Genomic DNA, 57671 nt, shown 5'->3' with positions numbered 1-57671 from the left:
CCTTGGGATGTTCTTGTAAAATCTGCCAACGCCCTTGTAATTTGGTGGTAGCTACCACCCGATTCAACCCTTCTCGCTCATTTTCTGTTGTAATCGCTAGTTCTTTTCGCAACAATTCAACCGTCTGACGAACGGTGCGTATATTCTTTTGTTGGTAGATCCCCTTTAAATCGGAGGTATACGTATTGGAAGCGTATGTATCTTGCGCAAAGTAAATCGGACTACCCTTCTCTTTTGCCTTAGCGAGAAACACAGGTTTCGTCTCTTGAACATACTCCCCTATTACAACAGGGACACCCGCTTTAATAATTCCGGCTTTTTCTACTGCAATAGCCGCCAAAGTGTCACCTAAGAAAGCCACGTGATCTTTTCCAATATTCGTAATTACCGATACTAAAGGAGTAATAATATTAGTTGCGTCCAATCGACCGCCCATTCCCACTTCAATCACAGCAATATCTACCTGCCTTGTTTTGAAGTATTCAAAAGCCATCCCTACGGTCATCTCAAAAAAGCTAAGTGATTCGCTTTCGAAAAACGATTGATTAGCCGCAATAAAATCAACAACAAAAGTAGCTGTAATTTCTTCTCCATTTACCTTAATGCGTTCGCGAAAATCTTTTAAGTGAGGAGAGGTGTACAAGCCTACCTTATATCCTGCTTCTTGTAGGATAGACGCCAACATCGAGGAGGTTGATCCTTTTCCATTTGTACCCGCAATGTGTACGGTTTTTATTTCCCTTTCTGGGTGATTCAAATGTGCTGCTAATTTTTCTATATTGGATAAGTCTGCTTTATACGCTACTGCTCCTTGTTGTTGGTACATGGGCAATTGTTCAAACATCCACAAAACGGTTTCTTGATAAGTCATAGGTCAAAAGAGGATTGAAATCCGGTATTGTTGTTACTATAATTGTTACTTCCATAAGAGATTCTAACGTTTCGCGCACGACTGCGTGCACTACACGGCTAAAACACGTCAAATATAGGGCGATTTCAAGGTGTCAAGCAAATGGATTAGCGTGAAAAAAATTGCTCAAGTGTTGACGCCTTTACTTTTTTACCAAACAGGATCAAAAATATCGTAGATTACTCCAGAGCTATGATCGTATTGGGCGCCTGTTACACTCGCTAGAGCATTGACCTCATCGCGTACTTTGAGTGTTCCCAATAGCGCAAAAATCAGCGCTTCTTTATAGTTGACCAATAAGTCATCCGCTACTACAAACTCATAGGATGAAGCGTAAAACGACAGGCGACTCATGAGGTAAGTATTAAAAGCTCCTCCACCAGTAACTAATATTTTAGCTTGCTTAGGCAATTGAATTCCATTTGCAATCTGTATAGCCATATGCTCCACAAAAGTGGCTAAATAATCCTCAGGGCTCAACACATGCAATTCCAAAAGAGGTTGAATATTGCTGGTAACAAATTCTACTCCCAAGGATTTTGGTGGGGTTTTCGCGTAGTATTCCAACGCGTTTAACGCTTCTAATAAGGGTTGACAGACCGTTCCTGCTTGTGCTCTTGATCCTTCGGAATCATACAAGAGTCCCAACTTATTTGCTTGTTCATTCAACAGTACATTGACTGGACATAGGTCAAATGCAATGCGGTAATGCAACGCATTTTCGTATGAAACATTGGCAAAACCACCCAAGTTTAAACAAGCGGTATAGTCGCCAAAAAGCAAGCGATCACCAATAGGAACTAAAGGAGCACCTTGCCCCCCTAACAAGACGTCTTGTACGCGAAAATCGCAAATCACTTTATGCTGGATCAAATCCGCAAGCAGGGGTAAATTGCCAATTTGCAAGGTATACCCCAAATCGGGACGGTGCAAAATGGTATGTCCATGTGAACAGACAAAATCAACGGTTTCCAATGCATTTTCTTGGATAAATGCAGTGATTATATCAGCTAAAAGAAGAGTATATTCCTCATCCAATCGATCTAAAGCTTCTTTATTTAATCCAATTGCCGTCTTTAGCTTGGTTCTCCATGCAGCTGAATACGAAATTGTTTGCCCTTTTTCCAATTCAAAAGACCACCCCTTTTCATTTACATTAAGTGTAACATAAACCAAGTCAACTCCATCTAATGAAGTCCCCGACATGATTCCAACAACGCGATATTGACTATTTTTCATAGGTATAAATTTAAGCATAGAAATTGAATATCTGATAATATTCCGCTATATTTGACCATATAAATTTCAAGATTACAAAGAATAAAATAAATACTCGATGGATTTTAAATTAACAGAAGAACAACAAATGATTCAACAAGCTGCTCGTGATTTTGCGCAGACTGAATTGTTACCAGGGGTTATTGAAAGAGATGAACACCAAATTTTCCCAGCTGAACAAATAAAGAAATTAGGAGAGCTTGGTTTTTTAGGTATGATGGTTGATCCAAAATACGGTGGAAGTGGCTTAGACAGTGTATCATACGTATTAGCGATGGAGGAAATTGCCAAAGTTGACGCTTCTACAGCAGTCGTTTTATCTGTTAATAACTCATTGGTTTGCGCAGGTTTAGAGAAGTATGCTAATGAAGAACAAAAGCAAAAATACCTAACGCCAGTTGCCTCTGGAGAAGCGATTGGTGCTTTTTGTTTATCGGAGCCAGAAGCGGGATCTGATGCTACCTCTCAAAAAACAACAGCAGTTGACATGGGGGATTACTATTTATTGAACGGAACTAAAAACTGGATCACGAATGGTAGTACAGCTTCTTTTTACATTGTTATTGCACAGACAAATCCTGAGAAGAAACACAAGGGAATTAATGCTTTCATCGTAGAGAAAGGGTTACCTGGATTCGAAATTGGAGCAAAAGAACAAAAAATGGGTATTCGTGGGTCTGACACGCATACGTTACTTTTTACAGATGTGAAAGTACCTAAAGAAAACAGAATTGGCGAAGACGGATTTGGATTTGCCTTTGCGATGAACGTCTTAAATGGTGGTCGTATAGGAATTGCTTCTCAAGCCTTAGGTATTGCACAAGGGGCTTATGAGTTATCTTTAAAATACGCTAAAGAACGCAAAGCTTTTGGAACAGAGATTATCAACCACCAAGCAATTGCATTCAAATTGGCCGATATGGCGACGAATATTTCTGCTGCACGTATGTTGTGCTTAAAAGCAGCAGCAGAAAAAGATGCAGGACAAGACATCTCAATTTCGGGAGCTATGGCAAAATTATTTGCATCAAAAACAGCCATGGACACCACAGTAGAAGCTGTACAAATACACGGTGGAAATGGATATGTAAGAGAATACCATGTAGAGCGTATGATGCGTGATGCTAAAATCACTCAGATTTACGAAGGAACTTCAGAAATACAAAAAATTGTTATTTCAAGAGGTATTTCAAGAGACTAATTTACTCGTATATACAATAAAAGCGATCCGTGGATCGCTTTTATTTTTTAGTAAACCTATCTATCAATTTATCTCTATCACTTTTATTGTACTTGAATAGTAATTGGCAAAGTGAACTGAGATCGAACTGTGCGATTATCCTGACGAGCAGGTTTCCATTTCGGCATGGTTTTCAATACGCGAACAGCTTCTTTTCCTGCACCATACCCTGGGTCGCGTAATACTTTAATATCCGTAATACTTCCGTCTTTTTCTACAACAAAAGACAAGATCACTTGTACTTTTCCAGAAGCATCAGGCATATGTATTTCGCGAAACTTAGTAATAAAACTCTTGCTAAAAGCAGCTAATCCCTCCATTGGTGCAGCACTTTCAGTAGTTATGCGGTAGATTTCATTTCCTCTTTCCGCTTCTTCCCCTTCACGTTCTTCTCCACCGTCTACTTTATGTCCCGCTTTTTCCTTTATTAAAATAGTTCCTTCCGCATTGCCTTTGATAGACTCACTGCCAATCAAAGCATCTCCTAAATCTGTTTGCTTGACCACTTCTTCTGTAATTTCATCTGCCGATGCTACTTCTAAGTTTGTAAATCGTTCAACATCTACAACAGAAGCTGGCGCACTAGCTTCTTCTATATAAGATTCATCTACTAATGGTTTTACTTCTTCCTCTATTTTTGGCAGAACAACATCGACAAGTTCAAGTGGTTCATCAATAAAATCAAAATCACAAGATATAATTTCACCTTTAGCCCATTCATTTTCATCTTCAAAAAAAGAAGAAATAGCTGCTGGCGCAACAAATACTAAGGCGAATAGACATAATCCACTGCCTAAGGCTAAAAGGGTTGTTCTTGGGCTCTCTAAACGCAATTTGTAGGCTCCATATTGCTTATTTCTACCTGCAAATACAATATCTAACCAATCTTTCTTAAATAAATCATTCTTTGCCATAACGTACAGTTTTAATTGATTAAACACTAAGATTGCCTGAACAAATCGGCAATCTACCTCTTTAACAAAATCATTTTTTAATATTTTACACTAAAGTTAACCTTTTATACTGAATAACCAAACACAACAAAGTTTTTTTTACATATACAACAAATACACAACCTAAAAAAAGAATAATTATCAATGAAAAACAACTATAAATTTTAACAATTCTATTTTCGTTTTACAAGCAAACCGAAAACACAACAAGGAGAACTAACATTTTGTACATTTGTAAATCAATTCAAACACTTTTATCGGATGAAACCCTCCAAATCGATTAAAATAAAAATCATATTCTTGTATATTATCCTATTAGGAGCAGTATTCTTCTCGGGTTTATACATCTATAAAGAGGCTAAAAAATTCACCTTACCCGAAGAGCAAGTAGTCAAAGAAAACAATAAGATTTTCTTGGTTAGTAGTACACTAAACAACTTGTATTCATCTGAGATATACAGTAGAAATGCCATTGTTACGGGCAACAATAGAGACATCAAAAGCTATTATTCGCACTTAGATACCTTAGTAAATCAAATTGAACAAATCAAATTAACAACATCGGATAAGGCGATTCATCAAAAGATAGACTTAGTTCAAGATTTATTAAAAAAGAAGAAAGTCAGTTTCAACAACATCATCAAAGCGAGAAAAGAAATCAATGAAGACCGCAACTATAGTGAGGCGATTGACAAGATTTACGACATCCGAGATGAAATACAAAAGAAAATTGAACCAATAGTTATTCAGACCAAAGAAAAGGAAAAGCGAAGCGCTTGGGCGCGTTTGTTCAAAGGGGATCACACCGATACGATCACCAAAACAATTAATTATCCGAATGTGACAGACTCCATTGTTAGCGCGATGGAGAATATCATATTACAAGCCCAACAAAAAGTCAACCTTCAACAGGCGAACTTATTAAAAGAAGAACAGAAATTAATTATAGAGAACAAGAATATAACCAATGAATTGCGCAAGATTTTAGAGAGTATTGAGCGCAATTTACTCTCGCTTTCTTATCAAAACATCAATGAGTCCAAAGCACGTATTAGCACTGCCTCTACCAATATAGCTTATATTGGTGGATCGGCCCTATTTGTCATTATAATTTTGGGTTGGATTATCATTAAAGACATCAATCAAACGCAAGAATACCGGGTAAAACTAGAACAACTAAACCAAGAAAGAGAGGTATTACTCCGCAGTAAAACAATGTTATTCGCCACGGTTACCCACGATTTACAAACTCCCTTAGGGAGCTTAATTGGCTTTTCTAATCTACTACAAACCACGGAATTAAACTCCAAGCAAAAACAATACCTCAACAATATTCAAAGTTCAACACAGTATATTGCTAATCTGATCAACGATTTAACCGACTTTTCCAAGTTAGAAAACAACAAGATCAGCATACAAGAAAAGGCATTTAATCCAAAGGAATTAATCGAGAGTATTTGCGCCCCTTTGGTTCCCAATGCTGAGAATAAAAAAATTAAGTTGAAATGGACGGTTGATCAAGCCTTAGATCATTCGTTTATCTCTGATCCCTATCGCTTAAAACAAATTGTTACCAATTTGATTACCAATGCCGTGAAATTCACCCAACAAGGAGGGGTATTCATTGAAGCTATACGATTAGGTAATCAACTAGAAATCAAGGTAATCGATACAGGTATTGGAATAGAACAAAGTCAGATAGACCACATTTTTAAAGAATTTAGTCAGGCCAATGCGGGTATTGAAAAGCGCTTTGGAGGAACGGGATTGGGATTGAACATCTCCAAACGCCTCATTAAGTTATTAGGAGGTGATATACAAGTCGATAGCATCCTAGGCGAAGGATCCATCTTTACCATCACCCTTCCTTTGGAAGAAGCTGACATACAAACGAACACTTATATATCAGCTGAGCAATTCAAGGCACAATTTACCATTTTAGCGCAAGACAGCATTCTCGTGGTAGATGACGATAAAATCCAATTGCAATTAATGGAAGAGTTACTCACTCCTATCTTCAAAAAAGTGGATGTTCTCAATGATTCATCTGAGATTGAGAGCACTTTAGAGCAGGAGGAATACAATATTATTCTCAGTGATATTCAGATGCCTAAGATGGATGGGTTTGAAATGATTAACGTACTAAAAAACAACGCTAAGTACAAGCAAATTCCCGTTGTTGCCTTATCGGGTAAACGCGATCTTACGGTAGAAGATTTTACCCAGGCCGGATTCGCATCCGCTCATCAAAAGCCAATTCAATTGCAAGAGTTGTTAATTCTCATCACACAACTATTACATCCAACACATAAGCTCGAGCTAACCGTTCAGAGTGAACCTACACTCTCAATGGACAAGCCCACAAAACTATACGACATCAACCAAATTAAACAGTTTATTGGGGAAGATAGCGCTGCATTGCGAAAATTCGTGGTAATTTTTGTCGATAGTACCCAAGAAAATAGCCTAGATCTTACCTATGCGTCCGATGATTTTGACTATCAAACTATTAGCAATATTGCACATAAAATGCTTCCCATGTTCAAACAGTTGCAAATCAACCACATCGTTCCTGCTTTAGAACAATTAGAAGATCAAACCATCAAATTTGAAACCAAGGAAGACCTTGTCCTGTACATTCAAAACATCAATGAACAAATTCAAGCCGTTGTTTCGGATTTACAAGAAAAGTATTTAGGATAACGCGGTTGACGGTTAGCGGTACATAAAAAAAAGTCGATGATTTATTTCATCGACTTTTTTTATGGTTTCCTATTTAATGCTTGGAATTTCAACTAATTCGTTTGTTTCAATATTGTAATCAACGGTATCGAATTCGAATCCAAATAAGTTAAAGAAATCTCTTCTATAACCTTCTAAATCTGAAATTTGGTTGATATTATCTGAATTAATTTCTTCCCACAATTTAGCTACTTCTGCTTGAACATCCTCTCTCATCTCCCAGTCATCCACTCTGATTCTCCCCTCACTATCTAGTGTAATAGGTTGATCAGCATAAAGGCGATCGGCAAATAAACGTTGCATTTGTTCGATACATCCTTCGTGAATATTTTTCTCTTTCATCACTTTATACAGCAAGGAAATATACAATGGCACTACGGGAATTGCAGAACTTGATTGCGTCACTAATGCTTTGTTTACCGATACATAAGACACTCCATTTAAATCAGCAATTAAGTTATTAATTGTAGGCACAGTAGCTTCTAAGTCATTCTTAGCCATTCCGATTGTTCCATTTCTGTAGATTGGATAAGTTAATTCAGGTCCGATATAAGAATACGCAACTGTTTTAACACCTTCTGCCAAAACACCAGCAGCTTTCAGGTCTTCCATCCAGAATTTCCAATCCTCACCTCCCATTACAGCGATGGTATTATCAATATCACTTTGCTCGGTTACTGGATCAATTGTAATAGTAGATACAACCCCTGTGTGGAAATCTACGGTTTTATTAGAGAAAGGCTCATTGATTGGTTTTAATACAGAAGCATAAGCCACCCCTGTTTTAGGATGTGTACGTCTTGGAGACGCTAAGCTGTATACCACTAAATCAACTTGACCTAAATCTTGTTTAATTAACGCAATTGTTTGTTGTTTGATTTCATCAGAAAAAGCATCTCCATTGATACTTTTTGCATATAAACCCGCTTTTGTTGCTTCTTGTTCAAATGCCGCTGAATTATACCAACCCGCAGTCGCAGGACGTCCTTCTGTTGCAGCCTTTTCAAAGAATACTCCAATTGTAGCTGCATTCGAACCAAAAGCTGCAGAAATACGCGATGCCAATCCGAAACCTGTAGAAGCACCAATTACAAGTACTTTTTTCGGTCCATTGGCTATTTTGCCTTTCGATTTAACATAAGCAATTTGTTGTTTAACATGCGCTGCACATCCTTCAGGATGAGAAGTTAAGCAGATAAATCCACGAGTTCTAGGTTGTATAATCATTATTTTAATTTTTTACTTTACTACGCTTGTACGTTATTTTTCTATGCAAATTGAAATCTTCAATGCTTATACAAATATAAACAACTCTTTTTATATGCAAATGAAATAGTGCGTAGAAATAAGCAATACGAGGAGAGAACGACAAAAATGAAAAAAGAATAGAACAAAAAAAATGAGTAAGCAGCAAGAAGTATTTCTACTTCTTTTCTACTTACCCATACACTGCAACGTATTCTTATCTATTTTCAAGGATATTCGTTATGTATTCCGAAGGTGATACGCCTTCGTATTTCTTAAACGCTCGAAAGAATGAGGTTCGAGAATTAAATCCGCATTCATCACCTAATTCGGAAACTGAGATATCAAAATCTTTTTTCTCTAGTAACTTCTTTGCGTGTTCGACACGTAACTTATTGATATACGCATTAAAATTCATTCCATATGTTGTAGAGAAAAATTGCGACAAATGGTGTTTGGCAATTTTACTTTCTTGCTCAAGATCGTCCAAGGTAAAATTGACCTTTAAAAAGGATTGATTATCGTGAACAATTTGTTCTACCTTAATTTTATACGCACTCAATACGTCATCGGCTAATTTTGATTTCTCGTATTTGAGGAGCACTTGTGGATCTTCTGCTATTTTTTCCTTATCTGTTGGATCAGAGATAGACACCATTTTCACGTATTTCAATCGCACCATATAGTAATTAAAGATAACTATGGCGAAACACAACAGAGCTAAATAAGTAACAGAAAGGTCGTAATGGAGGATATTGTTGTAAAACACAATACCCAATGAAACCAACGCCATAAAGATCATAATCCACATTACACGCAAGATCAATAGGCGAATATTGTTATTCAACACCAGCTTATTAATCTTATAATAGCCCATAAAGGCATATCCTACATACTGAATTACTTCAACAAAATAAAGCACTAATAAATAGCGGTATACTTCAACTGAATTCAAATCTAACCCTTGATTCAAAAGCAAGAAATAAAAGCCCAAGAGCACCAAGGTAGGAATGAAGTGCAAAGCAAAGTAATACCTCTTGCTTTCCTGCGTTTTCTTGTGCACCTAATCTGACAATAAAACGAGACAACAATAAAACGTAGGAGCATATACGCTATTAAGAGGTAATCCAAGATGGACAAACCGAAAATCTGCCCACAACAATCGACTACACAAAATAATAACCAAATGCAGAACAAAAAACAGGAGGAACACATTGAGTAACTGCTGTGTTTTGGTCGAAGCAGTCAATTTATTATTTACAATAAACGATATACTGCCTAAAATAATGGCCGCTGTTAATACAACTAAGTTGAAATAAAACTCCATACCTGCACGCTATACGATTTGATTGCGATACACAGATGGCGTTTTACCTACAAAGAGTTTGAAGTATTTGTTAAACGTTGATTTTGAACTAAAACCACACTCTTCTACAATAGCTTCTATTGTCAAATTATTGCGGATTTGCAATAATTTTTTTGCATGTAAAATTCTGTACTGTGCTACCATGTGATAAAAAGAAGAATTCAATTGGTGATTAATCACCGTAGATACTTCATGTTTATTTAAATTCACAGCATCCGCTAAATCTTCCAACGAAAAAGAATTAGCTAAAAAGTCATCACTTGTTTCAAAAAAAGTAATGATTACTCTTTCCTTGTCTTCATATCGAGGCGTCAACGCATTGCCTTCGATTTTACTTACTCCAAGAGTAGGAATTTGCACGAGTATTTCGTTCGTTTTATCATTGTAATTCAGCAAGGTAAATAAGCAAAACAGCAATACTGTTACAACTAATCCGGTTTGAATAAACACATACTCAACACCAAAATCTGCAAATATATACAATACAACAAAGAAGATTGCACGCACAATTAAACGGGCGATTAAGTAATTACAGAAAAAGCCTATAAAACCCAATACGCTTTGGTTGGAGCTAGAAGATGGAATAGACTTCATTTCTTTGTACAACACCATCAAATACGTTAGAACGTATGCAAAAACAACAGTTCCAATAAATTTAGAAGGAAACAAGCTTGGCAATAAAATAACGAGAACCGCAAGGCTGTAATGAGCAAAAAATGCAACAGCTGAAGGCTCTACTTTACGCGCTGTTTTTCTGGTAAAGAAATACAATAAAGGAATAGTCAAAAGACTAAAATCAAGATTCAAACCTAAGCCTATGGCTATCAGTTGAATCACAGAGAGCGCTAAAACGCTTTTAACGATACTCTCGAAGTTAAAATGGCCTCTTAAAAAACCATCAAATGTTTTAATTAGTTTCATAATGTTAGTGGTGATGTATTAATTTAATACCTCTACCCTCACATATTGCGCCGTGACTATACTGCATAGCTATATAGCACGATTCTCTATTAAGTGGGGACTTAAGATAATAGATGTTCGCCTATTACTACTTTTTTTACTTTCGTTTAAAGCGTGACAAAATTATTATTTATTTTTTAGATTAACATATAATTTAACACTACAAAATGAGATTTACATAATATACACTTAATCGCATTTAACCTTTTATTTTACTTACTTTCACAAGCAAAAACAATAAAAATCAGCAATTATTTTCACGTAACAACACCTATTATCATACAAATTTATAGCCATTTAAGACAGTAAACACAACCTTTTCCTGAATTAACTGTTTTAATTATCTCTAGCAAGCGTCGTCTTCTTCGTTTTTTTATTCCGCAAAAGTCTTGCTTTACTATTGAGACTACAAACACATACAATAATCTCATTTTGTATATACTTATGACTCCAAACCTTGTAAAAAGTCACATCTATTTTCTGTTTTCACCTCCTTTTTACCTATCGAATAAAATAAAAACAACAAAACAACAACCAAATAAATCCATATAACACAAATCAATTGCAAAAAAACAAACTACTACAACAGCATTACGTTAAATTCAATACAATTTCAATAAATAATCTATTTACCGAAAAAACACACAATAAAGCGAATGTACTGCTAATAAAAAAAAAGATAGTGCGTGAAATTCTCAAAATGCATAGATTAATTAAAGCATATCAAAACGAGGTGAACGATATGAGTTTTGAAGCAAGACAAACTACTTCGGATTACTTCTCGTTCGACTAAACTATAACTACATTTCCTAATCCGACACTATCTTCATTTGGATGACAAAGCCAAATTGCTTCTTTTTCTAGAAAAGAAAACCTTTCAGTGGAAACTATAGTTTTTACAAACCAACAAAAAGCCCTAAAACACATTTGCGTTTTAGGGCTTTTTCTTATGTAGCTTTAGCTTTATTCAGACACTGCTGTTTCTTCAGCTTCTTTATTTTCTTCTTGATTTCCTTCTTGATTACTTTCTTGATTACTTTCTGTGCTCAAAACTTTTAATGGATCATAGGTTTTAACTTCCCAACTAGGGTCTGTTAGGTCCACATAGAAGTAATTAACGTTGTCATTCTTATCAAAGGCTCCATTTTTATTAATATCTTCGATTGTTCTGAAGTACAATCTACTTTGTACATCAATAACTGTCCAATCTAGTAGCTCTTGTAAATAGGGACTTAATTTTTTAAATCCATCCCCACTACCTTTACTGATGTAAAGTGTCTTGATATCATTGGAATCAATTTTGCCGTCTCGATTGGTATCAGCGTCAAACACATTGTACACCAACACATTTTTCTTGAGTTTTTCGGCTATGGTATTCAAATAGACCACGGACTGAATTTGGATTCTCTTTGTTGTTAGTGGTCTGATATTCAACGAATCTTTGTGTTGAAACATTAGATTTTCTAAATAGCCTGTAATTTCAAAAGGCACATAGTTAGAAACAGTATAGGAGAACTGACTCACTTTACTTGTTCCGTATTTGCTTGAACTAGAATAGACTCTTACTTCTCCAACAGGGTGAATCAAGTAGGGAGAATGACCGACAACCAGGGGCAAATCAGCAATTCTGATATCTTCTGTTTTTTCTTTTACTACTTCTTGTTCCGCTGTTTTCGATTCATCTTTATAAATTACTTTGGGTTTTTCCTCTTGTCCTTTGCAAGAGAAAAACAGCACAACGGAAAAAACACTTACTATTAAACCTAATTTTGTTTTCATTCTTTTCACTATTGATGATTCAAAGATACGTTTTTTACAAATGCAGGACTAAAAAATTAAAACGTCAGGGCTATTTTCATGTTAAACGTTCTATTTGTCATATAATTGGGAATAGCAATTTCTTTACTGCTATTCAAATCGCGAATCCACGTATTGGTAATAGCGTTTGCTACGTTGAATACATTGTAGATTTCCACTCCGATTTGCAGCTGCTCAACGCCTTGGAGCCAGCGTTTATTTTGCCCTACTTTTTCGTCTTTAAACACGTAGTTAAATCCGATATCAGCTCGTTTGTAATCGCGTAATCTTCCTTGATAGAGATAAGGATCGACATAGGAAGGGGATCCACCTGGTAATCCTGTATTGTATACAGCATTGAGGTACAACCTCAAGTTGGGAATCGAAGGCATATAGTCTTGAAAGAGCAGACCAAACTTCAATCGCTGATCGGTTGGTCGGGCGATATACCCTTTGTCTTGATAATTTTCTTCTGTTTTCATCACACCTACACTAATCCAGGATTCAGTTCCAGCGATAAACTCCCCATACAACCGAAGGTCAGCCCCATATACATAAGCTTTAGCATCATTATTTGCCACATAGCGCATACGGACATTGTCTAGTGTATAAATATTGACCTCTTGAAGGTTTTTGTAATAGACTTCGGTTTGCATGCGAAATTTTTTATCCCACATAGTAAATCCATAGTGATGACCTAATACGGCCACCCAGGCTTTTTGTGCATGGAGATCGGGGTTTAACGTTCCATCAAACCCGCGATATTCGCGATAGGATGGCGGTTGTTGATACAATCCAAAAGCCAAGCTAAACATCATTTGTTTTTGCCATCCTTGTGGATCTATAGCGATTTGAGCTCTAGGGCTAACCACCAGTTTGGTTTTACCTCCTGCGGACATCTTCCATCCGTGTATTCTCGCTCCTGCATTTAGGGTAATCTTCGTGTCTTGGCTATACAGCGCTTTATTCCATTCCCCATAAGCCATCACGCGATTAATATCCACGGTATGCTGGGTGTGCAGCGAGGCATACTCATGCTTATTGGGTAAGATATACCCCAATGAATCCATCAACTCCCACTCGGATAGGCGGTCTTTGATATTTTCTCGAATGAATTTTGCCCCCCAACGCAGGGATGTATTTGCCTCCCCAATCAGGTGTCTCCCTTTCACCTCCGCACTTATAGACAAAGCGTCATAATTATTTCGCGCATGAGCATATTGAGAAGCAACGCCTTTTCGGATAGGCAACGGGTTTTCAATATCTTTACCGAAGAGCGGATCAGAATCGTAGTCTTGCTGATCCACAACCAAATAGGATGCTTCAATGTCGTAATACTCTTTTTCTTGGGTGTGATAAGCTGAAAAAATAGCTTCTATCTTATCGCGGTCTGTTTTATAGGTAGAAACCAAAGCCCCAAATAGCGAACTGTATTTATCTTCTTCTTTTCCATTGTATAAAATAGAGACCGTAGCCGTATTACTTACTCCTCCAAACGCCACTGTAGCGCGATTGGGTTCATATTTATAATGGTTTCCCGTTATGTTTCCGATAAAGCTAAAACCCCAATTTTCATCTAATGTATAGTCGACCACTGTTTGTGTATCCATAAAAGAGGGTTTGTAATAGCCGTCGTCATCTTTTCGATTCATCAACAGGCGGTTATTGTGGTAACGCATACCTATAATAGCCGTTAAGGCTTTGTCTTTAGAAACTAAATCTACTGTTGCTCCAGCACCTAAAAAGCTCGCTTGCAATTGGACTTTATTTTCGGTTGGTTTGCGATAATCAACCTCCAATACTGAAGATAACTTATCGCCATAACGCGCTTTAAATCCTCCAGCAGAGAACGACACATTTTCTACCATTGCAGGGTTGACAAAGCTCAACCCTTCTTGTTTTCCTGAGCGTACTAAGAACGGACGATACATTTCTACACCATTGACATAGATTAGGTTTTCATCAAAACTCCCTCCTCTCACGGAATACTGACTGCTCAATTCGTTATTTGAGTTTACTCCAGGCAACGTGGTTATTACGGTTTCCAAGCGATTACTTCCTGCGATTACATCGTCAACCCCATGAAGATTGACACTGGATAGATCCCGATCAAAACTGCCTGTATAATTAACAATCTCAACGGTTTGCATTACGTTATTTTCCAAGGGTTTGTCTTCTGCAACTGCTGTAGTTACTACGGCTTTCCCTTCTTGACAGTGAATGCTAATCGTACGGATCTCATTGGGATGTAAAACAAATGCTTCGGGTATAACACAAGGAATGCCGATAATTTTCACGTCAACTGCTTCCCTAGCGGGAACGTCGACATAAAATTCACCTTTTGCATTGACTTTGATCTTGTGAATCGCACCGCTTTTGAGTACTAGTAGGATGTTTGTCACCTTCTCTCCTTCGCCTTCGACTACTATTTTTCCCTGCAGGATCGCTCTATCTTGCGCGTAGGTGTTTAGGCAAAAGAACAAGAGAAGCAGTGTTATTCCCAATCGATGTATCATAGTTTACTTTCTAAAAAAATGTGTAGAAAAGGTAGCTGCATTACCCATGTTGTCGGTAACTTTAATCACCACATCATTGCGTCCCGAACTCACTATTCCATCACGGAATAAATGTACTATTTTTTTTGTTTTATAATCGTAATCCAAAAGAATCCACTTGCCATTAATCGTTCCTTCAATTGTTTGAATGCCTGTATCCACATCATGGATAAGAAAGGAAATTTCATTGGCATTGCTCAACCAATCCCCTTCTTTAAAACTCGGTTGGTAGATCTTCGGTGGGGTATTATCGACGCCGATCGAATAATCGCCTAACTTTTTCGTATAAGCTGTAAAGATAGTTCCTTTTTTGTGTGTTTTAACGTAGGATTTACTTCCATTGGGTGCCACTTGAGCGATATACGCCTTGTTCAGGTCTGCATCACTTAGTCCAAAACTACTTACATCGAGGGTCAGTGTCATATTTTTAAACGCTGCAACTTCATCTTTATGCAGGGTAACTTTTTTATCGTTGACATCGAACACAAAAGTAAAGTCTTGGTAAAAGGCATTAGCGGGAATACGCACGGAAGCAAAGTCTTTTTCCGCCAAAAATTCACGTGTTGAAACTAGGTTATACTGATTTTCTGCTGCTACTGCTTTACTTTCTACCACCGTTGCTGAGTCTGCGGCATAGGTGATTGGAATTTCAACAACTGTTTGGTTGCCGTGAAAATCGGAAGCTACTATTTTATAGGTATAACTTGTTCCTGGTTTTACTTCGAGTATTCCTTTTGTGCCTTGATCTACTTTTAGCACAGATAAGGGGTAAGGCTTTTCGAGGAACATTTTTTGTACTTTTTCTTTGGTTTTTTTATTGCGTCCGTAGTCGACTAGGGCATTGACGAAGCCCGATTCACTGAAGGAAAAAGTATCAAATTGATAGCTAAAGCTCGGTTTGCCATTGACAAAAGTTTCCAACTTATACACACCGTTTCGATTGCTATTGTTATTTGCCGTATCGTACATATCAATTCCAAAGCTAATTTGTCCACTAGCGGTGATTGGATCTGCGGTGAGGATACCGTTGATTGTCTTATAAGTCAATGCTATGGGGTTCTTAGACTTATTGATTAGGGCGTCGTTTGAAATGGGATAGGCATAGATCGAATTAATCGTAGGGGCTTCTGTATCCTTCAACATTTCTTTCATTCCCCAGCTCAGGGGATTGATGATGGCTTGTGATTTTGTATCGCGGAATTCATAGTGTAAATGAGGTCCACCAGATCCTCCTGTATTTCCTGTATAGGCAATGATATCGCCTTTTTTAACGGGAATTTCATTTCGTTTAGGAAACAGTTCTATTTCAAAAACGCGTTGTTTGTAATGTGTATCGAAAACGCGTTGGGCAATCGCTCCTTCATAGGCACTAAGATGACCATATACAGTTGTCATACCGTTGGGATGATCGATATACAAAGCCTTGCCATAGCCCCATGTAGACACTTTTATGCGTGAGACATAACCATCAGCAGGTGCATAAACTGGTAAACCAATGCGTTGTTGTGTTTTAATGTCGATTCCCGCATGAAAATGACTTCCCCTGAGTTCGCCGAAATTCCCAGAGGCATTGATCGGTATATTCAACGGATTGGCAAATTCTATAGTTGGAGCTTGTCCAAAAGCAACAAAAGCAGAGAAAATAAAAACTCCAGTTAAACTCTTTTTCATTTTTTATAATTTATTGCTAAAATAAAGAATAATCTAAAATTAGAGAACCCTTTTGCAAATCCTTTTGGGTGTTGTTTTTGCAATTTGAAAAAACGAGATCGAATATTTGGTGCGCTACATTTACGATTGTACTGTCGTGTATATCGGTATATTTGCGAAACGATACTAAAAGCGGGTTGATTTCGTAAATTATACGATAGTAAGACAGTAAATAAATGCATCAGCTAGTTATTAATCAATTTCCTCGCTGTTCACGCGAACTTTTAGCAGAAAATATTTTAAAATCTAAATACAAATTGTAACTTTGTAAAAGAATAGTGAATATTTATTTTGCAACATGAGTGAACTAACGGACATAATTAATGCTTTGGAAGTAAAGTTTGCGAAACTTGTACAAAGATTAGATCAGTTGGAAGCGGAGAACAATAGGCTACAACAACATTTGATCGAGGCGCAGCAAGAAATTCTACAAAATGAGACGCAATTAGACGACATTTACAAGAAGTATGAATCTCTGCAGTTAGCCAATTCACTATTGGGCAGTGACGAAGGAAGAAAAGATACGAAACTCAAGATAAATTCATTGATAAGAGAGATTGACAATTGTATCGCTCAACTCAGTAAATAAAGCTAGCAATGAGTCAAAATGAACAACTAAAAATCAAGATATCGATAGCTGATCGAGTATACCCCTTAACGGTAACGTATGCTCAGGAGGAAGCTTTGCGCTCGGCGTCAAAGAAGATTGACATCATGATCACGCAGTTTGAGGAGAGCTATGCAGTACGAGATAAGCAGGATGTTTTGGCGATGTGTGCCTTACAATTAGCTTCACAGACTGAGCAAAAGACAATTGACAAATCTGAGAATTACAATAAAGCTGTTGATCGACTAGTTCGATTAGACGAGGCATTGGATCGTATACTTTCTAAATAGAAACACGTTCTTATTTAAAGGAAAAACTAAAAAAAGACACTGCTCACATTAGTAAACCGTTTTGATAAACTCAACACTAACAAATTAAAATGGGTGAATCATTGCTACTAAAGCACGCTGCATTTATGCAGATCCTTGAACAGCAAGCTAACCCAAAACTTGTTTAAATCAGAGTTTATGCAACTCTACTGATGTGGGCTTTTTTTATATAATTATAAAACACATATGGATATACTATTTATTGTTGGAGGAGTTTTAGTAGGTGCAAGCATTGGTTTTGCAATTGCAAAATACCTGGAAAAAAACCATGCTTCTTCTATTTTACAAAACGCTAATAATGAAGCTAAAACCCTTATACGCGACGCAAAAACGGAAGGAGAGTCAATCAAAAAAGAAAAGATTCTTCAAGCAAAGGAGAAGTTTATTGAGCTAAAGGCGGAACACGAGCAAGTAATTTTGTCTCGCGACAAGAAGATGGCAGAAGCTGAAAAGAGAACGAGAGACAAAGAATCACAAATTTCAAATGAACTTTCAAAAGCGAAGAAAGCCGCGGAAGAGAGTGAAAAGATCATCAAAGATTACGAGGCGAAATTAGAGCACGTAGAGAAGAAACAAGAAGAAGTTGATCGCTTGCACCGTACACAGGTTGAGCAATTAGAGATTATATCTGGTTTAACTGCAGAAGAGGCAAAGAACCAAATCATTGAAAGTTTAAAAACAGAAGCAAAAGCAGATGCGATGTCTTATATTCAAGACACCATTGAAGAAGCGAAGTTAACGGCTCAACAAGAAGCAAAAAAGATCATTATCAATACGATTCAACGCGTAGGAACAGAAGAAGCAGTAGAAAACTGTGTATCGGTATTCAACATTGAGTCAGATGATGTAAAAGGTAGAATTATTGGTCGTGAAGGTCGCAATATCCGTGCAATTGAGGCTGCAACAGGAGTAGAAATTATCGTAGATGATACGCCAGAGGCTATTATTTTATCGTGTTTTGATCCAGTTAGACGAGAGATTGCTCGTTTATCGCTTCACCGCTTAGTTACGGATGGACGTATTCACCCTGCTCGTATTGAAGAAGTTGTTGCTAAAACAACCAAACAAATCGAAGAGGAAATTATCGAAATTGGAAAGAGAACTGTTATCGATTTGGGTATTCACGGTTTGCACCCTGAATTAATCAAAATCGTTGGACGTATGAAATACAGATCGTCTTACGGTCAAAACTTATTACAACACTCGCGTGAAGTTGCTAAATTATGTGGTTTAATGGCTGCAGAGTTAGGACTAAATGTGAAATTAGCGAAACGCGCAGGATTATTACACGATATTGGTAAAGTGCCAGAAACAGAAAGCGAATTACCACACGCAATCCTAGGTATGCAATGGGCAGAGAAATTTGGAGAGAAACCAGAAGTTTGCAATGCCATTGGTGCTCACCACGATGAAATCGAGATGACAACCTTAATTGCGCCAATCATTCAAGTTTGTGATGCTATTTCAGGAGCAAGACCAGGAGCAAGAAGACAAGTACTAGATTCTTACATCCAACGTCTGAAAGACCTTGAGGGAATTGCAAATGAATTTGGAGGAGTTAAGAATTCTTACGCGATTCAAGCCGGTAGAGAATTGCGAGTAATCGTTGAGAGTGAGAAAGTATCGGATGAAATGGCAGCAACGCTATCTTTCGATATCTCGCAAAAAATTCAGACTGAAATGACCTATCCAGGTCAAGTTAAGATTACCGTTATTAGAGAAACAAGAGCTATTAACATAGCTAAATAAGATAACATCACCCACAAAAAAAGCGAAAGATTCCTCTTTCGCTTTTTTTGTGGCTATACAGTAAAGAAAGTTTACATTATCCCCTACTCCTTGGGTGATAGGTATCCATAACATTTTTCAATTTTTCTCTACTGATATGGGTATAAATTTCGGTTGTTAAGATGGATTCATGTCCTAACATCAGTTGAATCATGCGAATATCGGCTCCATTTTCAAGTAGATAGGTCGCAAAAGAGTGACGGAAACTATGAGGGCTCACATTTTTTTTAATATCCGCCTCTTTTGCTGCTTGTTTTACGATGGTAAAAATCATCGCTCGGGTTAAGCGTCCGCCTCTCCTATTTAAAAACACAATGTCCACATCATCTTTTTTGACCTGCATATGATTGCGAATGCTGGTCTTATACAAGGTGACCCATTGCATGGTTTCCGGGTCAATTGGCACAAAACGGTGTTTACTACCCTTACCAATTACACGGATAAATCCCTCTTCAAAGAACAAATCACTGAGACGTAGGTTAACCAATTCACTAACGCGCAATCCACAGCTGTACAAGAGTTCAAGCATCACTTTGTTTCGATACCCCTCATTCGTGGAGAGGTCTAAGGTTGCAATTAATGCATCAATCTCCTCAACAGCGAGCACCTCTGGAAGTTTTCGACCTAATTTGGGGATTTCCAACAGATCTGTTGGCGATTTTTCAATTTGTCCATCGATAATCAAAAAGGTAAAAAAACTTTTTAATCCAGAAATGATACGTGCTTGAGAGGTAGGTGCTAACACAGTTGACAGCTGGTATACAAATTCATTGATTAGTTCTGCACTGACCTCTTTTGGAGGAACTTCTATCTCGTTATGCGCTAAGAAATGGACAAATTTCAGCAAATCCAATTCGTAGCTGTCGATGGAATTTTCAGCCAACCCGCGCTCTAATTTCAGGTAATGCATATACGCTTGAATGGTCTTTTGCCAAGTGTTTGCGATCATTTTTACTTTTTTCGTTTAGGTCAAAGATAAAAAAAAGAGCTTCAGTGTTGAAGCTCTTTCTTGTATTCTACGATATAACGGTTTCTGATTAGAATTTGTAAACTAATCCGAATGTAGCATTATCAAAGAAGTTATTGAAAACATTTAGGTTTGCTTCAGTTTCAGAAATTGAACCTACTTTGTTTCCATCAGTTTTCATGTCGTAGTTTTTGTAGCTAAACACATTTCCTAAAGCAAATGTAACAGCTAATTTCTCAGTCACGAAATAGTTGAAACCTAAATCAATTCCTGCTGCAATACCAGTTTCTTTGTATTTCATGTCAGAAACTTTTCCTTCTTGGTATCCAACACCAACTTCAGCATATGTTTTGAAACGGTTACCTAATTCTAAGAAGTAGTAACGCGCGAATGCACCTGCATACAACGTAGTTCCAGTAATGTCAGTTCCTATTACATCAGATCCTACGTTTGCTTTTCCAAAACCTAAAGAAGCTCCTACAGCTACTTTATCGCTTAAGAAATAACCAATTTTTGGATTGAAGTTATAATGTGTATTTTTAACTTTAACTCCTGTTTTAGAATCTTTCTCTACTTGATCTTTAATTTGGAAGCTTCCTTCGATCATTACGTTTCCTTCTTGGAATCCAAATGTAGGTTTTTCTTTTTCTTGTGCGTTAGCTGTAAAACCAAATGCAGCAACAGCTACTAACGATAGTACTAATTTTTTCATATACATTAATTTTTTTACTATTAACAGAGACGAAATTACAGCATCTCGTCACAATACGACGTTTATTTAATAAAAATATAACACTAAGGAAACATTAAAAATTTAATTTTTTAACATGGCATTGTAAATCAATCAGTTATTATACCGTTAGTAATAGTTAACATTTAGTTAATTCCTGATAAAAACACAACAAACATCTTTTAAAAAACTTAACAAGCTAAAAATGAGGGGAAACTAAATGCAGTGCTACGTCAAATATTAGGCTAGGTTTGTCTAAACAACCTTAATATTAAATATATTTGTTCTACAGTAGTACAAAATTTAAAACATGAAAATATTAATTCTCAATGGGCCTAACCTAAATTTACTAGGTAAACGCGAGCCATCGATTTATGGTGACACTAGTTTTGAAGAATATTTTGAGCAATTAAAAGCTATGTTTCCTGCCTTGGAGTTGGACTATTTTCAATCCAATAGCGAAGGAATACTTCTTGATAAAATACATGAAGTAGGTTTCAGCTATAGTGGGATTGTCATCAATGCAGGGGCATATACCCATACGTCGATTGCATTAAGAGATGCGATTGCGGCAATTAGCACACCTGTAATTGAAGTGCATATTTCCAATACACACGGACGAGAAGATTTTCGCAAAGAGTCTAAATTAGCTGCTGTTTGTCGCGGGGTTATTTTAGGATTTGGTCTAAAAAGTTACGAACTAGCGCTTAGGGCTTTTCACGATTAATGAATATACTTGTAAAAAAAAATCCTTTATACTTGTTACTCCTCTTAGTATTCCTATTAGGAGTTTTGGGTTATGGACAGACGATTACAGGAAGAATTACTACAGAAAACCATAAACCGATAGGTCAGGTGTTGGTTTTTATACCTGGTACCAATCACCATACGCAAACAGATGAAGCTGGTTTTTTTACAATTAATTGGGATTCGAAAGCGCCTATTTACATTCAAAAAGAAGGCTATGAGAACCAAAAAATTAAGTACAAGAATCAAACAGATGGTTGGGCTATACATTTACTTCCCCTAGATAAGCGCAACATTCTATATACCGAACAACAAGATGAATATGCGTCTTATTTACTTTCCTTGGTTTACGCGCATTTTTCACAGCGCACCAACAACTACCAAGCGTCGTATTATGCCAAAGGAGATCTTCAATTAAACACCCAACGCTCTTCTTATTTAGGTCAAAAAAGAAAGGATTTAGATCCTGCCTTAGACATTGATAGCGAACAAATAGGTAATTTTATTTACCTCAGTGAAATTGCATCTGATTTGGATTATCGCGATAAACTTCTTAGTAAGGAAACAGTTCACGCATTACAAGAGAGAGGAAATTCCAAAGATCTTTTATTTTTAACGGGGACAGACAATGATTTTAATATTTTTAGTTCTGAGGTATCGAAACGGATCAATGTAATTTCTCCCCTCCTTCCCTATGCTAATACCTACTATTTTTTTGATATTATCTCGGAGGAACAGGTGGGTGAGGAAACGTTATACCGCATTTACTTCTCGCCAAAACGCGATCGGGAGCCAATTATGGAGGGTTATATTGAATTTACTAGTAAGAACTGGCAAGTACTCTCTTTTTACGCCAAAATGAAGGGAAATAATGTAAATGTAAAGAACATCAACAACCTGCAGATCAAGCAAACCTATACGTATTCTCCTTCGATTGACGCCCATGTAAAAGCGTCCCAAACGTTGGTTTTTGACGGAAAATTCATTGTTTTTGACTTCATTGGTAAATTTGAAAGTAGTTTTTCACATTATACAGAAAAACCTGCCCAATTAATGGAAAACAAAACCAATGAATATTTGACCTTTACCAAAGATTACAATCTTGATGAAGACCAAAAACTAGCGTCTATTCGCCCCTTTAGTTTAATGGAAAGCGAAAAGAAATACTTCGATCAAAAATCGATTTTCTTGACCGATGACACCAAAAGCATATTAGATTCGATTGACAAGAGGACGAATAACTTTACGGTATTCAAGTTAATTAAGGGGTATAAATACGTCAACTCCTATAAAAACACAACCTACAGCTATCACGGTTTGCTTTCTACTTTTGCTTTTAATGCAGTACAAGGATTTAATATCACCTCGGGGCTAGACTATACTAAATTGCGTCCTGATAATGCGGCAACCTCCTATGGGGTGAATGTCAGCTATGGGTTTAGTGAAAACAAGTTTCGCTTTTCGGGCTATGCTTCTCATGTGTTTAATCAACAGAATTACAGCACACTTCGCTTAGAGGCGGGTGAGGCTATTGAGCAATTCAATCAGGATGATCCAATTAAAAAACCTATTAATTCTTTTGCTTCTGCTTGGTTTGGAAAAAACTATGCGAAATACTTTCAAAAAAAGTTCCTCTCTTTAAAGTACAGCCAATACGCTTTCACCAACTTTAAGTTTGAGGCACAATTGGAATACGCCTATCGAAAGAATTTATACAACAATATTCAGAATCCTCCTTTTGTACCTACATTAGACTTCACTTCCAACAATCCCTTAGATCCAACGGATTTTGAATCGCCTTCTTTTAAGCAAAACGAAGTGGTTAAGCTTCAAATGAATGTGCAGGTGGTCTTTGATCAAAAAACGATTAGCTATCCTACTAAAAAGCAATATATTCAACAATCTAAATACCCTATTTTAGAGGTGCACTTGGAGAAAGCACTCAATACAACCGACCGAAACTATAGTTATACTTTTGGATCTATTGGAACGAAATACCAAAATAATATTGGAACGTTTGGGGAGTTGTATACTGGAATATCCATCGGTCAATTCTTTGAGCAAAACAAGATTCCTTTTACAGATTTTAAACACTTTAACGGAAATCAAACTTTTATTGGTTCCTCTCCTATTTACAATAAACAGTTCAACCTACTTCCTTACTACGAGTATAGTACGAATAAATCCTATGTTGAATTTCACATGGAACACGATTTTCGCGGTTTCTTAATCAACAAAATCCCTTTGTTAAACAAGACCAGGTATTCGATTATTGTTGGTTTTCACTTGCTGCATACCCCTGATAAACCTACCTATAAAGAATTTGGTATTGGTTTAAATAACTTTGGTTTTGGTAAGTTTAGACCTTTTAGAATTGATTATTTCACTTCTTTTTCGGATCGTAAAACTACACATGGGGTTGTTTTGGGGGTAAAAATATTGGATTTAATTCAGAAATAATAGAAAGGTTGACAGTTGACTTAGTCAACTGTCGACTATTAACTAAATTTCTTTAATGCTAATTTCACTTGCGTACCCGCTTGTACTTCAACTGGGTGGTTGAAATACAATGCTCTGTTGTTTTTAAATTGAGCATGCACAAGGTATCCATCGCCACAGAAGTAGGATTGTTGAATTTCTACGTCTAGGACTCCTTTTTGTTTAGAGATCATCAATTGATGTGGATAGATGAGTAAAACTTCATCTTCACGGGTGTCAGGTGTAAAGTCGGAGATATAAAGTTCATTGACTTCACCGAAAAGTGTAGCTACGTATTTATCGGATGGAAATTCGTATAAATCTTTTGTATCGCCAAAATCGACAACACGACCTTCTTTGAGTACGATAGTTTCATCGGCAAAACTCAATACATCCATGCTATCATGAGTAGCGACGATACAGGTTATATTGTGTTCTTTTAAATAAGCAAAGATTTTGCGTCTCAAAACGCTTCGACGAGCATAGTCGATATGGCTAAAGGGCTCATCTAACAGCAACACTTCAGGAGCGAGTGCGAGTACTCTGGCGATAGCAACGCGTTGTTGTTGACCGCCACTTAATAATTTAACCTTGACATCTGCGAATGCAGTCATTTCGATTAGTTCAAGTAATTCTGCTATTTTCGCTTGCTTTTTTTCTAGGTTAAAATTCGATAGGTATTTTCCAATATTTTCTGCGACTGTGGTATGCGGCATCAGGTCAAAATCTTGAGCGAGATAGCGCATATTGTCCATTCCAGGAACCAAGTTATAGGCAGGACCGAGTACTTGATTGTTATTCCAAAAAATTTCACCTTGATCGAGGTCGTGTAATCCGTAGATTAATTTAAGCAGGGTACTTTTACCACAGCCACTTTCTCCTAATAAGGCGACGTGTTTTCCTTTTTCAATAACTAAATCAATGGCGTCTATAACGGTATAATTGGCGGTATAACTAAACGATATATTTTTTAATAAAAGCATGACGAGGTTTTAAAGTACAAAGATAAAAATATCTTATCATGCGCTCTATTAAATTCAAATAAAGACACAAAAAATAACCTATAAAAAAGGGATAAGACACAAGTATCTTATCCCTAATCTGTTATGTAGTGAAGGTCAAAGAAGAACAAGGAGAATAAGTTCTAATTTCCTTCGCTTACTGTCACTTTGTTTACTCTTTTGAGGCTAAGTATCGCTCAGCGTCTAAAGCGGCAATACAACCCGATCCAGCAGCAGTGATTGCTTGTCTGTAATCTTTATCTTGCACATCTCCACAAGCAAAAACTCCTTCAACATTTGTTTTACTTGTTTTGCCTGTTGTGATCAAGTATCCCGTTTCATCCATGGTCAATTGTCCTTTGAAGATATCGGTATTGGGTTTATGTCCAATAGCAACGAAAAATCCAGTGGCAGGAATATCTGTTTCCACTCCTGTTTCGTTGTTTTTCACTCTAACACCCGAAACGACATTTCCATCGCCTAATACTTCAACTGTACTAGTATTCATTAGGATGTCAATATTTTCTGTATTGCGCACGCGATCTTCCATAATTCGAGACGATCTAAATTTATCGCTACGCACTAACATGGTTACTTTTTTACAAAGTTTAGATAGGTAGTGTGCTTCTTCACAAGCGGAATCTCCAGCACCTACAATTACTACTTCTTGATTTCTGTAAAAGAATCCATCACAAACAGCACAAGCTGAAACCCCACCACCGAGGTTTAAATAGTGTTGTTCTGAAGGTAAGCCGAGGTATTTAGCAGTTGCACCTGTAGATATAATCACTGTATCTGCGTGTACTTCGGTTGTTTCGTTTACCCAAACTTTTTTTATATCTCCGCTAAGGTCAACTTTAGTAACCCATCCGTCTCTTACATCTGTTCCAAAACGCTTGGCTTGAGCTTCAAGTTGCAACATCATTTCAGGTCCTGTCACACCGTCAGGATATCCAGGGAAGTTTTCTACATCATTTGTTGTTGTTAACTGTCCGCCGGGTTGTAATCCTTGGTATAAAATAGGTGCCATATTTGCTCTAGCTGCATAAATTGCCGCTGTATACCCTGCAGGTCCTGATCCAATAATTAAACACTTTGTTCTTTCTATCGTTGACATAATACTCTTTTTAATAATTATGAAAACAAAAATACCCATTTTCCGCGCTTTTCAAAGTAATTTTATAAAGAAATAACTTATTTCAACATAGGGAAATTCTATTTTATCCGTCGTATTTAGTCCTTGGATTGGGTTGTTTTGTCAGGAGGTAAAGGGCGGGTAGTCGCTTAGGAACTTATACGTCTATCAGCTCCTTCTCTTTCGAGGAAGGAATCTTGTGTTCGTTTAAAGCTCTCATAGCTTCGAAATCCACTGGCAAGAATCATGTCTTCTTGCGTTTTTTTTGTTGCACCTAAAGAGGCTTGTAAACGGAGGTATTCCTGGTATCTACAGTGATTAATATACTGAGAAAAGTTCATTTTATAGGTTGTATTGATAAACTGGGAGAGATAACTTCGATTGGTCATCAGATCATACAGTAAATCTGTAATTTTTAATTGGGGGTTTAAAAACGGTTTTTTTTCGGCGATATATTGTTCAAAAGTATCTTTATTAATGAACAATTCTTTTTCTTTTGTCTTTTTCAATTTATTTGCGGTTATGGTTTCTTCAAGTATATCTTCTGTTCCTAAGGCGAAGTTTTCACAAAAAACATTATAGCAAAGACTGATTGCAAAAAACATAAACAACCCATTAGGCAAGAGTTGGCCAAAAAATAGATGCTGCTTCACAACGGGAACCACGTAGAACACGATAGATCCGGGGAGCAACAAAAAGCCAAGCACAAAAATGGGGTATAACCACAACAGGGAGTCTTGTTCTTCGTTGGAAGAGTAATTGCTAATATTTTTGCGGTATCGAATCAATCGATATAGCGATAAAGTAAGGTAAATGACGTTGTACATGCTTGCTAAAAGGATTGCTTCCTTGGCGACCCAAAAAGAGGGAAATCCCTGCACAGGAAAGTGGATTCCGGCGTGTGGATTACCTTGCTTTGTTTGGAAAAAATAAAGAGAAAGTCCAATAGTAATACAGGTTACATAGTTGAAATAATAAAATTTATCTGCTTTCTTTAATCGGGTTAGCTCAAAGATGAAATGATAAAAAAGGATAGGCATCAACAGAGCGCTTTGAAAATTCAATTCCTTGATATACGATAAACGCACTAGGCTAAAAGCTTCAAAGAAGGTTGTGCTATAAAAAAAGATACTGATGGCGAAAAATGAGATTAGAATAACAATCGCTTTTTTCACTGCCAAGTCACAGGTATTTTTAGCCAGCTTTAATCCCAATAATACAAGGCATAAAAACGTCGAAAATACCGAGGCTGAAAATGAGAGCCCTATAAAAAAATAGTCATAATTCATACCTTGTTCTTCCTTTAAAACCGTTGTCTTTTTTCTGCATTTTTTACAGCTCTCACATAATGTCTATAATCTGAAAATCCTGCCTGAACGACTAGGTGTTCCAGGTTGCTTTCTTTGTCTGTTTTTTGTAGGTATTCCACTTCTTTGATTCTCCATGAATTAATAAACTGGCTTACATTACAATGATAGGTCACGTTAATAAATTTTGAAACATAAGTTCGATTCACGCCAAAGTGATTGACGATTGTTTCTAACCGAAAATTTTTGTCTGTATAGGGTTTACTTTGTGTAAAATACGCTACAATATCGCGTTGCGTCAATAAATTATTTGCGTTATCATTGGCGTGCACAAAGCTAGATTCCAAAACGTCATTACTTTGTGTACCTGTTTGATCTACACTAATAATCTGTCCTGAAGACAATAGAATATTGGTTTTGTAGCTTTGGGGAATTTTTATTCGTTTTTTTTCTTGTAAAAGATTAAATGTCAAAACAATATGTTGAAAAGACATGGTTAAAACGGTTAAAGTATACACCCAAACGCTTTTGTTATTCGATAAAATTAGCACAGAGAAAACGGTTTTCCCCAAGAGTAACAGGTGGATCCAACTGAGTTTTTTCTTTCCACTATGTTCTATTCCCCTTTGGTATTTGTACACGCGAATCCAGAAGAGAAAAGTGTAGTAAGTTATGCATATCCCCATACAGGTACTTAAACTTTTGGACAGGAGGAATTGATGATCTAAGGTGTGAAACCCCTCTGTTCTGGATAAGACATACAAAAAAACATAGGACATAATGCCCAAAAAAATGGCTTGTATGTAATGATAGTAGTTGAATTTCTTTTTCATGGGCGTAAAGAAACTCACGAAATGGTAAAATAAAACTTGAGAAAGGCAAACAAGTAGTAGCATAATAGGCAATAAACTGATCCGAATAGCCTGTGTTTTTTGCGTAAGGTTATCAATAAACCACAACACAATCAACACGCCATAATAACCTCCTAAGGTTCGTAAAATAGGTGTTTCTGCTACGGACAGATTTTTGTAAAATACAACGAGTAGCATGCTCCCACACGTCATAGAAGAAATCATGGGAATGGAAATCAAAATGTACTTTAGTAGCTCCATTACTTTCAAATTTATGTCTCTTGCTTTCTTGTTTGCCTTCCTTTTGCTCTTTTAGTTTCTTGTCTCTATCATTTGATTGCTCCTCCTTCTCTCTTTTTTATTCTTTTTTATATCCTCTTTCACACTTCAACTTCATTAACACATCAAAGAATCTTTCCATTGAAATATTTCAATGACATCCTTTGCGAGAATATCGATAGGCTCTTCTTCTTCTTTTTTAACTTTAAACGTGCTTTTGTCCTTACTTACTTCGATCAGTTTAAAATATTGAAATCCTTTATTTTGTACGAAGAAGACATAGTTTTCATGTTCGACAACTAGGGAATGGTCAATTTTTTTGCAAAAGGCATACATTAATTGGGGTTGCTCTTTTTCTTTTACGAGTGCATACAATTGAATAATTATGTCAAAGTTTGAGCTTTTTGGCAAGTAGATTTGTTTGAGTTTTTGATGCTTAGTCTTGATGCTCAAATAGTATTCCAAGTAATCATCTATGTAGATAATTGGAATATTGGTATAAAATTTTTCAATTGCTTTATTAGGGTAGTTAGAATAAAATAATTCATTCAGATCAATTTGATGTTGTTTACAGACGTCAATAATCTTTGCATAACAAAGTGTATTTCTCTTTTTCCAAGAGGAAATAGTATTGGGTTTAAGCTCAAAAATCTGCGCCAATTGTTTGCTTGATTTTACGCCTAATAACACTTTTAACTTAGTTAACACTTCTATTGCAGAACTGGTGTTTTGATTTTCTTGTAGCACTTTATTTTTCATTATTTAATTGTACATTTATTTATAATAACTTCCATTTTTTAAACTATTTTACCTAGATATTTTATTGGAGCATAAACTATTACACTTTTTTTATTTTTAAAAAATGGATAACAGTTAGTTAGTTTGGGTTATGTTTTAGGGAAGTCACTTTTATTTTACTGTAACAAAGGTTTATTCCGCTTCATTAGTCAAGTCAAAGAAGTTTGGATCAGCTGGTTTTATCTCGATCGACAATCCCTTGAAATAACTGTTGGATTTTTCTATTTATCTCTGAAGACAAAGAAATTACCCCCGTGTAAAATAAGATTGTAAAAGTGTAAAAATGTGAGAGTAAAACCGTATATATGTTTTTACTTATCGTAAATTTTTTAATAAAAAATCAATAAACATTTAAATTTCATTGAATTAAGAAAAAACATTTTGATAAAAAAGCAACAACGAAAGCTTCAAAATTCTTTCTCTTTCACCTAGGCTCTATGCCAAAAAATTGAATGAATTGCCAATTTTGAAGCAGAATTGGTGTTTTGTAACCTTTAAAAATTAGAAACGCGGTAGGTATGCTGTAAAAAAGATACGCATTTGTGCTGTTTTCGATTTTTTTAATAGAAGAAAACAAACCAAGGATAGCTGTAAAAAGAGGCGGTTTTTGGGGGATTAGCCAGATTAAAAAAGGTATTATAACCACATTTTACCTATTTTAAATATCTTTTTTACATGGTAAAAAGAGTCGTCTTCCCGTCTATTTTGGTTTGATTCACCATTATATAAGAGCGAAGACCACACAACATCCATTTTTTTTTAATATCCCTGAGAATAAAACAAAAAAAGAAGAGTAAACCTCTTCTTTTTTAAAAAATTACAGTGCTATATTTGGTACTCCTTTTTTGGTCATCACTAGATTGTGTTCAAAATATGCTTTATTCATCTCTTCTTGAGTATGCTGAGTTTGTTTAATTAGCACGACAAATAATTGACAATATGATAGACTTCTACAATTTCTTTGGCATTGACCCAACTCAATTCTTCTGTTTCTTTGTAAAGACTAATTCTATTGTTCTTTTTATCTACTTCCACCACATTATATTTTTGGAATCCTTTGTTCTTCAATAGGAATACATAGTTTTCGCCCATGGTTATGTCGGCAAATTGCACTTTTTTACAAAAGGCATAGACTAATTTTGCATTGACTTGGTCTTTCAGGGTTGTATACAGCTGTATAACAATTTCAAAGCCTACTTGTTTAGGCACGTAAATTTGTTTTAATTTTTTGGGTTTTGCATGCATGCTCAAATAATACTCCAAATAATCTTCAATATAAATAATGGGGATATTTCGATAACTTTTATCAATAGATAGATTTTGATAATCGCTAAAAAATAATTCATTCAAATCAATATTAAAGTGATGACAAACTTCAATAACCTTGGCGTAGGACATTGTATTTCTCTTTTTCCAAGACGAAATTGTATTGGGTTTCAAATCAAAAATTTCAGCTAATTCTTTCGCTGTTCTTACCCCTAACAACACTTTTAATCTGGTTAAAACTTCAGAAGACGAAGTTTGAATCACATTTTCTTGTAAAGCTATTTTTCTCATAGTATTCTTTTTTTTAAAGCAATCCACTAAAAATGATAGAACTCAATTCAAGTAAATTGGATAGCTGCCTTATTATAATTAGTATTAGTGACGAGCATGTGTAGTTTTGTTTGTCGTTTGGATCAATTTACATTTCTCATTTTTTTATTTGTTTATATTATTTATTAGGAGTTTTTGTTTTTAAATTCGTATTTGCTGTGGTATTTCTGTGGATTAAAAAAGAAGTATGCCCACAAAAGAATGGGCAATACTTCTAGGAAACAACAGATTTACTGTGCACAACCTCTTCTATATGATCAAGCATTTTATTGCTCAAGAACAATGCATTTCTTTTATTTTAGAAAGAGTTTTATCAAGGCGTATTTTTTTCGCTCCTACCTGCTTAAACAGATGGTAAACAACAATCAATGTTCATCACAGGAGAGTGAATATTTTGCTATTCGGGATCAGAATCTATCAAAAACAAGACAGTAACACGAGGGTTTTAAAAATTCTTTTACTCTATACAAATCAATTGGACTACATAAAAAGGTAGATCAACTTTTTTTCATTCTTAATTCGCGTTACTGTTTGTTTTTAAATTTTTGACCCTAAAGCGTCTTTCTATACTAGTTAATCTTGGCATTTTTTTAGGTATTCAAAAGGAGTGCATCCTAAAACATGTTTAAAACTTTTAAAAAAAGATGTTTTTGAGTTAAATGCACTTTCTAAGAATAGGTCATTGACGCTTAATTTATCTTTATTATTGGAGTCGTTAATGTATTGCACCACATGATCAATTCTCAGCTTATTAATGTATTCTCGAAAGTTCATTCGGTGAACAACATTAAAATATTGTGCTAAATAATAGCGCGATATTTTAGTTTGAGCGGCTAGATTAGTCATTTTGAAATTGGCATCTAAAAAAGCTTTGTTTTCGATAATAATGTCCTTGACTTTAATATTGCACCGTTGTAGAACGATTTCGTTCAATTTTGTTTGCTCATACTTTGGTTGGTTCACATCAGCATCATCCATCAGATAGGCATCGTCCTCCCATTTTTCATCCTCTTCATTTTCTTCTCCTTGCTCATGGATGTTTATTATTGTTTTGTTTTCCCTATTTTTTCTCAAAAAAGCGAGCGAAACATAGAGCAGCAATAAAAATAGCAGTCCAGACGATTTTACATCTTGAGAAATCCAGAAAAAGAGTAAGACTAAAACACTACTGATGCTCAAATGCAACCACCTACCTATTTCTTGTTTTCTTGTAGGAGGCCCCTCGGTTTCATGACTTAGTTTTACTATCTTCCTTCCTATGCTTATTCCGTAATACACAAAAGACAGGACTACTACTCCGCCAATACCTTCAAAAATATAGGGCCAATCGGCGTTGATGAAGGCGATGAATATTCCACAAATGAAAATACACATCATGCTATAGAAGTCCCCCAGGTATTTATTGTATTTCACTTCTCGTTCCCTTGCGTCCCAGGTGGATATAATCAAATTGAGATACGGCCCATAAAATAGAAACATCAAGATCCAGATTGGAAAGTGATCCAAATTGTTCACGAGTATATCTTCATAAATGACTAAAACCAGTTGGATAAGAACAAAATAACTAAACCAAGTCAGTGTTCTATACCCTATTCGTTTGCTATGGGATACTTGCTTAAAACAAGCGGTCAGTACTTCATAAAAAACGATTGGTACTAATAGAATAAGAAATAAATTTTGTAAGGGCATAATAATCAGGATTAAGGACAACTCAACTTTGCTTCTTAACTTAACTATTTAAGTTTATAAACATCATTACCTTATACTACATTATCTCGTAAAAATTCTCAAACAGTTTTATGCTACATCGTCAAAAAAATCAACTGATAATTTCATATAAAATATACACATCTCAATAAGAAAAAGGGAGAAAGATTTGAAAGACTACTTCAAAGCAAACGAGTACTAGTGGCTGATTTATTTCTCACAAAATAGTCAACCAAAAGTTGTGCCATCTCGAGTAGAAAGCGGTAAATAATTCGCATTTAGCCCTCTATTTTTAGGTGTGTCTTTTTCACTTTCTTTTGGTAAAGAAAGCTCCTAGTCTAGGAGCTCTCTAAACTTCAGCTGTTGGTTTTACATCCTACAGCAGGATGATTTAAAAAAAATTGCTTATTCTTCTATCTTTATTTTGCTAAGACAATAAATTCGCTTCGTCTATTTTCTTGGTGTTCGGTATCGCTACAGCGAACGCCATTGCTGCAACGGTTTAGTAATTGGGTTTCTCCATAACCACGTCCTAGTAGACGATCCGGATCAATTCCTTGCATAATCATCCATTGAATGGTTGACTTGGCGCGGCGATCGGATAAGCTTAAGTTGTAGGCGTCTTTTCCTTTACTATCGGTATGAGAGCGAACATCTACCTTTAAACTTGGGTATTTCTTCATCAATTCCACCACTTTCATCAACTCAATAGAAGCATCATAGCGGATGTCTGCCTTATCAAAATCAAAGTATATTGGTTTTAGGTTTAACTTTTTGAACAAATCGTCATTAACTTCAATAGGGATTTCAGGGAGTTCAAGCCCGATATCGACAGTCTTTATGCCTGGGACATCATTACTATTAAACACAACTTCTGCCGTATTATAGGATATAGCTTCTGCTCGAAGGCGCGATTTAATTCCACAATCCAGCAAGGACGTTATGTAATACCCTTTGTTATTGGTGCGCAACGTATCAGTTTTCTGATATACCGCATCGGAAATCACAACAGTAGCGTTGGGAATTGGCAATTTAGTTTGCTTGTCGTAGACGGTTCCTTGTATAGTTTGTTTACACGGTTTCTCTACCCAAAAGTAGATATCATCACCTCCTTTGCCTTCTGGTCGATTAGAGCTGACAAACCCTTTGTTTTCTTTGGGATCTATATAGAAGCTAAAATCGTCTAGTGAACTGTTTATAGGTTCTCCCATATTCACGATGGGTCCCAAACTTCCGTCTGGATAAATACGCGACACAAAAACATCCAATCCACCAAGTCCGGGATGACCATCAGAGGAAAAATACAGCTGGTTATCGGAGGAAATAAACGGAAAACTCTCTCTTCCTTCTGTATTGATTGTTTTTCCAAGGTTTTCCACAGGGCCATAGCTGCCATTTTCATAGCGTGCCATGCGGTATAAATCCGATTGTCCAATGCTTCCCTTGCGGTCTGAGGCGAAGTACAACCACTTTCCATCGGGAGTTAAAGCGGGATGGGCGGTATTAAAATCATCCGAATTGATCGGTAATTCTTCCACCTGTCCCCACTGCCCATCCGCTTGCTTTATTGCTTTGTATATTTTCAGTAAAGAGGTATGTGCTTTATTTTGCTTGCTTTTCCCATTGCTCTTGACATTGTTACGCGTAAAATACATCGTCTTTCCATCAGCAGTGAATACGGCTGTTGCCTCATTAATACTGGTATTCTCCATGGGTAAACGCACAGGTTCTCCAATGCCCTCATTATTGATTTGGGCACTGTACAAACTCGTATAGCTTTCATTGGTCCAGGAGTGAATATCACTTTGTGTTTTAGCGGCGGTTGCTCTTGCAGAGGTAAAAACAAAGCTATTCCCCACAATGGTTCCCCCATAGTCCGAATACTCGCTGTTTAACCCCAATGCGGTGATCTCATAGCGATCTGAATTGCGTGCGATCTGATTGACGTAATCGCGATTCTTGTTGTACAAGGCTGCGCGAGAGTCTCCGCCCTCCAACTTGTAAAACTGATCCATCAAATCTTGTGATTTCCCGTAGTTCTTTTGACTTTTAAGGGTTTGCGCATAACGGTAGTAATATTCAGAAGGTACAAGTGCGATATTTTTGTCCTTGTAGTCCCCTTCAAAAAGTTCGCTATACCACTGATGGGCTTCGGTTAGCTTTCCATTGAAGTAATACGCATCTCCTAGGTTCTGTAAAAGGGAGGTATTGACATAACCTTGATTAGCCAAATTTTCGTAAATTTCAATGGCATTGGCATAGGCCAAGCGATCAAAGTTTTTATCTGCTTGTTTTTCTTTGCGGATCTGAGCATGACTGAGTGTAACACCAACGATCAACAAAAGTGCGACAAGGCTTACTTGATATACTATTTTTTTCATCATATTCAACTTTAAAAGAACCTAGGCGCGGTTACGCGCTTAAAGCTGTTTAACAAATTAAAGCGCAGGAAAATCTCATGGGATCCGGAGTTGTAACGAGACAGCTTACTGGTTTCGGCATCATAACTATAGCCGATCATCATATTGTCTGTTACTTGAAAACCAACCAATCCACTCACTGCAGCATCCCAGCGGTAAGCCGCTCCGAAAGTAAACTTCTCTCTAAACATAACATTCGCACTCAAGTCTACCTGAAGCGGCGATCCTTCAACCATCTTAACCATGGCCGCTGGTTTTAATTTCAAATTATAACTCAGGTCAAACACATAGCCTCCGGTTACATACAGGTGCATGCGTTGAGCTAGGGTATTGACAGCATTGTCGTCATAGCGGGTTTGGGTAAACAAATTAGGCGCTGATACACCCACATAGGCTTTCTCTGAGTATAAAAACATACCCACTCCAAGGTTCCCACTAAAGGCGTTCTCTACGTTGTTGGCTACTACGGGATCGCTCTGTTCATAAATGCTCAGCTTGCTGTAATCCACATTCAACAAATTACCCGATCCCTTTAATCCAAAGGCCAATTTATACTCACTATTCAGATCAATCCCATAGGACAGATCTACTGATAGGGTATTTTCATCCATCGCACCTAGGCGGTCATTGATGAAATTTACTCCCAAACCTAAGCCTGAGCGTCCCAAGGGAGTGTCTGCCGCTAAAGTGGCTGTTTTAGGAGCTCCATCCAAACCCACCCATTGGGTGCGATACAATCCAAAAAGGTTCAATCCCTCTGAACTTCCTGCATAGGCAGGGTTTATTCGGGTGTGATTGTACATATAATGGGTGTATTGAGGATCTTGTTGGGCATGCGTAAGGCTGGGGAAGCAACCTAGTACCACTAGGCTGATCCCAAAATATATCTTATTCTTTTTCACGATAAGCTAGGTTTTAATTCGTCTCTAAATGTAGGTAGCCCGATTTTTTAATCGTACGAGAGCCGTGTTTGTCGCTCTTCTCATAGGTCAAAATGTAATAGTAGGTCCCACTAGGTAATTGCTCCTTTTTATTTAGCGTTGTACGACCTTCGGAATAACCACGAAATACATTGTCGGAACTGCCATAACCCGTAGTTTCAAATACTTTAACGCCCCAACGGTTGTAGATCTCTACGCGATTGTTTGGATAGCGGTGTAAGTTGTCGATCAGGAAAAAGTCGTTCTTCCCATCTCCATCAGGGGTAACTAAATTGTACACCACTAAATCTTTATCTGCCAGGCGGAGGTCTACCTTGGCCAAGGTGAAATAGCCATAGTCCGTTAAACGAGCGGGGGTAGTAATTTCTTTGGTATCAACTGATACGACACCGCCTTGGTCCACCCAACGTTCTTCTTTCTCATCCCAACGCACAATGTGGAGGTTCTCTTCAGGATTGTCTAAGAGGTCAGCCGTGGTGGTGCGCTCATCCCAACTCAAGGTCAACATAATAGCTCCACTGCTATTGGTCGGTTTTTCTACCTTCCAATACTCCGTCGTATTCAGCTTGATAATGGAGGTACTTGTCTCGGCGTGACTCTTAAAAAATTGGTGATCCCAGGAGATATACTTGCTTTGGTAGATGTCTTTTTCATTGGGTGGAGATGAAATACGCGCTGGGCGATATACTCCTTTATCCCCAATGGGAAAGACAAAGGCATCTTTGCCGATTTTCTCTACATAGCCATCTGCATGACTCGTATCTGAAGGGTTTAGCGCCTTTGCTCCAGCGTGAAACGTCAACATACCCGCTAGGGAATCGACTTGTACTATACCGTCTTGAAAATCAACACTCCCTTTGATGTTCATCTCGTTTTTTAAATCAAAGCCCATCACTGGGGTTGGATTATTTAGGGTAACGCGATAAAATTCAGAAGGTTGAGTACCAGAAATCAGCTGAGCACCGCCTTGACCCTCTTCGGAAGGCGTGAATACAGCATGCCCACTAGTGGATCCTGTACTGGGATAATATAAATTATCGTTGTTGAAATTGCTGTAATAATAGGTGGAACCATCCGTTTGAACAACACCCGTTGGCGTATTGTCAAAGTCGTAAGTTGTACTAACCACAGCCTCTTTGCCGATCGTTAGCGTACCTTGATTAACTAGGGCGTTTTGATAAGGAGCCTGCCCAAAAATGGGCAAAACTCCAACCAAAAAACACACAAATACATGTATCCTTTTTTTCATAACTTTATTTTTTATTTAGATTTTAGCGCTATTTGAGCAATTCCTTCTACATCACTTAACTAGTCTGAGTGAACGCTTGCCAATCCATGGATCATCATCTCTGCCTACGGGACAAATCTAAAGGACAAAAAAGTTAAAAAAAGAATCAAAAAGCAGGAAAAACAATCAAGAATGTAATTAAACATCTATTAACAATTAAAAAAAAGAGGATCTGTGATTTATTTTTAAAAAAATATATTCCAAAAAATTAAATAAATCAGTTCGTTTTAAAAATAAGTGAGTATATCACTTTATTTGTTCACATTTTTTACTTGTGTTTTAGATAAATAACACAACTACAAAAACGATGGTTAATTGGATTATCTTGCTATTTAACTTCCATAGGGTTTCAAAAAGCAGATAAACGCATTGATTTTTTTGTCTATTTAGCTCGTTTAGGTTGTAAAAGAGCGTATAAAAACACAAGAAATGAGTATTGTATGCGAAGGTTAAACGAAATAGATTTAGAAAATAACACGAGTACAGCACCCATATAAACTAAGAAGCTTGCCCAATTCCATGGGCAAGACTTCAATCAAAAAAACACAAATACTCGAATGTATTTCTCTTATATATTGTATCAGCGACTCTAGTTAGTGCTGTTTTTATTGTGGTAATAAGCTAATGACAGCACAAAAAACAACGCTGTACGAGAACTCATTTGCTCGCCTTATATAATTTATGCTTCTTCCTTCCTCTTCTTTTTAATTCTCCTTAGTTTGCTATTACCTTTCAGCTCTACTAGTTCAGATCAGGTACAACTTACTCTTTTAAAGGAATGAGCGGAAGAACAACTGTATTTTGATAAGTCAAAGCTACTGGACTTAAAAGTTAATTACTGCATCAAAAAGCAATTAAAACACAGGAATAGGAAGGATGAAACGCAGTTTTAACGTTTTAAAACAAGACGATTATTTATTGAAAAATAAAGGACTGAGCGCTGCGATACCCTTATACAAATAAAAAAAATAACACCCTAATTTTAAGCCAGTTAGAAAAATCAATTTACGTCTAGTATTTTCCTATTATCACAAGGGCATCACTTTTGTTTTACTCAACAGGTAGGTGTATTTCTATTTTTCTGTTTTTCTTAGGACCAATCATATCCATACGTAGGGCAATGACACCTCATTTTGGGAAATCGCTACAAAAATATCAAGAGTCTTTTTCGCTTGCTTTCACTTCTCTGTGTACTATCTCTTTTTCCCTGCTAACGCATGTCCAATAGTCTTCCTTTCTCCTGGGACTAATACGGTTCTATCACACTAAAATTCTCCAAAAAAAAAATAGATTCCTCAGCATAAAAGAATCTATTTTTTTGACTAGTTTATATGAACACTTCTTCATGCAACTCACTTTTCTTGTAGTAGGCGCTTTTTGAAGGTAAATACCCTTTCCTATATGTTTCTTAATCATTCAAGAGTTCGGATGGAGGAAAACCATAGAAATATACAAAGGCACGATAAAATGACAATCGAGTATTAAACCCGCAAACAACAGTTAATTCTTCGACAGTAATATCTTTTTCTTTCTCGCGAATAACATTGATTGCATATTCTACTTTCAATCGATTGATGTATTGTTTAAAACTCGATGACTCTGATTTTTTAAAATAGTCGTGCAACTTATTCTTATCGATTTGCGTAAGTTCGGCTACTTTAAACAAGGTTAGGTTATTGTCGAGAAAAAGTCCAGTTTCAATAACTTTTGTAAAAAGTGCTTGTTTAACTAGCGTAGGATCCAAAAATGTTTCTTCGGGTCGAGCTCCTCCTTTTACTGTTTCCTTTTTCGCTCCTCTTTGAGCTTGTTCTGCGTTTCTTGTAATGGTTACATTTGTTCCCTGAAAATACTTCCATTTTAGCTTTTTTGAAGCTGTAGGTTGACTTTGTTTATTTTGCTGAACAAAATTTACTACTTCGTTACCACAGGCGTATATGCATACACCTAAACTAAATAGAGAAAAAATGAAATCGCTACAATTTAGCGCTTCACCGCCTTTGAGCAAGGCACTACTAAAGAAAAAGAGAGAGACAAACAACAGAACAACATAAAACAAAATGGCTGCTGCTTGATTTTTGGTGTGCCCTTTGTCATTGATATAGTTCAAATAACCGTAGCTACCAAAGCCCAGGGTGATAAAAATACTCAAGGCAAGCAGGGCCGCTTTAAACTGATTGACATTTTTAGGATAAAAATAGGAGCTATAGCCATAAGCAAGGAGTAGAACGAACAATAGGCCTGCAACAGCGACATAATACCTCCATGATCGTCTCTTTTCAACGGTCAACAACAAGAGAAAAGGACCACTCAAACAACTAAAAAGGATACCTAAAGACAAGTCAGGAGTAAATTCAAACAGAGATGCCCCATAGACTAGCAAGGAAAAAAATGCAAGAAAACTACTGATAACCAGAAGATTAATACTTAATATAGTTTTATTCTTTTGGAGAAAAAACATCAAAGTATGTCCCATAAAACCTAAAACAACAAAAAAAATCACGTTCATAATTTAAAAAAGGATAAATCGTATTCTTTATAATTGCCATCCAATAAGCAAGACCAAATAGGGCTTTTACACCTATTTTTTGCTTTACAATAAGCGTATTATTATGATCATGGTCCTTTAGCCAGGTATCATAAATATTTTGACGTTTATATCACAAACATTCACTGTTTACAAAGGCAGTGAAAGGACCTCATTTATTTCCTACTCTTGCCCCCTTTGTACATTTTTATTTTTCACCTGTTTGATCCCCCATTGCAACAAAGTTAAAACAGAAATAAAAAGTAGTACGCATTTAATGCCAATATAAAAATGAGGAATATAATGTGCATAGCGATCCTCAAAAAAAGTTGCGGAAACTACCTCAGCATTAACGAGTAAAAAATAAAAGAAAAGAAAACAGTTAACAAAGTATATATACGCTTGAATCTCTTTGTTCACAAAGCGAAAACGCTTAAAATAAAGCAAGAAAAACAAGGCGTACATGATGGCGTAAAAATTAAATAAAAACAGGATGATTCCCTTTTTTTCTTCAAACAGTACTTCAAAAAAAACAAGATTAAATCCGATGACAATTAATTTATAAATTTCGTTTTTCAATGCCTTATTCATCAATTTAGAGGCAAAAGCAATCAAAATACTATTGATAACTACAATAAAAATGGCAGAATTTACTGTAAGTATCAGCCATTGAAACAGAGTAAGACACAGTACAATCATCCCCATTTGAAGCATAAAAAAAGCGTATTCGCCTTTAGGCTCCTTTTTCATTGTCAATACTCCTTTAAATTCAATAGCTTCCATATTTTCTTTTCTCTAGTAGTAAATCAATCAATATATTTCATAATTTTAGACCTATATACCAAAAAAAGTCACAAATTAATACCATTACCAATCAATGGTTCATTGCTAAAAAACATTAACATAAAAATTAAAAAATACAATTAATACAACCATTTATCATAAAAAAGATAATTACTATCATTTAAAAAACGAAACACAAGACATAATTAAACCAAACACATCCATTAATCAAAATAAAAAAGTAAATAAAACAATTTCACCACGAAAAAAATTAACATAAAAAAATAAACCATACCGTTTTACTTTCTTGATTATTCAATACCAGGCTGTACAAAGGCTATACATGTTATACCTTTAGCTCCCCTTAATGAATAAAACAATCCTACGATGAACAACACGACGTTATTGATCCAGCATATCGAGCGATTTACGGGGCCTCTTCTTTCTGTGGAAGCTACGGCTATTGCTTCATTTTTTAAGATGAAGAGCCTCGCAAAAAAAGAAATTATACAACAAGCTGATGCTCCCTGTGATGTGATGTGTTTTGTTCTGAAAGGTTGTATGAGAAGCTACTACCTAAAGGAAAATGGCATCGAACAAACGGTTGATTTTGCCATTGAGAATTGGTGGATGACGGACTTCTTAGCTTTTGAACAACAAGCATCGAGTAGTTTCTCTCTACAAGCTGTAGAGCGAACTGAAATTTTTTATCTTTCAAGTCGAGAATACACCTCTTTATTGCGCGCACATCCAATCATGGAAAAATACTTTCGCGCTGTTTTCCAAAAGGCGTTTGGCGCGGCACAACACCGCCTAAAATTCTTATATGCCTTTAGTCGAGAAGAATTGTACTTCCACTTTGAAGAGCAATTTCCCGCTTTTGTACAGCGTATTCCGCAATATCTCTTAGCCTCCTATTTGGGATTCAGCCCTGAGTATTTGAGTGAAATTCGAAAGAAGCGCTTTTCTTAAACCAGTTGAAGTTTTCTCGTTGCTGTAGGTTGTAGTTTTGAGGGAAATAAAAACAAGGAAAATATGTCAAACAGAAAATCAATCTACAGCGTAGCGCCTAAGGCTTATGAAGGCATGCTCATGCTAGAGAAGTACCTCAACGAATCAAACCTCAGTGCCACCCACAAAGAATTAATAAAAATACGAGCTTCCCAATTGAATGGCTGTGGGTATTGTTTGGATATGCACTGCAAAGATGCGTTGAAATATGGCGAGTCTGTACAGCGTTTACTGGTCTTGGCTGCTTGGAGGGAAACTACCCTATTTACAGCTGAGGAACAAGTTATTCTGGCCATGACGGAAGCAATCACTTTACTGCACACAGGCGGAATAAGCGACGAGCTTTATGCTCAAGCCGAACAGCTATTTGATGCAGCGTATTTGGCTCAATTGATCATGTGTATGGTCACTATTAATGCATGGAATAGAATTGGTGTAGCCACCCATTTAAAGGCAAAATAGGTCAAACAAAAAATGCTTGAGCCTCTGCTCAAGCATTTTTTTATGAAATAGGTTCTGTCTGATGTAGTACTACAACCCGAAGCTATAGGTCACTTTTAAACCGACATTGAACATGCGCAATTTATACTTATCGCTTTCTCCTTGTAATACACTGTTAATTTTCTCGCCATTATCATAGCTCATTAATCCCGTGTTTTCCTGACCAGAAGAAGCTAAGTCATAATCGCCATAAATCCCGAAGTACAAAAATTGATCGTCTGAAAGTGTGTATTTCACACCTACTTCTCCGAGGATAAAAAAGCCGTTGTTCAACTTTATTTTATCTTCTTCTTTTTTGTCTCCTAACTTACCGAAACCAGCCCAAATGGGATTAAACAATTCGGCATCCCATTGTGCGTAATACCCACTAGTTTCAATAGCCTCTAGCGATCGTTTGGACGTGGCCTTGAAGAACAATTGATACTTTAGTCCTACAGCAGCATATAAACGCAGGTTCTCACTGCCTAGACTAGGTCCTTCATACTGCAATTTGAAGGGAATTGCCAAGTAATTCCCCTTGATATCCTCAGTGAATTTCGCTAGTTTATAGCGATATTCAAAAAGATCTCCTTGCGAATCAATCGCTGCATGGGTTCCATGATAGTTATTTATTTTCTTTGTTACACTATAAGCGCCAAATTCCATTCCCGCACCTAAACTCAAATTTTCTTTGAGGGGATGCATATACAGGGCAGAGAATCCAAAGTTATGTCCATCTGATAGTTTTGAACTGGGCTTTTTCATTCCTGTTACACCTCCTGAGATAGAAAATGCGACTTCTTGTCCACTGACGTTGGTTGTACTCAATCCCAAGAACATACAAACCGCCAATCCCGTTATTTTTATTGTTTTCATCTTATTTCTTTACTACAAATTTGATTGACTCTTTTTGACCGTTTAATTCGAAAACAGCCACATACATTCCACTCGGCAAGTTTTGCGGTAAGCTAATCTCAGTCAATTCACCTTCCATTGCTACCGAGTGCAACAACTGTCCGCCAAGGCTGTAAATTTTAACTGGAATCCCCGCTAAATTGGCATTGATTCCCTTGACAACTAACGTTACTTTTTGCCCTAATACCACAGGATTTGGATACAGCTGAATCTCTTTGTTTTGCCCATTTACCTCTTCCATAGGGCAAACGTGAATGTTCTCTCCATCTTTGGTCGTTACAATAGCGTGATATACATCGTTGTAATCAAGTAATCCTGTTTTTCCGACAGAATACACTTGCTCTTCCGAAACTAATGTTCCATTTTTAAACCATTGGAATCCTGAGAAGTGATAGCCTCCATTGGTTTGTGGATTATTGTTAATCAATAGGGAGTTATTGAATTTATTCACGGCGATATCCTTAAATGCGAATGCCTTTTCTACGATTAGGGTGTAGTGCTCAATTACTTTTCCATTTTGAGAGGTAATTGTTATTGTTTGTTTGTAAATACCCGGTTTAGGCACTGCAATAACAAATTGGTTACTCGGTTGTACTTGAGCTCCTTCATCTACAACAACGTTGATTTGAACGGTTTCACTACTATCATCACAAGAGATCAAATGATAAATTTCCTTTTGTGGTTTATCGTAGTATTCCTCTCCAATCCAAAGTTCGTGAATACTTGCATCGTTGTTTACAATGCGCAACACAAGGCGAACTGCTGTAGCTGCATGATGGTTTGCATCACCGGCTTGGGAAACAGTAATGGTTATTTCCCCTACTTTTTTAAGTGTTACCCAACCTGATTCACTTACTTCTGCTGCAGGTTTACTTCCTGTATATTCATAAGTGTATTGTAAAGGTAAGGTTGACGTACTACGCGCCTGTAGTTGGAAATCGTCTGTCTCTGATAAGATCAGCGTTTGTATCTCCTCCAAGGTAATTACTTGGGGTGCTTTTTCAATAGTTAAAAGAGCCTTTAGCTGCTGACTTACATAGTTAGTTCCGCCTTGAATCTTCGCTTCAACTTCATAGCGACCTACGGCTGTTTTACCATTATTGATGTGCTCAACAGTTACTCCCTGAGGAATAGTTCCAGATACGTATATGGATTTTGGCGTTCCATCATACACAAAAGTGCGATCTTCAAAAAGGATTCCTACTAGGGTTGCTTTGGTAATAGTTAAATTGGCAGTAAGCTCTAAGTTTCCATAGCGTTCTCCACCTACAATTGTAGCAATTACCTGGTATACCCCTGCGTTTATTTTTCCGTTATTCGTATAGGTAACGGTTACTCCTTCTGGCAATTCACCTGAAATGGCTAGGGTATGTTCCGTTCCATCGTATACAAAAGTTTGACTTTCAAAAGTTAAACCAGACAATTGATGACGGATGATTAGGCGTGCCTCTAATTCGCGATCCTCGTAATTTACACCACCTGATACACTCGCTTTTACGAGGTAACTTCCGACTTCAACTTGTTCATTCCCTTCGTAAGTAACCGTTACGCCTTCAGGTAGGTTTTGTGTAATATAGATCGATTTTGGCGTTCCATCATAGATAAACGATCCACTGTCAAACACTAGATTGTTTAATCTCGCTTTCGAAATTTCTAAGGTTCCTGCCTGGTATTGAATGTCATAGTTATGGGATTCGTATCCGCTTATTTCAATCGGATAGGTTCCTACCTGTGTAGCTTCTAGGGCTGCACCCGCATAATGAGGTTCACCTGTTAAAACAGCAGCAGTTTCTCCGTATACCAATCCGGTATAACTCACTGCCCATCTGGTGTGAACTGCAGCATCATACACTTTTGTTTGATCTGTTGCAATTACTGTTAACGGTGCTTTTGCCACCTGTAAATTAAAGCGAACTGCTGTTGCTGGTAAGTATTCCTCATTTCCTTCTTGACTGATGACTACTTCCGTTTCTCCTGCTCCCTTAATAACAAGTAAACCATTTTCAACTACTGCTACGGCCGCATCAGAAACGGCATAAGTCAACGGCAAGTTACTTGTTGTTTCTCCTACACTAAATGGAGCATCTCCATAAACCTTACTTACATCTGCAGCAGTAATAATTTGTTCTTTTAATTTAATGGTTTCGAATGTTATCTTTTCCCAAGTATCACATCCTGACACGCGAACGTACACATCATATGTTGTTTCGGCTGTTAAACCTTCAATCAATTGATTGTACCCCACTAGATCGATTGAAGTACCCGATCCACGTTCAAATCCTGCTGGACCATATTCTATTTCGAATGCCGTCGCATTAGATGCAAGGGTCAAGGTTGCTTGTTCTTCTCCAATCTGATCTATACTCAAGGTTATTGGAGGGCAACGCAAAGCTTCAATATTGATTGTAACAGTAATTTCTCCATACGTTGTTCCATCTTGAACAGCAGTTGCTCTTACTTTTACTTCTCCATTTCCAATGGCTGTCAGTACGCCATTTTGATCGATGCTACCAAGTGTTTCTCCTTCCGTCATCGACCAAGTCACTGCTTGATTTGTTCCGGCTGGCAACACCTGAGCCACTAATTGAAGTGTACCATTTTCAGCTGTTATTTCAGCTGGAATACTATTTGCTGTAGTTACTTCTACACCCGTTACAGGAATTCCAGTTGTAATATTGAGGGTATAATCTTCTACTTGTCCTAAGTAATATCCTACAGGACATGGCACATTCTCTAATACTCCAAGTGAGCTTGTTGGGTTGTGATACATACTGACAATGCGCATTCTGGTAGGACCAATCAACGCATCAGCAGGAACTGCAATGGTAGCTGTAAGTTCGCCAATTCCATTACCTACATTTTGCAAGAAGCCCAACTCTATGCTTTCTGCTTCAGAAAACTGAAAATCATGGTTAAAATCAATATATGCTTTCACAAGGAAATTATCTTGTTCCTGCGTTTTCCCTTTTACAGCTACCGTATAAGTTTGACCTTGTTGCGCCTCGACGATTACATTTGTAAAGTTTTCATATGCAGGTGCTTGATCAATCAAATCACTACTTGTCTGTGTAGTTTCATCAAAAGTAAACTCGAAAATAGGCACCGTATACGAACCATTTCCAACTTCTGGCTCACAATAGTCACCACCTGGATTCACATTTTTCGCTGATTTAATACAGCGAACGGATGATCCTTGTTGTCTCCAACCGCCGGCATTAGGATTCATTGTTATATTACTGTAATACAAGTATTTTGCATAGTCTGTTGAATTTTCAGAAGTCGACTTACTCCAATAATAACCGCGAACGCCATCACTGTAAACACCATCAGTTCCTCTAGCTCCTGCAACGGTCAAACGCAAATTACTGTCAAATGCTGTTTGTATATTCGTAATAGACTCCGCAGCAATAATATCTGCCCATTCAACACTAGTAGGTGTGCTCCAATCCTCGCCTAAGGCTTTACACGGATCACAACCATTGGTTGCTGAGATTGCTTCTGGTGAAGCAGCTTCCCACGTATCCGTTGTATTTCCTGCACTCCACCATTGTGGTGAGCTCACTATAAATCCTCCATTACTTTGTGCAACACCCGAAGGGTTGTTTGGAGATACCCCTCCTCTAAAAACTGGAGAAGTTCTGTTTTGATGACCATCATCCCAACGTCCCCATTGGAATAAATCTCCATAGGCTAAAGCATCTGTAGCTGCTGTTGCTACCTGCTCACTTCCTAAATTCTGTTGCAACCAAATACTTCCATCGGCTGTGCGAACTGTTGTATAGGTAACTTGCTGACCATTATAAACGAAGGTAATACATCCTGTATCTCCTGGATTTTCTCCTGGCTCTTCATTATTACAAGCGGGTTGAACGGGTTCTGACGTAAGATGTAAAGTATAATCCTCAACTTGTCCATAATATGCATTATTACACGCATCTTCATCTTCTCCCTCCTCATATCCAGTCCACATGTCTTTGATAATTCGCATACGCGTTTTTCCTACCACAGCATCGTCTGGAATGCGGATTTGGAACGTTACCTCAACGTCATCTTCTCCTGTTGATGGAGACAGTGAAGCTGCATAATATTCGGTTGCAGGATCAAACTGACCGTCCTTATTCCAGTCGATAAATACTCTGATATCATTAACCATTGCCTCCTGCGTTGGTGGCGGAATATTGGTGTTCCCTTGAACGTGTAAAGTATAGGTTTGTCCTATTTGAACATTGGCTTCCATTGCTGTAAAATTCTCATAACCCGGTGATCCTCCAATACGTGCATCGGTGCGATTTTCCAAATCTGCCATTTTTACAAACGTAATAGGTTCTACCCCATAATCAGCCGTAACAGGGCAATAACCATCTGGATCATATGTATTTTCAAATAGAATCGCACGGGTAACACCATTGTCAAATCCTGTTACAAAAAGATCTTTATCTCCATCGTTGTCATAGTCAAACCAAACTGCTCTAGCATTATACAAGCCTGGCACTACAGCCGAATTTTCCTCGTGAAGTACAAAAGCTTCGTTGTTTTGATTCTCGTAGAAAAACGTTTTATTCCCCTCAGAAGCTGTACCACCAAAAGCAAATACATCTAAAAAACCATCGTTGTTGTAATCAACCAACGCACAAGCACCTGCAACTGTTCCTTGGAATTCAAAGGAAGAAGGCGTGTAATTTCCTGCACCGTCATTTAAGTATAATTTTAAACTTGGAGCGAAGGTTGAATCCATACCAGAAATCAACAAATCTAAATCGCCATCCCCTTCAAAATCTGCAACGCTAATTGATGAAAAATAAATTCCGCCAATACCTGATCCTTCGTGTTCAATAAAATCGCCATCGCCTTTATTTAAATACAACTTTGTTTCAGGTCGGTAATTGGTACTAAAGCCTGTGATTAAAATATCGTCAAGACCATCTCCATTAGCATCGAATATAGCAGAGGCACTAAAGTAGGTGCCCATAAATGTATTGTTTGATGCGACAAAGCTTCCATCCTCTTGTTGGAAATAGAGCTTAGATACATAAACACTCGAACCTTGTCCGTTGACAAATATATCCATGCGTCCATCTCCGTTTAAATCGGCAATGTGAACACTCCCCCAACTAACGGCTTCGATTCCTGTATCATCGCGTTTTCTAAACGTATTATTTCCCATGTTGTAATAGATTTCAAAAACTTTAGTATTATCAGGAATACCAGGTTCTTTTCGAATTCCCGTAATGGCAAAATCCATCAATCCATCTCCGTTTAAATCGCCCACGGCTATAGCCGAATACATAATCAATGAAAACTCATCTTCAAGGGGAACAAACTGCCCGGCTTCATTTACATAGACAGAAGTATTCCCTACTTCATATCCCACTATGGCACCTGAGTATATCAAATCGGGATAGTCATCTCCATTAATGTCCATCACTGCACAATCGCCAAAGAAAATCCCGTCAAATGTTTGGGAGGTAACTTGGCGAAAATCCTGTGCATAGCTGCTAAAACAGCCTATAATACTTAAACATAGTGCATAAAAAATACACTTCATTTTATGAGTACACATCTTATTTTTTTTAGTCATGATTAATTAACTTAAATTCATTTTGCTTTTATTGAGTCCCTAACTCAACGAACGCAGTAGGTTGGGGGTTATACTACGTCCTGTCAAAAAGCGAAGAACGACAGGAAAGAAATGCGGTCCTTTAGGTGTAAAATCTGGGTATAAATGATTCATATAAATGGTGTTTTTAATTCTAACACAAAACTATTTATATTAAATCTAATTAAAAACAAACTGAATTCATTTGTAGAATTTTCTATACAACACTAGAATAGCGAGGCAATAGACAATAGAATTAGTCTAATTAAATATAAATTACTATTATTTTGTTAATTTTTCACTAAGTATTGTTCCTTAAAACCGCAGTATAGGGAGTGTTAAATCGACATTTGTCTACGAATCAGGCGAATTAGTTCGCAGGCATTCCTTTTTTAATACGCCAATACGTGCTTTAGGAATTACACAATACCTACTAAGATGTTTGCCAATTACTTGGGAATACTTTTACATCCCTTAGAAAAACAATACCTTAGCTACACGAATTGTCCATGGTCTTTTTTCAATTTACAACTTATGTCTGATCAGATTTACAACTATTCGATTCAGGATATGCTCCAACTGCTTGAACACGATTTTCAAGAAAGTGGGTTATACCTGGATTTTCGACGTAATTATTCGGATAATCCGCTAAAACATCCGTATCGCAACCACAACTATACCCTTATAATTGTTACCCAAGGAACGATAGAGGTACAACTTGATCTCATTTCCTACCAATTAGCGGCCCATACGCTTGCACTCATACCGCCTCAAACTGTTATATACTTTAAGCAGTTAAGCGATGATCTACATTTTGTAACCTTGAGTTTTGACAAGTCCTTTGCCATCGATCACACGCAAAATGAAAAGAGTGATTTCACACTGCTTGCTCCGCATACTGTTACACATTTAGGGCTGTCAGATGAGCAACTCCAAACACTGCTAACCCTTTGTGAATTAATGGATCAAAAAAACAAGCAAAAAGATTCCATTCCACAGTATATCGAGGCCATCCACCACCTTTTTGCTGTGTTCTTGCTCGAGCTAAAAGCTATTAGTGTAGCTAACAACACCGATCTAAAAGAACGCACCTCGAGAAAAGAACATTTGACCCTGCATTTTTTAGAAACACTGCAACTGCATTTTAAAAAAGAAAAAAACATTCGCTTTTATGCGGATGAGCTATGCGTTTCAGAACGATATTTAGCGAAAGTGGTTAAAGAAGTTACTTCTAAAACCATAGGTGAACTCATTGACAAGGCGGTGATTTTGGAAGCTCAACTCCTGCTGTCAAACTCCTCACTCAGTATAGGAGAGATTGCTGATGTGCTTAATTTTAACACGACTTCCTTTTTCGGCAAGTTTTTTAAGCGAAACGTCGGCTGTTCGCCCCGGGCTTATAGATACAGTTTGACGTAGTCAAGCGCAGTTTACTTACATTACATCAGTCTTGTTCGATGGAAAGCAAAGGGATTGAAAGGCGCTTAAAAAACGAAGAGAGGGAATACCCTAGGTCAAAAACGAGTTGATATCGCAAAAAAGGCGTATTTTAGACCAATTATAGGTACAAATAGTTCTTTTTTCCGCGCTTTATTTGAACCAAATTTGCAGTGACAAAACGCCAACGGACATTTATACATCAACCATGAGTAAACATTATATCACGTGTAGTGCTTGTAAAACAGAGAATTTAAACAGCGATTATTGCACCAATTGCGGAGAGATCATCAATGTGGTGTTAAAACGCCAAATGGAACAACAGCGCATTCAGGAGGAACGCATACAGAAAGAACTCCAGGCTGAGCCGACAAAAGTGGAAAAACTCTTCAGAAAACTGCGCTATCACCCCAATCCTTTAGTGCGTGTGCTTATGATAATTGCCAACACTATTTGGATGATTATTGCGGGAATTGCAGCTGGAATTGCCTATCTGATTGGAATGATCGCTGCTTGAGTACCTCATCTAGTACAAATACGGTATAACGAAATCTATGAGAAAAGCGCTCTTTTATGGTGCCTTGAGTATAGCTGCAGTCATCTATATATTTCAGCAAACGGGTCAAGCCCTCCCCTCTTGGGTTAATAACTACGTCAATGATTTTCTTACCCTTCCACTGGTTCTTGGGATTTGCTTGTTTGTCGCACGAAAAATCAAGGGGGACAAACAGCTCCAACTTCCATTGCCGTTGATCTTGACTATTACCACCTTCTATTGCTTTTATTTTGAGTGGTATCTCCCTCAACACAATGATAGATATACTGGCGACTTCGTCGATTGTTTGCTTTATTTTGCAGGAGCTACAGTTTTCTATCTACTCCATAGCGTAGATCACAAAAAATAGGGACAAACTGCGCATCCCTCTTCTTTCTACTTTTGCTGGCCATTGCTGATGCTATTCTTGATCGTATAGCAAACTCTTCCCGTGGAATAGTTCTTAACGGAATCATTAAAGGACATGCTTGTAGCGGTTGAAATAACTTTTTAAAGTGGCTGCATTTAACCGAAATAGGTGGCACAGTCCGACCGAAATAACCATAAATATCAGCATATTGAAATAAACAAGGAACGAACTTGTAAAAGGTTTGTAAGGGGTTTGTAAGGGAAAAGTTAATATTTACTAGGGTTTAAGGCCTTTTTACCTATGTTACCCTTTACAAACCATTTACTATCCCTTTACTATCCCTTTACTATCTACCTCTAATTTTCCCCTTTAGCAAGTGGTCCATCAGCCTTTGTTGCAACAACGAATCATTCCACCGCCCAGTGTCAAGCCAAGAGGCTCCCTCTCCTTCCTCCGGGACATAGGAGGCGGATTTTCGCGTTTTCAGAACTAAGAAAGGAATCATCGCAAGGGGGAATGGGCATTCAACTGAATCAAATGAAAATTCACTTCAAATGGAAAAAGGAGTACATATTCCATACAGGATAAATAGGCAAAAAAAAACCGATAACGAGGGTTATCGGTTTTCTTTGCGGAGAAAGAGGATTAACCTCTTTTATGCTGTATGCTTTATAGATAGGGCGGTTCACTTTTTTGGATTGGAGTGAGCACCTTATTAGGAAAGTTATGGGCTATGATTGGAATTTTTTGATTCTATGTTAAATATAACATATTTAAATAAGAAGCATATATATTAGCTGTGTGTAATAGAGTTTACTACCAAATTATAGTTTATTTAATAAAAAATCAGATATTGCTTTTCTACTTTGTAAAGTATATTTAAATGGTTTTGTTGATTTATCTTCAACCAATAAACCTAATTTAATAAGTTCACTTAAATCTTTACTTGCTGTCTGCCTTACAACTTTATGTTTTTCTGCATAAGAACTTAAAGTTATACTATTTTTTTCTTTTAAATATAAAAAACCTACCAAATCAGCTTGTCTTTTGTTTAAACCTTTAGAAAGTAATTCATAAGAAACAAGATTGGCTTTTTTTCTTTCTTCAAGCTTTTTGTCTCGATATTGAGTTAATTTTTCAAATGCAATATGTATATTTTTAATTGAATAGGTTATAAAATAATTTAAATCGTTTTGGTCATACTCTGTTTTTAAAAATGCTTTGTCATATTGAGATCTTGACTCTAAAATGACTCTTGATATAGAAATGTTTCTTACTAAGGAATAACCTTTTTTTAATAAATACCAATAAAATAAAGCTCTTGCTGTTCTACCATTTCCATCTTTAAATGGATGTATAAAACCAATCATAAAATGTATTATAGAAGCTTTTATTATAGGATGTATAAAGGTTTTCTCATCATTAATAAATTCACATAATTCACCCATTAATACTGTAATTTCTTTCCAATCAGGAGGAATGTGCGCAATTTCGCCATCTACATGATCTGTGACATAAACTTCTCCATCTCTAAAGTCGCCTGAATATTTCTCTGCATCTGTATTGGCAGTCATGATTTTATGTAAATCAATTATAAGCTTAAAATCAATATTGTTATCTACAAATTCACTTATATATTCAATTGCTCTTAAATTATTGAATATCATTTGTTCTGATTCATTTCTCGGAGTTCTTCCTGTCTTAAGCATATCCCTTGCTACCTCAGTAGTTGTAGCAGCCCCTTCTACTTGAGAAGAAGCAACAGCTTCTTCTAGAATTGAATTTTTAAAAAATTCAATTCTATCAGATGGAAGAATAGGATTTTGTTGTAATCCTCCCATTAACTTTAAATCAAAATCATGTAAATTTTTTGAAATATATTCTGATTGAAAATATCTAAAACTATACGTACCAAAAGTTATTTCTTGATATTTAGAAGTTCTGTAAGTTTTTAATAAAATCCAATTGTCGATCTGAGATCCAAATGGTACGTCTTTTTTATACTTAATATCGTCCCAATAATAATATTTCTCGTCTGATTTAATGATAAAATCTTTGAATTCACCTTTCCAAATTCTTTGAAGATAGTCAAAATTTAATTCGCATTTTGGTGGTTTTTCAAGTTTCATTTTTCATCATTGTTAAATTGTCTTCCAAAGTTAACAATAACATCTATGTTCCACAACTTTATTCCAGTTAAATAGATAATAAACATGATAATTGGATTTTTTCCGGTTATATAATTAAACTGGAATCTTATTAAAAATCTACCATTTTGTAACTACACAAAAAAAGACTTAGCTATTTAAAACTAAGTCTCTCTTGTTTATATAATCAAAAATCTACGACACATTTAATTACATCATCTTTCTTTCTAGGTTTATTCAATATCCAGAACTATCTTTTTTTAATATCTCATAAAAATCATTATACATTTTCTTTGAGAACTCATCATCCTCAATATAGTCGGGAACTATTAAATTACAATATGATACTTTAGATAAGATAAAATTAGTCTCAGCAGGTTCAAAATTTGACTCCCCATTTAACTCAAACAAAGTCGCTTTTGCATCTAACATTACTGTTTTAACTCCTACAAAAAAACAACCTTTTCCTGCCAAATCCACATTATAACCATGTTCTAAATGATATTCTAGCATCTTTGTGCTCTCATAAAACAGTATTGAATATTCTCCATCATCAACCTCGACATTATACATATAGCCTATTTTTTTTGCATACATCTTTAACAACTCAACAATATCTTCAACTGTTTTATTTGAGTAAAAAAAAGTACAATTCACCTGTAAATTCCTTTCTATTATCTATTTATAAGGAGTTGCTCCATGAGTAACACCCTCCATAAGTTTAGTATTACTATCTCTTAAACGAATATCGTTTTCAATATACAATCTTAACGCAGAATTTTGAGGATCAACCAATTTAACGTCTTTTGAATCGATTTGAAATGCAATATAATGAGTACTTTTATCTCCTGACAAGCCTATTTGACCTTTTTTACCTGAGGCTTGCAATTGATCAGGTGAAATTCTTGTAACATACACACCTTTTTGTTTGTTCTTAATTGCTCCCTTTCCTTTTTTTCCTGGATCTCTAGCTTCAATTACACCATTTCCTAAAATCCCTATATACCCATCTTTACTTTTATAATGATAAACAGTTATAATCTCCAACCCAAACACATCCAACCATCCACTTGGATCACCGACATATGCATACAGTGTAGGGTTACCACCAGCAAGTCCTACCGGGTCTTGGGTGATGTAGTTTCCTTGTTCGGGGTCGTAGTAGCGGAAGCGGTTATAGGCGAGGCTTGTGCAACTCTAGATTATTATTTAAAATTAAGGAGTCGTTGCATGCTGAAGTATTGTACGATCTAGTGTTTGTTACTAATAAAGATAATAAAAACAACACTTTATCTAAAACAAAAAACAGAAGTAAACTAAAATCTACTACTGCCATTAATCTAATTGATAAATTATTAGTTATGATCTAAAGCCTTTAATTTAACGCATTAATTGTCAGTTATAGTTATTCGAAATTTTTCTAAACAACTCTTCAACTATATCTTTCTTATCAGGATAATCTTCAACAAATAAACCACAAGCTATATATAAATATTTTAGAAAATCTTTATTAGATATTACTACTTCTTCATTCAAAACACTAAATTCGACTCCCTCGAACTTTTCTTCATTATCATCTAACTCTTCAGGGAATGTAATTACAGTATCTTCAAAACCCACACCTATTTTATTGGAAAAACCCATCAATGTATCAATAAATTTAGCGGTGGGTAATGTATAAAAAAATGCTTCTACAGGAAAAAGATTATCATCATTTAATTTCAATTTTTTCTTCATTTCACTTTATATATTACTAAAAATCAACATAAAAACTAGTCACATTTCCAGCATCATTCGCATAACCTCTTATTTTGGTTCCATCGACTGATACACCTTGCCAATTACGATCTAATGAACCCTTTTGTCTTGCTGAATCAGCTGCTTCATTTCCTAAACTCATCATTTTATCATCAGAAATAATAGAGATGTAGCTTATCATACCCACTCTCACTCAACCCAAACACATCCAACCATCCACTTGGATCACCGACATATCATACAGTGTAGGGTTACCACCTGCTAAGCCTATCGGGTCTTGGCTGATGAAGTTTCCTTGTTCAGGGTCGTAGTAGCGGAAGCGGTTATAGGCGAGGCTTGTGCAACTCTAGACTATTATTTTAAATTAAGGAGTCGTTGCATGCTGAAGTATTGTACGATCTAGTGTTTGTTCTTGATAATGGTAATTACCAAAATGTGCATTTACAATAGCTTTTTATATAGACATCTAATTACCAAGCACTTTAAACACTCAAAATAGGTTTATTAAGTATTAATATGCGAAGTAAGCCTTAAATGTTTCTAGGTGTATCTCAAAAAAACCGATTAGACTAAAAATATGTGCTTTAGGTCTTACTTTTGTTATCTATCTCAAATACAACATTATTATAAAGATTCAATATAGTATGTGACAAACAACTAATCTGATTTGATATTTTTGTTATAAAAATCTCTTAATTCAATTACCAGATTATCAATATATTCTTTAGGTAAAATTATGTCTTCAACTTCACTAATACAGTAATCTATACCTATTTTACCTTTCAAAATCCGTATGTCTACTCCATTACTAACAGCAAAAAACTCATAATTATAATCTCGTATACTTAGTGATGTAAAGCAAAAATTTTTATTATTTTTTGTCGATGATGCTGAGCAAAAAGTGTCTAACATAAATTTATATGCTTCATATAGCTCCATTTGAAATAATTTTTCATCTTTTGGAATATTTAACAATGCTGATGGTGTTCTTTCAAAAAAATAATACAGATCAGAACTTAATGTAACCGTATCGATTTCCTTTGGAAATATATTTGCTTTTAAAACATACAAAAAAACCCCCATTTTAAAACTTTTTGTAATGTTCCATTCTGGAACCATATCAATTATAATTGCAAACTTATTCGGATCACCTATTACCATCCTTTCTTTTTTAAATTTAATTTATTTTTAACATCATTTGGTACTTGATTTCCTGTCAAACATGGACGCGGATAAATTTGATTTGTCGAGCCAGTCCAATGCCAAGTACCATTATTACCATAAAAGAATCTATGTAAACTTCCATCTATAGGATCTCTCGCATAACGATGTCCATCTGAACCAACAAGAGAATTACCAAATAACTCAAATGAATTAGACGGCTCTAATCCTGCATTAGGTCTATTTCCAGGTTTTCCTAAAGTATGTTTTGGATTTGATACATACATCAAACCATTAGAAGCTTCCCTTACTTCATAACTTAAACTCTCACTCAACCCAAACACATCCAACCAACCACTTGGATCACCGACATATCCATACAGTGTAGGGTTACCACCTGCTAAGCCTATCGGGTCTTGGCTGATGTAGTTTCCTTGTTCGGGGTCGTAGTAGCGGAAGCGGTTATAGGCGAGGCTTGTGCAACTCTAGATTATTATTTAAAATTAAGGAGTCGTTGCATGCTGAAGTATTGTACGATCTAGTGTTTGTTCTTGATAATGGTTATTACAGAAATGACAGGAAAATTCTTATGAACTATTCAATAATACTCTTTTTTTAGTTTTGATAACAATTTTTCCAACTTTTCATCTCCCTCAATTAATTTTTCATAAAAAAACTCATCATCGCCAAACTCTTTAAAAGTATAAAACCAATATACTTTAAAATTACTATTTTCAAATGCTATTCCAGAAGAAGATTCCCAAATATCAGGCATATTGTAATCTATTATATCAAATAGAGCCAATGGTCTTAATACTAAATATGTGTCCGCTAATTCTGAAACCAAAACGAATAATCCCTGATTACTCATTAAGATACCAAATACCAAATAATCAACATTTTTATATAGAAACTCATAAGAATCATCCTCTACATTTTTATACATCTTATAAGCATTATAATCCAACTGTTTCAACTCTTTAAATGTTGATGCTTTACATTTTAATTTTAACATTATTCGTTACTATGTTTTTTAAATTTAAAATCCACTCTCTCTTCTGTAGCAGGATTTACTACATAGTGCACAACACTATCAGCCCCTTCATTAGATTTGACTTTATATTCCCATTTTTCCAAACCTATATAATTTGGTGTAGGCTTCCCTAAAAATCGGACAGTTGTTAATTCGAAATTATTAACTTTAAACAAAACTGTCAAGTATGAAAACA

The 57671-nt window shown here is 36.4% G+C and carries 46 protein-coding genes, 1 other RNA gene and 3 pseudogenes (1 of these 50 running past the window's edge); 13 read left to right on the top strand and 37 right to left on the bottom strand.

Annotation, left to right across the window (positions count from 1 at the left end; genetic code table 11):
* Together HX062_RS12465 and HX062_RS12460 are read right to left on the bottom strand one after the other, a co-directional pair.
* Nucleotides 1-871: the 5' portion of a bifunctional folylpolyglutamate synthase/dihydrofolate synthase gene (locus HX062_RS12465; RefSeq protein WP_286467643.1), read on the bottom strand. 347 nt of this gene lie to the left of the window's left edge; 871 of the gene's 1218 nt are visible here — the first part of the coding sequence; it begins with the start codon at nucleotides 869-871; its stop codon lies beyond the left edge, outside the window.
* Nucleotides 872-1060: 189 nt separating this feature from the next.
* Nucleotides 1061-2149 carry an anhydro-N-acetylmuramic acid kinase gene (locus HX062_RS12460; RefSeq protein WP_286467642.1) on the bottom strand — a complete coding sequence of 363 codons (1089 nt, stop codon included), beginning with the start codon at nucleotides 2147-2149 and terminating at the stop codon, nucleotides 1061-1063.
* 97 nt (nucleotides 2150-2246) lie between these two features.
* Between HX062_RS12460 and HX062_RS12455 the strand changes: the two genes are divergently transcribed.
* The gene (locus tag HX062_RS12455; protein ID WP_182628611.1) at nucleotides 2247-3389 is read left to right on the top strand and encodes an acyl-CoA dehydrogenase; all 1143 of its coding nucleotides are present in this window, start codon (nucleotides 2247-2249) and stop codon (nucleotides 3387-3389) included.
* 83 nt (nucleotides 3390-3472) lie between these two features.
* On the opposite strand, the gene HX062_RS12450 is transcribed toward HX062_RS12455, so the two are convergent.
* The gene (locus HX062_RS12450) at nucleotides 3473-4342 is read right to left on the bottom strand and encodes an energy transducer TonB (RefSeq protein WP_286467640.1); all 870 of its coding nucleotides are present in this window, start codon (nucleotides 4340-4342) and stop codon (nucleotides 3473-3475) included.
* A gap of 300 nt (nucleotides 4343-4642) precedes the next feature.
* On the opposite strand from HX062_RS12450, the gene HX062_RS12445 reads away from it, so the two are divergent.
* Entirely contained in the window at nucleotides 4643-7084 is a 2442-nt protein-coding gene (locus HX062_RS12445; RefSeq protein ID WP_286467639.1) for a hybrid sensor histidine kinase/response regulator, read from the top strand.
* 69 nt (nucleotides 7085-7153) lie between these two features.
* On the opposite strand, the gene fabV is transcribed toward HX062_RS12445, so the two are convergent.
* The 6 genes from fabV to HX062_RS12415 all read right to left on the bottom strand — a co-directional run bounded on the left by fabV (nucleotide 7154) and on the right by HX062_RS12415 (nucleotide 16717).
* The gene (fabV, locus tag HX062_RS12440; protein ID WP_286467637.1) at nucleotides 7154-8350 is read right to left on the bottom strand and encodes an enoyl-ACP reductase FabV; all 1197 of its coding nucleotides are present in this window, start codon (nucleotides 8348-8350) and stop codon (nucleotides 7154-7156) included.
* 235 nt (nucleotides 8351-8585) lie between these two features.
* Nucleotides 8586-9431 (bottom strand): helix-turn-helix transcriptional regulator, encoded by an 846-nt coding sequence (locus tag HX062_RS12435; RefSeq protein ID WP_286467636.1) that lies wholly within the window; start codon nucleotides 9429-9431, stop codon nucleotides 8586-8588.
* A gap of 273 nt (nucleotides 9432-9704) precedes the next feature.
* Nucleotides 9705-10655, bottom strand: coding sequence for a helix-turn-helix domain-containing protein (locus tag HX062_RS12430; protein ID WP_286467635.1), 951 nt, complete (start codon nucleotides 10653-10655; stop codon nucleotides 9705-9707).
* A gap of 1002 nt (nucleotides 10656-11657) precedes the next feature.
* Nucleotides 11658-12473, bottom strand: coding sequence for a hypothetical protein (locus HX062_RS12425; protein ID WP_255492487.1), 816 nt, complete (start codon nucleotides 12471-12473; stop codon nucleotides 11658-11660).
* A 56-nt stretch (nucleotides 12474-12529) separates the two neighbouring features.
* On the bottom strand, nucleotides 12530-15007 hold the full coding sequence (locus HX062_RS12420) for a TonB-dependent receptor plug domain-containing protein (RefSeq protein WP_286467634.1): 2478 nt from the start codon (nucleotides 15005-15007) through the stop codon (nucleotides 12530-12532).
* Nucleotides 15008-15010: 3 nt separating this feature from the next.
* Nucleotides 15011-16717: a M23 family metallopeptidase gene (locus HX062_RS12415; RefSeq protein WP_286467632.1), complete on the bottom strand. Its 1707-nt coding sequence runs from the start codon at nucleotides 16715-16717 to the stop codon at nucleotides 15011-15013.
* Nucleotides 16718-17054: 337 nt separating this feature from the next.
* On the opposite strand from HX062_RS12415, the gene HX062_RS12410 reads away from it, so the two are divergent.
* The 4 genes from HX062_RS12410 to rny all read left to right on the top strand — a co-directional run bounded on the left by HX062_RS12410 (nucleotide 17055) and on the right by rny (nucleotide 19441).
* Nucleotides 17055-17345, top strand: a complete 291-nt coding sequence (locus HX062_RS12410) for a coiled-coil domain-containing protein (RefSeq protein WP_182628603.1) — start codon at nucleotides 17055-17057, stop codon at nucleotides 17343-17345.
* Between the two features lie 8 nt (nucleotides 17346-17353).
* The gene (locus HX062_RS12405) at nucleotides 17354-17653 is read left to right on the top strand and encodes a cell division protein ZapA (protein WP_182628602.1); all 300 of its coding nucleotides are present in this window, start codon (nucleotides 17354-17356) and stop codon (nucleotides 17651-17653) included.
* Nucleotides 17654-17721: 68 nt separating this feature from the next.
* Nucleotides 17722-17830, top strand: a non-coding RNA gene (gene ssrS, locus HX062_RS12400) — 6S RNA.
* Nucleotides 17831-17878: 48 nt separating this feature from the next.
* Nucleotides 17879-19441: a ribonuclease Y gene (gene rny / locus HX062_RS12395; protein ID WP_182628601.1), complete on the top strand. Its 1563-nt coding sequence runs from the start codon at nucleotides 17879-17881 to the stop codon at nucleotides 19439-19441.
* A gap of 76 nt (nucleotides 19442-19517) precedes the next feature.
* Here rny and xerD read toward each other — a convergent pair whose 3' ends face one another.
* Both xerD and HX062_RS12385 read right to left on the bottom strand, forming a co-directional pair.
* Nucleotides 19518-20429, bottom strand: a complete 912-nt coding sequence (xerD, locus tag HX062_RS12390; protein WP_286467631.1) for a site-specific tyrosine recombinase XerD — start codon at nucleotides 20427-20429, stop codon at nucleotides 19518-19520.
* An 88-nt stretch (nucleotides 20430-20517) separates the two neighbouring features.
* Nucleotides 20518-21159 carry an outer membrane beta-barrel protein gene (locus HX062_RS12385; protein WP_286467630.1) on the bottom strand — a complete coding sequence of 214 codons (642 nt, stop codon included), beginning with the start codon at nucleotides 21157-21159 and terminating at the stop codon, nucleotides 20518-20520.
* A gap of 328 nt (nucleotides 21160-21487) precedes the next feature.
* On the opposite strand from HX062_RS12385, the gene aroQ reads away from it, so the two are divergent.
* Together aroQ and HX062_RS12375 are read left to right on the top strand one after the other, a co-directional pair.
* Entirely contained in the window at nucleotides 21488-21904 is a 417-nt protein-coding gene (gene aroQ / locus HX062_RS12380) for a type II 3-dehydroquinate dehydratase (RefSeq protein WP_286467629.1), read from the top strand.
* A gap of 32 nt (nucleotides 21905-21936) precedes the next feature.
* Nucleotides 21937-24384 carry a DUF5686 family protein gene (locus tag HX062_RS12375; RefSeq protein WP_286467628.1) on the top strand — a complete coding sequence of 816 codons (2448 nt, stop codon included), beginning with the start codon at nucleotides 21937-21939 and terminating at the stop codon, nucleotides 24382-24384.
* Nucleotides 24385-24422: 38 nt separating this feature from the next.
* On the opposite strand, the gene HX062_RS12370 is transcribed toward HX062_RS12375, so the two are convergent.
* The 12 genes from HX062_RS12370 to HX062_RS12315 all read right to left on the bottom strand — a co-directional run bounded on the left by HX062_RS12370 (nucleotide 24423) and on the right by HX062_RS12315 (nucleotide 41032).
* On the bottom strand, nucleotides 24423-25385 hold the full coding sequence (locus tag HX062_RS12370; RefSeq protein ID WP_182628596.1) for an ABC transporter ATP-binding protein: 963 nt from the start codon (nucleotides 25383-25385) through the stop codon (nucleotides 24423-24425).
* Between the two features lie 190 nt (nucleotides 25386-25575).
* On the bottom strand, nucleotides 25576-26520 hold the full coding sequence (gene trxB, locus HX062_RS12365) for a thioredoxin-disulfide reductase (protein WP_182628595.1): 945 nt from the start codon (nucleotides 26518-26520) through the stop codon (nucleotides 25576-25578).
* Between the two features lie 167 nt (nucleotides 26521-26687).
* Nucleotides 26688-27713, bottom strand: coding sequence for a hypothetical protein (locus tag HX062_RS12360; RefSeq protein ID WP_286467652.1), 1026 nt, complete (start codon nucleotides 27711-27713; stop codon nucleotides 26688-26690).
* 128 nt (nucleotides 27714-27841) lie between these two features.
* Entirely contained in the window at nucleotides 27842-28957 is a 1116-nt protein-coding gene (locus HX062_RS12355; protein WP_182628593.1) for a helix-turn-helix domain-containing protein, read from the bottom strand.
* A gap of 135 nt (nucleotides 28958-29092) precedes the next feature.
* Nucleotides 29093-29734, bottom strand: a complete 642-nt coding sequence (locus HX062_RS12350; RefSeq protein ID WP_182628592.1) for a helix-turn-helix domain-containing protein — start codon at nucleotides 29732-29734, stop codon at nucleotides 29093-29095.
* A 954-nt stretch (nucleotides 29735-30688) separates the two neighbouring features.
* Complete coding sequence (locus HX062_RS12345) at nucleotides 30689-31330, bottom strand: helix-turn-helix domain-containing protein (protein ID WP_182628591.1); 642 nt, start codon at nucleotides 31328-31330, stop codon at nucleotides 30689-30691.
* A 612-nt stretch (nucleotides 31331-31942) separates the two neighbouring features.
* Entirely contained in the window at nucleotides 31943-33058 is a 1116-nt protein-coding gene (locus HX062_RS12340; protein ID WP_286467627.1) for a helix-turn-helix domain-containing protein, read from the bottom strand.
* 437 nt (nucleotides 33059-33495) lie between these two features.
* A complete protein-coding gene (locus HX062_RS12335; protein WP_502888510.1) occupies nucleotides 33496-35457 on the bottom strand; it encodes an OmpA family protein in 1962 nt (653 codons plus the stop codon).
* Between the two features lie 11 nt (nucleotides 35458-35468).
* Complete coding sequence (locus HX062_RS12330) at nucleotides 35469-36383, bottom strand: PorP/SprF family type IX secretion system membrane protein (RefSeq protein ID WP_502888509.1); 915 nt, start codon at nucleotides 36381-36383, stop codon at nucleotides 35469-35471.
* Between the two features lie 28 nt (nucleotides 36384-36411).
* Entirely contained in the window at nucleotides 36412-37686 is a 1275-nt protein-coding gene (locus HX062_RS12325; RefSeq protein WP_182628695.1) for a T9SS type B sorting domain-containing protein, read from the bottom strand.
* A gap of 1447 nt (nucleotides 37687-39133) precedes the next feature.
* A complete protein-coding gene (locus tag HX062_RS12320; RefSeq protein ID WP_286467624.1) occupies nucleotides 39134-40231 on the bottom strand; it encodes a helix-turn-helix domain-containing protein in 1098 nt (365 codons plus the stop codon).
* A 201-nt stretch (nucleotides 40232-40432) separates the two neighbouring features.
* Entirely contained in the window at nucleotides 40433-41032 is a 600-nt protein-coding gene (locus tag HX062_RS12315; RefSeq protein ID WP_182628696.1) for a hypothetical protein, read from the bottom strand.
* A gap of 387 nt (nucleotides 41033-41419) precedes the next feature.
* Between HX062_RS12315 and HX062_RS12310 the strand changes: the two genes are divergently transcribed.
* Together HX062_RS12310 and HX062_RS12305 are read left to right on the top strand one after the other, a co-directional pair.
* Entirely contained in the window at nucleotides 41420-42004 is a 585-nt protein-coding gene (locus HX062_RS12310; protein ID WP_286467623.1) for a Crp/Fnr family transcriptional regulator, read from the top strand.
* Nucleotides 42005-42067: 63 nt separating this feature from the next.
* A complete protein-coding gene (locus HX062_RS12305) occupies nucleotides 42068-42505 on the top strand; it encodes a carboxymuconolactone decarboxylase family protein (RefSeq protein WP_182628698.1) in 438 nt (145 codons plus the stop codon).
* A 69-nt stretch (nucleotides 42506-42574) separates the two neighbouring features.
* On the opposite strand, the gene HX062_RS12300 is transcribed toward HX062_RS12305, so the two are convergent.
* Nucleotides 42575-43399, bottom strand: coding sequence for a hypothetical protein (locus tag HX062_RS12300; RefSeq protein ID WP_286467622.1), 825 nt, complete (start codon nucleotides 43397-43399; stop codon nucleotides 42575-42577).
* A 1-nt stretch (nucleotide 43400) separates the two neighbouring features.
* A complete protein-coding gene (locus tag HX062_RS12295; RefSeq protein ID WP_286467620.1) occupies nucleotides 43401-48983 on the bottom strand; it encodes an FG-GAP-like repeat-containing protein in 5583 nt (1860 codons plus the stop codon).
* Nucleotides 48984-49568: 585 nt separating this feature from the next.
* On the opposite strand from HX062_RS12295, the gene HX062_RS12290 reads away from it, so the two are divergent.
* The 3 genes from HX062_RS12290 to HX062_RS12280 all read left to right on the top strand — a co-directional run bounded on the left by HX062_RS12290 (nucleotide 49569) and on the right by HX062_RS12280 (nucleotide 51376).
* Nucleotides 49569-50453: an AraC family transcriptional regulator gene (locus tag HX062_RS12290; RefSeq protein ID WP_286467619.1), complete on the top strand. Its 885-nt coding sequence runs from the start codon at nucleotides 49569-49571 to the stop codon at nucleotides 50451-50453.
* A gap of 226 nt (nucleotides 50454-50679) precedes the next feature.
* Nucleotides 50680-50988 (top strand): hypothetical protein, encoded by a 309-nt coding sequence (locus tag HX062_RS12285; protein ID WP_182628702.1) that lies wholly within the window; start codon nucleotides 50680-50682, stop codon nucleotides 50986-50988.
* A 37-nt stretch (nucleotides 50989-51025) separates the two neighbouring features.
* A complete protein-coding gene (locus HX062_RS12280; protein WP_286467618.1) occupies nucleotides 51026-51376 on the top strand; it encodes a hypothetical protein in 351 nt (116 codons plus the stop codon).
* A gap of 824 nt (nucleotides 51377-52200) precedes the next feature.
* Here HX062_RS12280 and HX062_RS12275 read toward each other — a convergent pair.
* From HX062_RS12275 to HX062_RS12220, 12 genes and pseudogenes are all read right to left on the bottom strand, one after another.
* The gene (locus HX062_RS12275) at nucleotides 52201-53505 is read right to left on the bottom strand and encodes a Fic family protein (RefSeq protein WP_286467617.1); all 1305 of its coding nucleotides are present in this window, start codon (nucleotides 53503-53505) and stop codon (nucleotides 52201-52203) included.
* A 255-nt stretch (nucleotides 53506-53760) separates the two neighbouring features.
* Nucleotides 53761-54096 (bottom strand): hypothetical protein, encoded by a 336-nt coding sequence (locus HX062_RS12270; protein WP_286467616.1) that lies wholly within the window; start codon nucleotides 54094-54096, stop codon nucleotides 53761-53763.
* A gap of 105 nt (nucleotides 54097-54201) precedes the next feature.
* Complete coding sequence (locus tag HX062_RS12265) at nucleotides 54202-54579, bottom strand: HYD1 signature containing ADP-ribosyltransferase family protein (protein ID WP_502888508.1); 378 nt, start codon at nucleotides 54577-54579, stop codon at nucleotides 54202-54204.
* Nucleotides 54580-54702: pseudogene (locus HX062_RS12260) on the bottom strand (RHS repeat-associated core domain-containing protein); the annotation flags it as partial. It abuts the gene before it with no gap.
* A gap of 216 nt (nucleotides 54703-54918) precedes the next feature.
* Entirely contained in the window at nucleotides 54919-55260 is a 342-nt protein-coding gene (gene cdiI, locus HX062_RS12255; RefSeq protein ID WP_286467614.1) for a ribonuclease toxin immunity protein CdiI, read from the bottom strand.
* 16 nt (nucleotides 55261-55276) lie between these two features.
* The gene (locus HX062_RS12250; protein ID WP_286467613.1) at nucleotides 55277-55462 is read right to left on the bottom strand and encodes a hypothetical protein; all 186 of its coding nucleotides are present in this window, start codon (nucleotides 55460-55462) and stop codon (nucleotides 55277-55279) included.
* Between the two features lie 12 nt (nucleotides 55463-55474).
* Nucleotides 55475-55573 (bottom strand): annotated as a pseudogene (locus HX062_RS12245) (hypothetical protein); the annotation flags it as partial.
* A gap of 365 nt (nucleotides 55574-55938) precedes the next feature.
* A complete protein-coding gene (locus HX062_RS12240) occupies nucleotides 55939-56442 on the bottom strand; it encodes an Imm42 family immunity protein (protein ID WP_286467612.1) in 504 nt (167 codons plus the stop codon).
* Entirely contained in the window at nucleotides 56436-56777 is a 342-nt protein-coding gene (locus HX062_RS12235) for a hypothetical protein (RefSeq protein ID WP_286467611.1), read from the bottom strand. The genes HX062_RS12240 and HX062_RS12235 overlap by 7 nt, the downstream gene beginning before the upstream one ends.
* Before the next feature lie 9 nt (nucleotides 56778-56786).
* A pseudogene (locus HX062_RS12230) lies at nucleotides 56787-56909 on the bottom strand (RHS repeat-associated core domain-containing protein); the annotation flags it as partial.
* A 131-nt stretch (nucleotides 56910-57040) separates the two neighbouring features.
* Nucleotides 57041-57457 (bottom strand): hypothetical protein, encoded by a 417-nt coding sequence (locus HX062_RS12225; protein ID WP_286467609.1) that lies wholly within the window; start codon nucleotides 57455-57457, stop codon nucleotides 57041-57043.
* Nucleotides 57457-57671: hypothetical protein (locus tag HX062_RS12220; RefSeq protein ID WP_286467608.1), on the bottom strand; the 215-nt coding region annotated here is incomplete at its 5' end. The genes HX062_RS12225 and HX062_RS12220, both read right to left, overlap by 1 nt.

Origin of the sequence: Myroides sp. DF42-4-2 (assembly GCF_030326445.1) — a bacterium.
Taxonomy (GTDB): domain Bacteria; phylum Bacteroidota; class Bacteroidia; order Flavobacteriales; family Flavobacteriaceae; genus Flavobacterium.
This window is presented reverse-complemented; position numbering and strand designations above follow the sequence as displayed.

Excerpts from the sequence above, each read along its gene's own strand:
- HX062_RS12460 (WP_286467642.1), bottom strand. The coding sequence starts at position 2,149 with ATGAAAAATAGTCAATATCGCGTTGTTGGAATCATGTCGGGGACTTCA.
- HX062_RS12455 (WP_182628611.1), top strand. The coding sequence starts at position 2,247 with ATGGATTTTAAATTAACAGAAGAACAACAAATGATTCAACAAGCTGCT.
- HX062_RS12450 (WP_286467640.1), bottom strand. The coding sequence starts at position 4,342 with ATGGCAAAGAATGATTTATTTAAGAAAGATTGGTTAGATATTGTATTT.
- HX062_RS12445 (WP_286467639.1), top strand. The coding sequence starts at position 4,643 with ATGAAACCCTCCAAATCGATTAAAATAAAAATCATATTCTTGTATATT.
- fabV (WP_286467637.1), bottom strand. The coding sequence starts at position 8,350 with ATGATTATACAACCTAGAACTCGTGGATTTATCTGCTTAACTTCTCAT.
- HX062_RS12430 (WP_286467635.1), bottom strand. The coding sequence starts at position 10,655 with ATGAAACTAATTAAAACATTTGATGGTTTTTTAAGAGGCCATTTTAAC.
- HX062_RS12425 (WP_255492487.1), bottom strand. The coding sequence starts at position 12,473 with ATGAAAACAAAATTAGGTTTAATAGTAAGTGTTTTTTCCGTTGTGCTG.
- HX062_RS12420 (WP_286467634.1), bottom strand. The coding sequence starts at position 15,007 with ATGATACATCGATTGGGAATAACACTGCTTCTCTTGTTCTTTTGCCTA.
- HX062_RS12415 (WP_286467632.1), bottom strand. The coding sequence starts at position 16,717 with ATGAAAAAGAGTTTAACTGGAGTTTTTATTTTCTCTGCTTTTGTTGCT.
- HX062_RS12410 (WP_182628603.1), top strand. The coding sequence starts at position 17,055 with ATGAGTGAACTAACGGACATAATTAATGCTTTGGAAGTAAAGTTTGCG.
- HX062_RS12405 (WP_182628602.1), top strand. The coding sequence starts at position 17,354 with ATGAGTCAAAATGAACAACTAAAAATCAAGATATCGATAGCTGATCGA.
- rny (WP_182628601.1), top strand. The coding sequence starts at position 17,879 with ATGGATATACTATTTATTGTTGGAGGAGTTTTAGTAGGTGCAAGCATT.
- xerD (WP_286467631.1), bottom strand. The coding sequence starts at position 20,429 with ATGATCGCAAACACTTGGCAAAAGACCATTCAAGCGTATATGCATTAC.
- HX062_RS12385 (WP_286467630.1), bottom strand. The coding sequence starts at position 21,159 with ATGAAAAAATTAGTACTATCGTTAGTAGCTGTTGCTGCATTTGGTTTT.
- aroQ (WP_286467629.1), top strand. The coding sequence starts at position 21,488 with ATGAAAATATTAATTCTCAATGGGCCTAACCTAAATTTACTAGGTAAA.
- HX062_RS12370 (WP_182628596.1), bottom strand. The coding sequence starts at position 25,385 with ATGCTTTTATTAAAAAATATATCGTTTAGTTATACCGCCAATTATACC.
- trxB (WP_182628595.1), bottom strand. The coding sequence starts at position 26,520 with ATGTCAACGATAGAAAGAACAAAGTGTTTAATTATTGGATCAGGACCT.
- HX062_RS12355 (WP_182628593.1), bottom strand. The coding sequence starts at position 28,957 with ATGGAGCTACTAAAGTACATTTTGATTTCCATTCCCATGATTTCTTCT.
- HX062_RS12350 (WP_182628592.1), bottom strand. The coding sequence starts at position 29,734 with ATGAAAAATAAAGTGCTACAAGAAAATCAAAACACCAGTTCTGCAATA.
- HX062_RS12345 (WP_182628591.1), bottom strand. The coding sequence starts at position 31,330 with ATGAGAAAAATAGCTTTACAAGAAAATGTGATTCAAACTTCGTCTTCT.
- HX062_RS12340 (WP_286467627.1), bottom strand. The coding sequence starts at position 33,058 with ATGCCCTTACAAAATTTATTTCTTATTCTATTAGTACCAATCGTTTTT.
- HX062_RS12335 (WP_502888510.1), bottom strand. The coding sequence starts at position 35,457 with ATGAAAAAAATAGTATATCAAGTAAGCCTTGTCGCACTTTTGTTGATC.
- HX062_RS12325 (WP_182628695.1), bottom strand. The coding sequence starts at position 37,686 with ATGAAAAAAAGGATACATGTATTTGTGTGTTTTTTGGTTGGAGTTTTG.
- HX062_RS12320 (WP_286467624.1), bottom strand. The coding sequence starts at position 40,231 with ATGAACGTGATTTTTTTTGTTGTTTTAGGTTTTATGGGACATACTTTG.
- HX062_RS12315 (WP_182628696.1), bottom strand. The coding sequence starts at position 41,032 with ATGGAAGCTATTGAATTTAAAGGAGTATTGACAATGAAAAAGGAGCCT.
- HX062_RS12310 (WP_286467623.1), top strand. The coding sequence starts at position 41,420 with ATGAACAACACGACGTTATTGATCCAGCATATCGAGCGATTTACGGGG.
- HX062_RS12305 (WP_182628698.1), top strand. The coding sequence starts at position 42,068 with ATGTCAAACAGAAAATCAATCTACAGCGTAGCGCCTAAGGCTTATGAA.
- HX062_RS12300 (WP_286467622.1), bottom strand. The coding sequence starts at position 43,399 with ATGAAAACAATAAAAATAACGGGATTGGCGGTTTGTATGTTCTTGGGA.
- HX062_RS12295 (WP_286467620.1), bottom strand. The coding sequence starts at position 48,983 with ATGAAGTGTATTTTTTATGCACTATGTTTAAGTATTATAGGCTGTTTT.
- HX062_RS12290 (WP_286467619.1), top strand. The coding sequence starts at position 49,569 with ATGTCTGATCAGATTTACAACTATTCGATTCAGGATATGCTCCAACTG.
- HX062_RS12285 (WP_182628702.1), top strand. The coding sequence starts at position 50,680 with ATGAGTAAACATTATATCACGTGTAGTGCTTGTAAAACAGAGAATTTA.
- HX062_RS12280 (WP_286467618.1), top strand. The coding sequence starts at position 51,026 with ATGAGAAAAGCGCTCTTTTATGGTGCCTTGAGTATAGCTGCAGTCATC.
- HX062_RS12275 (WP_286467617.1), bottom strand. The coding sequence starts at position 53,505 with ATGAAACTTGAAAAACCACCAAAATGCGAATTAAATTTTGACTATCTT.
- HX062_RS12270 (WP_286467616.1), bottom strand. The coding sequence starts at position 54,096 with ATGTATAATGTCGAGGTTGATGATGGAGAATATTCAATACTGTTTTAT.
- cdiI (WP_286467614.1), bottom strand. The coding sequence starts at position 55,260 with ATGAAGAAAAAATTGAAATTAAATGATGATAATCTTTTTCCTGTAGAA.
- HX062_RS12250 (WP_286467613.1), bottom strand. The coding sequence starts at position 55,462 with ATGATAAGCTACATCTCTATTATTTCTGATGATAAAATGATGAGTTTA.
- HX062_RS12240 (WP_286467612.1), bottom strand. The coding sequence starts at position 56,442 with ATGGTAATAGGTGATCCGAATAAGTTTGCAATTATAATTGATATGGTT.
- HX062_RS12225 (WP_286467609.1), bottom strand. The coding sequence starts at position 57,457 with ATGTTAAAATTAAAATGTAAAGCATCAACATTTAAAGAGTTGAAACAG.